Origin of the sequence: Mycobacterium lehmannii (assembly GCF_002245535.1) — a bacterium.
Lineage (GTDB): Bacteria > Actinomycetota > Actinomycetes > Mycobacteriales > Mycobacteriaceae > Mycobacterium > Mycobacterium lehmannii.
The window spans coordinates 1-55,725 of record NZ_NKCN01000028.1 but is presented as its reverse complement, the minus strand read 5'-3'; the positions used below and the strand labels follow the sequence as shown (position 1 = coordinate 55,725).

Below are 55,725 nucleotides of genomic sequence, written 5' to 3'. Positions count from 1 at the left end.
TAGAGGTCTTCCGGATGCTGGCTGACGCCACCCGCGTACAGATCGTTTGGGCCCTGGTGGGTCAGGAACGGTCGGTCAATGACCTGGCGACCCATGTGCAGAAGCCCGCATCGTCTGTATCGCAGCACCTGGCCAAACTCCGCATGGCACGGCTGGTGCGCACGCGCCGTGAAGGCACGACCATCTATTACAGCCTGGACAACGACCACATCGCCCAGCTGGTCACCGACGCTGTCTTCAACGCCGAGCACGCCGGATCGGGTGTCCCCGGCCACCACCGTGACACCGCTCAACTCGCCGCCATCCACCGCGAGGTCAGCGCCGCGTCGGTCAATGGGGTCTCACCGACCGGACGACGAGCATGAGCCACGAACAGGCGGCGACCACGCACCACCACCATGACGGCCATCACCGGCATCATCACCACCCGAAGAGTCGATTCGGCAAGTTTGGCGCTGCGATGCGCGAGATTTTCGCGCCACACAGTCACGACGCTTCCGACAGTATCGACGACGCGTTGCAATCCAGTGCCGCCGGGATACGTGCGGTGAAGATAAGCCTCATCGCACTCACGGCAACGGCGGTCGCCCAGTTGGTGATCGTCGTGCTCTCGGGTTCAGTCGCGCTGCTTGCCGACACTATCCACAACTTCTCCGACGCCTTGACATCCATACCGCTCTGGATCGCCTTCGTGGTCGGCACAAAGGCAGCCACCCGGCGCTACACATACGGCTTCGGTCGCGCCGAGGACATTGCAGGGCTTTTTGTCGTCGTCATGATCGCCTTCTCCGCGATTGTCGCCGGAGTTGAATCGGTGCGACGCCTGATTGATCCCGTCGTAATTCATAACGTGGGCTGGGTCGCAGCCGCTGGCCTAGTCGGATTCATTGGTAATGAACTCGTTGCCTTGTACCGGATTCGAGTCGGACGCAGAATCGGATCGGTGGCCCTCGTCGCCGACGGGCTGCACGCCCGTACTGATGGGTTTACCTCGCTTGCTGTGCTCCTGGGCGCTGGTGGCGTGGCGCTCGGCTACCCGCTAGCCGATCCCATCTTCGGCTTGCTCATCACAGCGGCCATTCTCGCAGTACTGCGTACCGCAGTACGTGATGTCTTTCGACGACTGATGGACGGTGTTGATCCCGTTCTAGTTGACGCCGCCGAAACCGCACTGGCGGCCCAGCCAGGCGTTCGACAGGTGCGCAGCGTGAAGATGCGCTGGGTCGGGCACCGTTTGCACGCCGACGCAGAACTCGACATCGACCCCTCGACCACCCTGGTGGACGCCCACCGGATTGCGCACAATGCAGAACACACCCTGACTCATGCAGTGCCCAAGCTCTCCACTGCTCTCATCCATGCGTACCCGATGAAGGGTGACGGTGAATGATCACAGGCGAATCTGTAAACAGCTTGTATGCACACGTCTTCATTCGACCCCAAGCCAATCAACGGCCACGCATAAAATGCGCAGTTAAGACCCTAAATTGCCAATGTCGTTTGATAGTTCATCGATGAATCGCACTAACGGGGACTTGAACTCCGCCCAGTGTCGGTTCGAGTCCGACTGGGGGCACGGCAAGAAGCCCGGTAGGACGGCTTTTCGAGGCGGGCGGACGGCCTTTCTAGGGGCACCCACCCCCGCGAGCGGCGGGATCGCAGCGGCGAGCTCGGCTCGAAGCTAACTTGTCGCGAGACGCAGATGCGTGCACATGCCAACAGGCAGTTGAGGCGGTGGCATCGGAACTAGCAGAGCACTTACTTCGGAAGACGCCTTCGGTGAACGCTGCCGATCACGGGTCCCGTCCCGCGTCGTCGAAGATGTGGTATCCCAAGCGATCTCCGCACACGCTGACACCTTGGATCTCGAGGTGTCGGGAGAGACAAGGACTCCGGTGATGCCGAAGTGGAGGCCAGTGTTCGGGGGCGTCGCGTTGAATGCCGACCCGCGGGGGTTGGTCGCCTTTCCAGGTGACGGACCGAACGCTGTATTTCGCGCTGTCGTGACGCACGAGTGGAGGCTTTGAGAATCCCTTGAGGTCGACGCCCGATTCTCTTTTTCAACCACGAAGACCGTGGCTCCACGAAAGGAAAAGTCGATGACCAACACCCCGTTCGCCAAGCACGCAGGAACCGTCGCCACCTTGGGCGCGGTCAAGAAGCTCGCCGTCGCTGCCGCCATCGCGGGGGCCCTAGGGCTAGCTGGCCTCGGCATGGCCGGCATCGCGTCCGCGGCACCCGCCCATGACTCCGGGGCGGCGCACTCCACGTCATCCTCCGAGGATCACGCCGGCTCGGTCTCCGCGCCGCACGTGGAGTCGTCGGCCCCGCATGCCGAGGTGTCAGCGCCGCATGCCGAGGTCTCCGCGCCCCAAGCGGAGTCGTCGGCCCCGCACGCGGAGTCCACGGCCCCGCACGCGGAGTCGTCGGCGCCGCACGCCGACGCGGCCGCGCCGACGGGTGACGACGTAGTCCACGCCCACCTGATTCCCGGCGTGAAGCTCGTACCACCGGCGGCTGAGTCGTCGGCGCCGCACGCTGAGTCGTCCGCCCCGGCCGCCGAGTCGTCCGCGCCGCACGCCGACGCGGCCGCGCCGACGGGTGACGACGTTGTCCACGCCCACCTGATTCCCGGCGTCAAGCTCGTACCACCGGCCGCCGACGCTCCGCAGACCGCTCATCCGACTCCGGACTCCACGTCGAATCCGAACGAAATCGGCATGGTCTACCCCTCCGGCAGCATTTACCCCAACCCTCCCGACTACGACCCCAACTGCGGACCAGCCTGCTACGAGGTGATTGACGAGTGAAGTGCGCGACAAGCAAATGAGTTGAGCGGGTAAGGGCAGGTGTTCCCAGTGGAACACCTGCCCTTACTCCGTTTACAGATCAGACCCCGAGGCGGCAGGCATTCATGTGCGACACCCTCGCGACGGCGTTCACCTGCCCGCTCTACTCGGCGCGCGACGCCTTCAAGGCGTACTTCCTCCCGTTGCGGTCCGTTGATGGAAAGGCAAACGGCACAATGGTATTCGACGTCGCGAAGATGGTGTAACAGCAGACCACCGCGCCCCGTGTCGGTTCGAGTTCGAGGCGCCCTGGTCATTGCCCGACTGGCTGGATTCGCGTAGGTGACCCGTGAGCAGCCGATTGACACAAACCCTTGAGGCCGCCGTCCCGCAACGGCGCTGCTGGCGCTCACCGCCACTGCTCCCGGCGGCGAGCCGCACTTGGACGTCAGCAGCGGGGCTAGGTCGCGAGATGTCCCGCCGGGACCGCCGCTCGGGTATTAACGTGGGCGTACTTATTCGCCGCGTGGGGGGTCCCGTGTTCCGGAGCCTACGGTGAGCGTCCAAGCCGACGCCGATCATGGCTCGACGCTGGCTCGACATCGCAGCGGTCGCTCCGTGCTGGCCGTGGTCTTCCTCCTGCTGTTCGTCTTCTCCTACAGCGAAGAAGTCGTCGCCGCCGTGCTCGAGGCGATCGACCAGGAAAACATGCTCGGCTGGCTGATCGGGCTGGTCGGACTCGACGCCGCCGTGCTCGCCGTCGTGGGCCTGCTCAAGCGTGGCATCACCGCAGCCGACGGCGGGGTTTCCCGGCTGTGGCGTCCCTGGTGGGTGGCGGTCGGCGCCGTGCTCGGACTCGACGTCTTGTTGTGCCTGCTCCCCGAGGACCATCCGTTGTGGCTCCACCTGACCTTTTCGGTCGCCATGGCCATCCTGATGGGACTCGTAATGGCGTTATCGCTCAACGCCGATCCAATGACGATCCTCAGCGGTACACGACGGGCGGCGGCACCGACCGACTGGATGCGGGTACGGGCGGTCGTTCCGCTCGTCGTGGGCGCCTTCGTGTGCTACCTGGCCGCCACGGCTTTCAACGACTTCTTCGACCTCGATACTCAACGGGCTCTCGACCCCGAGCTGGCCGCCGAGGTCCACGCGATGCCGTTGCCGAAGCACCTCGGCGCCATGGCGACCTTGTGCGAGGGAGCGGTGAGCCCGGCGTTCTTCTACCAAGTGGTCGCCGTGATCCCGCTGCTTCTGCTCACCCTCGGCGTGGAGTTCAACTTCTTCCGACGGGCTCTGGCCGAACCGGTGCAGCGGGCGGCGGCAGCGGCGACCGTGACCGTGGTGTCCATCGGCCTTGTGCTGGCGTTGTCCACGCTGCCGTTCGCTGGGATCGGGTGCGGTCAAGTGTGGGGGTACTGGCATGAGTTTCTGGCGTTTGTGGTGTCGGTGCAAGGTCTCGGCACGGGTCTGGCGACGCTGGTGTGGGTCCTCTTGGTGAGCGATCCAGACCGCCGCCTCGTGGGTCTTGATGATGGTTAAACCCGTTGTCCGACAGGCAGATCGCGCTATCTTCGGCATCGTATTCCTGATGCTGTTCGCGTTCTCCTACAGCGAGCAGCTGGTCTCGGGGGTCTTTGAAACCGACGCCGGTCAGAACCGCTGGCGGGTCCTGGTGATCATCGTCGACGCCGTCGTGCTGGGTGTGGTCGGCGCGCTGAAACGCGTGGTGACTAGCACGGACGGCGACGCGCCGCGGCTGTGGCGCTGGTGGTGGGCCGGCGTGGCAACCTTGATCGCCGTCGATCTCCTGCGCCTCGTCGCGGTCGGTTCGCTGCCTGTTGACGTGCTGACGGCCACCATCTATGCCGCCGCCTTGGGCCTGACCATCGCGGCGTCGCTGAACGCCGACCCGCTCACGTTGTTCAACAGCCGGCGTCGAATTGCGGCGCCGACGGACTGGGCCCGGGTCCGCGCCATCGTGCCCCTCGTCGCCGGAGCCTGGCTCTGCTACTTGGCCGCAAGCGCCTACGTGGACCTTTTCGATGTCGACACCGACCGGACAGTCAATCCCAGGCTCGAAGCCGCACTCGAGACGCTCCCGGCCGCCGAACAGATGTCGGTGCTCTCACAGCTCTGCGAGGGCGCGATCAACGCCGCCTTCTTCGAACAGGTCGTCGCGGTCATTCCTGTCCTACTCCTCGCCATCGGTGTGGAGTACAACTACTTTCGCCGCACCCTGGCCGATGCCGGACAGCGTGCCGCCACCGCGGCCACCGCAACGGTGCTGGCCGCCGGCCTCGTTGGGGCCCTGTCGACGTTGCCGTGGGACGGTCACGGGTGCGGCGACGTGCTGTCGCGTTGGCACGAGTACATCGCCTTCCTCTTGGCCGTCCAAGGTGTCTTCACCGGGTTGGCGACGCTGATCTGGCTGCTGGTCTCGAGCACACCCGACGGGTTTGACGAACAGGACTCGATGGCCGCTTCAGAACACTGAAGCGGCAACCAGCGGTAAGCGGCGCGCGCAGAACGCTATTCGTCAGATCATTGCCGTCGGTAAAGGCGGCCGTGCATGCGCAACCAGGCGACGTTTCCGTTCGGGTCGCGGATGAAATTGGAACGGGTGCCGAGGGGTTGACCGTCTGGACCCAGGTCGAGTCCATAGTCCGGCCGGTAGAAGGCGAACCCCAGATGTGCGCTGGTATCGGCATCTTCATCGGGGTGGGTGCTGGGATCGGCCAGGTCGCTCATGGTGCCGTGCAGCCGGCCATACCTGCCCTCGAACTCGATGACAACCTTTTCGAGGCTGCCGGATTCGGTGATCTGCTCCGTCACGTATCGCCCTTCGTAGGGCGCGAGGTCCGCCGCGCTCAAAGTTTGCGGTTCCGCTGGCGTATTGGTGATCCCCGCAAACCGGCGCTGCGCCCAATCATCGGCGAACAGGTCGGTCGTGAGCTGCGCTCCGCCCTCGGAGTTGGTGAGCAAGGTCATCGCGAAGTTTCGGCTTGGCACCATGAAGAAGCCCGACCTTTGGCCTTGCCAGGTGCCGCCGTGCTGCACGATCGTCTCGTTCTCGGCCGAGGGGCGCAGCATCCATGTCACCCCCATCCCGGTGAGCTCGACCTGCAGCGTGCCGCCGGCACCGGGGTTGGAGCGCATCGCCACAAGTGCTTGTTGGCTCAGCAGCCGAGTGCCGTTGGGAGCGGTACCGTCACCGAGATGAAACCGCGCGTAGCGCAACTGATCGCGCACGCTGGAGATCAACGAGCCGGTCGGGTTGCAGCTGCGCGGGAACCCCCAGAACCCGGTGTCGACAACGGGTTTACCGTCAACCACGTTGTGGGATACGGCGATATTGAAGCCGATGATCTGGTCCGAGAAGTACCGGGTGTGCTGTAGCTCGAGCGGATCGAGCAGCAGATTCTGTACCGCCGCCTCATAGGTGGACCCGGTGACGACCTCGATGATCCGCCCCGCCACGACCAATCCTGCATTGTTGTAGGCGAATACGGCACCCGGCGGTGTCAGTTGCGGCAACCGGGTCATCGACGCGACATAACGCGACAGCGCGTCATCACCACGGCCGAAGTCCTGCAGATCGTCGCCCAGCCAGCCCGCTGTGTGGTTGAGAAGCTGACGCACGGTGACAGCGGCGCTGGCTGACGGGTCCGCCACCGCGAAGTCAGGAAGATAGCGGCGGACCGGAGCATCGAGGTCCACTTTGCCCTGATCCACCAGCCGCATCAGCGTCGTACCGGTGAAAGTCTTCGTGGTGGAACCGATGCGGAACACCGTATCGCCGTCGACCGGTACCGGATGGTCGACATTGGTGACACCGTAGCCCTTTATGTACTCCTGGCCGCCCGCCAGGACGCCGACTGCCACCCCCGGTATCGCATAGGCCTTCATGCCCTCTTCGATCTTGGCGTCGAGTTCGTCGAACCCCGTTGCCACGTCGGACGCGGATGTCGTCGTGGGTTCCGGCGAAGGGTTCGACGAACATGCGGACAGGGCCAGCGCAGCGGCCCCGGCGACGGCTCCTCCCAGCAGGCCGCGACGCGAAATCCCCGCGACATCCGACGCCGCGGTCATGGTGGCGGGATGATCTCGTACGGCGGTGGTTGTGTCGCGCCGACACAACTCGTGTCCGGTCGCCCCGGATTGTCGTAGAAGGAGGCAATCACCTTCGCCCCGCAGTCATTCGTGTACACGCCATGAGCGACGCCGGGCACCGTCACGACGTGGGATTGCGAGAGATGTTGCGCCACATACTCACCCCATTGGGGTCCGGTCTGTCCGTCGTAACTCCCCGACAGAACGAGCGTCGGGATCGCGCTCTCGGTGACCGACCGGATCTCATCGGGCGCCTTGGGCACATCCCAGGCTGCACAGGCGTCGCGCAGGAAAGGCAGTTGCGGCGCTTGGGCGCGAACCGACTCGGGAAACTCCGGAAAGGCCTGCTTTGCTTTGTCGAGTTGATCCTCGACCGATTCGAACGGGACCCATTCACGGCACCACACGCTCAAGGTCAGGCCCCAGCCCATGGTCCCGACCCGCTCGGGATTGGCCCACACTTCGGCGTACAGCTCGGCGATCCGCCTGGGATTGTTTCGAGCCAGTTCGTCAATCGCGGCCGGGAACTCCTCTGGGAAGTGGGTGGCCAGCGGGACGAACCAGTTCAGTAGCGCGCCCCCGTCGAGGACGACTTTGGTGTCGCCGACCGACGGGACGGCGACCGTGGTGGTGACTGGCCGCTCTTCGAGCTGATTGACCAGTCTGATGAACGACTCGGCGAGGTCGGGATAGCGCGCCTGACATGCGGGCTGTGCCACGCATGCATTGGTCATGTTGTCGAACGCCTCTTTGGCGCTGCTCCACGTCCACCCGGGGGTGGCGGCCGAGGGTGGTGCCACCCCGTCGAGGGTCACCGACCTGATCCCGTCGGCGTCGTGCCGCATGTAGATCAGCGCGAGATCCGTGCCATACGAATGCGAAAACACATTCCACTGGTCGACACCCAACGCTGTCCGCAGGTCCGCAAGGTCATATGCGCTTTCGGTGGAGTTGAACGCCGCAAAGTCGGCCTCCGGGGCCAGGCGGTCGCGGCACGCCCGGGCCGCCTGCACATACTGATCGCCGGTGGAGGCCGCGTCATAGACCAGCCCGACCCGGCGCGCGTAGAACTGGTCGATCTCCGGGCAGGTCAGCGCCGGCTTCGACGAGTGAGTCCCCCGCTGGGACAACAGGATCAGATCCCGGTTGCGGTTGATGCCCACATCGTTCGGAATCGGCGGATCCGCGACCGCGTCGCCGCCGGGACCCCCAGTGAGGAACACAATCGGATCCGGTGAGGGTGGCTGCGTCTCCGACGGAATGATCGCCACCGCCAAACGCAGCGTGCGCCCGCCGGCCTTGGTACGGTCCTCGGGCACCACCAACTCCCCGCACCGGGCACCTTCCAACTCGGGCACCGGTTGCGGTGTTTCGGGGCAAGGCCCGGCCACGAATTGCGCAGGCGGGTGTTCCACCGTTGTCGGCGTTGTCGGCGACGGGGCGCCAGCGGGCGGTGCGCTCGAGTTGCCGCACGCGGCGCAAACCACGACCACGATGAGCGTTAGCACAAACCCCACCCGGCGCACTGGACGCGCGGTGAGCGCCCAACCGTCAACTGGTGGAAACGGTCCCGCCCACGTCACGGCAGAAATCTTGACACACGAACCGAGCGCCGGTCATAGAAATATGCCGAACTCGCCAAGGGCTCCGCTGCGACACGGTCCACCATCGACCGTCAGTTCAGCGCGAGGTTGACGGCGACGACGAGCCAGCCCATTCCCGCATTCAGAAGGCCGATGACCACCGTCCATGCTCGGGCAAGCCTGGCCTGGCGAGCCGCTATCACGCCCCAGAAGAAGAGCAACACCACGTTGAGGTTGAGCGCGACCGTGGTGTAACCGATGGTGACTCCACCGTCGGGATGCTCCCAATCGTCGGGCCAGTCAAAGGCTGCAGCGAGCAGCAGCACGGCCAAAGTGGGCAGGGCTGCCGCGACGACGGGCCACCCACTGGCGACATTTCGCAGAAAGGCGGCAATGTACTGTGCGCCTCCGGCCTCCTCGTGGCTCGAGACATGCAACCCGTACGCCCGGGTCAGCAGGCTCAACGCCACACCGAGGAGAATCCATGCGATTTCCTGCAGGGGGTTGCCACCGCCTTGGGCGGCCAGCAAGAGGGTCGTCATGATGGTGCCGGTGAGAAACGCGGCCAGTGTGCTGGACTCCAACCTCACAAGCTGCAAGCGTAAGCCGCAATCACGCCTCCGCGCCGGACCGACGCGGCCTATGACGCCTATCGTTGTCAGAGTTGCTTCCCTGAATGGTGGCTCAGATACGCTGTGATGCAAGGACGTATCGTCCTCAGCGGCGATTTTCAGCGCGCTCGCGGATGCCGAGCAGCATCTTGCGGTACATGGGGAAGTCGGCGAGTTCGAGGATCGGGGCGAAAGCCAGCCCGCCAGGATTGGCGTACGAGATTCGCAGCCTCGTGACGAGCCGTGTGCCACCGGAAGGTAGCGGGCGAAGGATCCACGCCCACGTTCCGGCGTTCACATGCCGCCACACCAGCACATGCGGCACAGCGACCTGTGCGACGCGCCACGGCGAATCATCCACTGCCTGCAACGGATTCATCGGCGCCGCCGCATCGCCCACAGCGACCTGCTGCCACTGCGGCAGCACACTGCGAGCGCTCGGCCGGCCGAGATTGTCCAGAAGGTCATAGGAGTACCAGCCGGCCTTGCCGAACCCCAACTGGACGATCCACGGCCATACCTGTTCGGGGGAGGCATCGACCGTCACGGCGCGCGTCGCGCGCATCCCGAAGCGCGACACCGGATATTCGTCTCCAGGGAGCCGCTCGCCCTTCTCGGCTCCGGTGGCACCCCACCCGGTATGCCAGTGCCGCGCGGCCGCGGCGACGGTGACTGCAGCCACCACGCATGCGGCACGTCCGAGTATCACCCTCGCATCGTTGCACCGATGACCGACGATGGCACGGGCGGGCGGCATTGAACACGCCGCATGATCGGGCGCACGGCCGTCCGCGTTGTTCGCCGATTGTCGGGCTCCGCGCGGACGACCGCCAGTATCGTGGCCGGGTGCGGTCAGCCGGGTCGATCCGACGCAGGCGACTCGTCAGGAGTATCGGACGAATCGCAATCGCTCCGGCGCTGCTTCTCGCAGGTGTCCTCAGCCTGGCCGTCGATATCAGCGCATTCAGCGGACGGTCGGACCCGGCGCCGGCGGATGCGGCGATCGTCCTCGGCGCAGCCGTCGATGGCGATAAGCCGTCGCCGGTGCTCGAGGAGCGACTGCGGCACGCGGCCGCCTTATACGAGTCGGGACAGATTGATTGGGTGGTCCTGACAGGCGGTGTAGGACAGGGGGACACGCTCTCCGAATCCCAGGCAGGGCGCGACTGGCTGATCAAGGCCGGGGTGCCGGCGGACCGCTTGCTCATCGAGAACAGGTCGCGCACCACCAGGCAGAATTTCGTCTACGCCCAGCCGCTGCTCGCCGAGCATGAAATCAACCGGGTGCTCATCGTCAGCGATCCGCTACACATGCGCCGTGCCACCCGTATCGCCACCGACATGGGTCTCGACGCGCATCCGTCGCCCACGCCCAGCAGCCGCTACAAAACCCTTCACACGCGAATTCCGATGCTGCTGCGCGAGGTGTACCACAGCGTGCAGTACTTCATGACGCGTCAGTGAGGAGCGATCACTACGGCTACGCCGAGGCGCCCAACGCCTTCTCGTCCTCGTCGGCGAAGGTGTCCTCCAGCGTCAGCGGCGAGTAGTCCAGGTCGATCTCACCGACCGGGCGGCCCCGGGCACTGCTGATGGTGCCGAATCGCCGCATTCCCTTGTCGCTTGCATACTGCTTCATCTCGCCGGCTTCCAATCCGAACGGAATCTCGTCGTAGAGAGTCGACCCGTCATCGGCGTTCTGCAGCACCAGTGGAATGAGCTCATTCATCCGCTCCTCGAACACCGTCCAGTTCGAGTCATCGGCGGCGACGTGGCGTCGACAGGTGAATGTGCCCCACGCCATGTGGCGCCGCTCGTCGTCGCCGATGCGCCGCACCAACTCCTGCATGCCGGGCAGGATGCCGCGGTCCACGCAAATACGGTGCCACGCATAGTATCCCGTCAACGCCATCATGCCTTCTATGACGTGGTTGTAGGTCGCCGATGCGCGAACCTGCGCGGCGGGGGACGGGTCGGCGTTCAACATCTCCAGCGAGCACGGCAGTTCGTCATAAAAGATTCGCCGGTACGACGGAAGCTCATCGAGGTAATGGTGGAGGTCGTCGGTCAGCCCGACGGCGTCCAACCACATCCGGAACACCTGGGTGTGCTTGGCTTCCTCGAACGCGAACTGGGTCAGATACATCTCGTCGCCCAAACGGCCTTCGGCCCGCATCGCGGCCATGAACGGCTGGATATCCTGGGTGACGGCTTCTTCGCCGGCGATGAACTGCGCACACAGTCGTGCGGCGTAATCGCGCTCGAGTTCGGTCAGGGACTCCCAGTCCTCCCGGTCGCGGGAGAAGTCGATATCGGCGGGATTCCAGAACTTCGCGTTGCCCCCTGCGAAGAGCTTCAACGGGAGGCTGTCCCAGTTGAGGCCACCGGCGTCGAGTGACGCTGAGTTCCTGCGTGTCATTGTTGGACCTCCTTGGTCATTGTTCGGGCCGGGCTGCGGCTGGAGAACGCTTCGGCCAGGACGGATACGAGCCTGCGCACCGCGAGTGCCGGCTGATCGGGAGTGGGATCGTCGAGCCCGAGAACCGGATCCATGCCGCGCACGTAGGGCGCCAGCGCCATGTGGGGGAAGATCATCAGCAGCAACGACAACAGCGCGTCGGTGTCGCAATCGGGACGCAGGTCTCCGCGCGCATGCGCATCGCGTACCAGCGGCCGCAGAACCTCCAGGTAGTGGCGATGGATGACTGTGTGCACGGAAACTCGTGCGTCTGCGTCGATTTCGAAGTTCGATGCGGCATGCAGGGCACGGTCCTGCGGGTGCTCGGCGAAATAGGCCACCCAGGTGTCGAGCAGATCGGTGAGGAACTCGAAGAAGGGCCGGCTCGGGTCGAGCTCCCGGATTCGATCTTCGATATACGAGCGCACCCGCTGGCTGCCTAGATCTGCGATGTAGGCGTAGAGGTCGCGCTTGTCGGCGAAGTACTGGAACAGGCTTCCCTTCGCGACACCCGCGCGGCGTGCGATGACGTTCAGGCTGCCCTGGGAGTAGCCGTGCGCCCCGAACTCCGCCTCCGCCGCTTCGATCACAGCGGCGCGCCGGCTCGGGTCGACCCGAGCCCATGTCACAGTTGGCATCCACACCTCCCAGCGATGACCACTGGTCATATTACTGTGAGCGACATCACAGTCAAGGGGTCTGGCCGGATCGTCTTTCAGTGCTGAGCCGACGCACGACCGTGCCAAATGCGATGGTGGCGAGTGGATCAGCTTGTCAGCCCGTCGCTCCTGCCGTCGCCGCCCTAGGATGTGGCGGTGCGCTCCGTGTTGCGGCCGTTCGACCTGTGGTGGCGCTATTTCCCTCAATTGGCGGCGCTGTACCTGCTGGGTTGGCTGGGTCGCCGCGGCGCCATCGAGCTGGCGGCCTGGGCCGGTTGGGACAACGACGTGTGGGCCGCTCTGATCATGCCGTTCGCGGGGATGGCGCGGCTCGGTTCATACGTCGCGATGTTCTTCGTGCTGCGCTCGGCCATCCCCGCGCTGGCGGCGCTGCCGCGGCGATCCGCGCGCAGCGTCGACGTGTTCGCCAACATCATCGTGCCGTTCTTCGCTATCTATCTGGCGTGGAAGCTGTTCGCAGAGGACTGGATCGAGTTCGAGACGGTGGCCCTCGACTATCGCATCGCCGACTCGGTCACCGAAGCGTTGACATCCACCGAGCCCACCGAGCTTCATCCCGATCAACTGCCCGTCGGCACCACCACGTGGGTGATCATCATCTCGGCGCTGGTCGTGCGTTACGTGCTCAGCAAGCTCAAGGACAAGCTGCCGGGGTGGATGATCGCCGTCCGCGTCTACGTCGACGCGCTGTGGGTCTTCCTTACGTTGAGCTTCGCTGCCAGCGAGGGCGTCGGCTTCCTCATCAACCCGATGGGCTGGATCTCGGAACGGCGAATCGTGGTGTGGTTCAACGAGACGCGGGCCGCACTGTTTTCCCACTTCGCACCGCTGGAAGCCCTGTGGGACGGCCTGATGGCGGTGCTGCGGACGGCATTCGGTGGAGCCACGATCCCGCTTCTCTGGCTCGCCGTCGCCGGGATCGTCTACGGCGTATCCATGCCCGACTGGCGCCGCGCCGCTCGCCGCGTTGTGGGCAGTCGCGCCGACCGGGTGATCAACAGCGCGGCAGAGCGGCGCAAGATGCTCAAAGAGCGCGGTTGGGACGTGCCCGAGACGCTGGGCCAAAAGGTGCGCTCCTGGCTGCTCTCCAAGCTGGGCAATTACAGCACCATCGTCGATTCGGCGCGGCTCATTCTTTACGGGGGGGTGTTCGCCCTGTCGCTGTACGTGTTGGGCTATCTCGGCTTGGCGTGGCTCGACATGTCGGGGTCTTTCTATCGGCCTGAGATGGGCAATGGCTACCTATTCCGGTTCGTGGCATGGCTTCTCGGTCCGCATCCGCTGCCCTTCTGGTACGGCTTCGCCGAAACGATCGCGCTCGGCTCGCACCTGATCATCGAGCCCCTTCGCATCTGCCTGATCGCGTCCACGGTGGCGTACTGCCTTGAGCAACTCGAAAAGCAGGAACCTACAGCATCATCCGCGCCAGAATCCGACCGTCAGCGCTCGTGACATCCAGCGCGTCGGGCACCGCGTCCTGCGGCAGCACGAACGAGAACTGCACCGGGCCGGGCTTCTCGCACCTGACCCCCACACCATCGGGCGGGATCGGCCCCAAACCGCCCGCCTTCTCCGATGCCCACCGACGCTGACCGTCGGTGATGACAGCGCTGCACGTTTCGGGGTTCGCGCGTGCCGGGCCCGACATGTCCACCGTAACCACCGTCACCACCGCGCCTTCGGGTAACTGCGGCCCGAACCGGGAAGGCTTGCGGTTCAAGTGCCTTACCGAGTCGACCTCCCAGGTGTATCCGCTGGCGTCGCCGGACTCACCCTTCGTGACCACAACGTCCGGAACGACCGTGTCGCGGTAGGTGGTCCACTGATCACCCAGTGTGGTCGCGATGATGACGCCGAGTGCCGCCACCATGACGGCGGCACCGATCAGGTTTCGCACCCACAGCGCCGACAGCCATCTCATGAGGCACGTTCCACGGGAGCCTCGAGTCTCACGGTCTGTACTCGGCGGGCGTCTGCGAGCGGAACGTCGATGACAAGACGCGAGTCCAGTTGCTCGTCGTAACCCGTCCACACCCGCAGCGTAATCGGTGCGGATGAGCCGGGCTCGACCAGGGCCGGCGCGACGTCGAACACCCACGACCCGCGTTGCGCGATACCGGGCCTCACGTTCCCCCGGAGGGTTTTGAGGAAAAACTGATCGGTGGGTGTGTACGTGTTCGGCCCGACGATCAGGTCACTGCGGGGTAGTTCGGTGGTGACCGGTGCCTCCAGAGTGGCGTCGACAACCACCCAAACGCCCGCGGGTGCAACCGAATCCACTTGCGAAGAGATACGGACATCGGTGACGGTAGCCGCGACGTCGCGGCCGGCGGCACGCTGTCCCGCCTCGCCGTACACGTCGAACGGTCCGGTGATGTCCGGCGGTGTCGGCAGGTTCTGCCACACCACCGCGGCCGCCGCGATCACAACGACTGTCGCGATCACCGTCAGCGCCCGGCGCGTGCGCGGATTCACGGCAGCCCCTGGACCGGAACGACGACCTGACCGTAGTTATCGGTGTCGATCCATTCCTTGCCGCCGTAGGTGACCATCAGCTGCGTGAAAGTCTTCTTCCACACCCGGATCGTCACCTCCTGAACCGAATGTGCGCTGGATTCCGGGACCTGCCAAGTGAACGCCAACTGTTCGGTGAGCCCGGGGCCGAGACTCTGAATCGCAGAACCGTCGCGCAAGCGGAAGGTCCCGAAGATCTCCTTGCCGGGCAGACCCTGTAGGTCGAGGAGATCGCGGAGGCCTCCCGGCACGGTGCCGGTGTTTTCGACGGTCGCCACGACGCCCAGGTAGACCTTGCCGGGTTCGGCAGCGCCGATGGTGGCCAACCCACCCTTGAGTTCGCGGACGAACCTTGCCCGCTCGACCGTGATCGTGAACTGGCCGTCGCTGAACTCCTCGGCGACCTTGAAGGGGGTGACTTGCTTGTCGACGGTCTCGAGACCGCCGAACGCGGCGGTGGCCACGAGAATCAGCAGAAGCGCGGTCCGTCTGATCTGTGCGACGTTCAATCGGGACAACCTCTGCGCGACCCGATGCGTCCGCGGCACGGGGACCGGAGGTTCGCCACCCACGTTGGTGGATGCTAATCGCAACCGCGGCAGACGCGCAGTTCCTCTGCCACGCTGCCGTCACACCCCCGGAAGGACGTCGACAGTTCACTCACCCGTCGTCCACGCCGACGGTCATGAACGGTAAGCGCGGTAATGCGGCGGTGCAGGTTCTGGAAGGTCCCACGTCGAGTACGTGTAGCGCTGTTCGGGACGATCCGCTGCGCCCAGCATGAAGGCCCGGTGATAGCGGCCGGCACGTGCGATCGAGGCCAACCAGGTGGCAACCGTGCTGATGCGGTTGCGCACACCGGTGAGGAACGCGATGTGAATCAGGCCCCACGCCACCCAGCCGAGGTATCCCGACACCCGGATGCGCCCCACTTGAAGCAGCGCGTTGCCATGACTGATGTAGGCCGCCGATCCCAAATCGCGGTAGCGGTACGGGCGGCGCGGTCGCCCGGCGAGATCACGGCGGATACAGGCCGCCGCGTGCAGGCCGCCCTGCATCGCGTTCTCGGCGACGCCAGGCAGCTTGTCACGGCCGGCGAGATCGCCGACGACGAAGATCTCGGGGTGCCCCGCAACGCTCAGGTCCGGCTCGACCCGTATGCGGCCGGCGCGATCGGTTGGCGCTCCGAGGGTTTCGGCTACATGACGGGCGAACGGGACGGCTTCGACGCCTGCGGTCCACAGCACCGTGCGCGTCGAGAATTGCCTGTCGGGCCCGCCGTTCTTCGGGGTGACGGTGACGCCGTCGCGCCGGACGTCGGTCACGTGCACACCGAAGTGCATCTCGACGCCGAGCTCCGCCAAGGTCTCGGTGGCTTTCACCGACAGGTCGGGCGCGAACTTCTTCAGGACTCGCTGACCGCCGTCGAACAGCAGCACCCGAGCCTCTTGCGGCTGGATGCTGTGGAATTCGTTGGCCAGGGTGCGGGTCGCCATCTCCCGGATCTGACCGGCCAGTTCCACTCCGGTCGGACCGCCTCCGGCGACGGCAAAGGTGAGCCAGTCGCTACGCTCCGAACCGGGCGGCAGGGTCTCGGCAATCTCGAACGCGGTGAGGATGCGCTGCCTGATCTCCAGCGCGTCATCGAGCGTTTTCATACCCGGCGCCCAGTGCGCGAACTCCTCATTGCCCATATACGACTGCCGCATACCCGCCGCCAGGATAAGAACGTCGTACTCGACGACGAACGTCGTCTCGTCGGGCCGTAGTGCGGTGACGGTGCGCGCGGACGGGTCCAGTGCGATCGCCTCGCCCAACAGGGGCTTGATGTTGTCGTATCGGGCGAACTCCTCGCGCAACGGACGGCTGATGTGGCCGATGCTCAGCTTGCCGGTCGCGCACTGGTAGAGCAGCGGTTGGAACAGGTGGTCGGCGGAGCGGTCGAGCAGGGTGATGTCGACATCCGCTTTGGCCAATCGACGCGCGCAGAACAAGCCACCGAATCCGCCGCCGATGATCAAAACCCTGGGTCGTTGCGAACTCATCATCGCAACGGTATTACCCAGCTCTGCACCGTCCGAAGCCCGCCGGACGCCGATGAACGCGCACCGGCGGCCTCGAGGCGAATAAGGTCAGCGCATGAACCCGATCATGACCAAGTCCGACGCAGCGGCACTGGTGGTCGCCGCCAAGACCCGAAAGAACGTGAGCTGGACCGAGATCGCTGAAGCTTTGGATGCGCCGCGAGTGTGGTGTGTCGCCGCGCTGCTCGGTCAACATCCGATGACGCAACCGCAGGCCGAACGGGTTTGCGCCCTGCTCGATCTCGACGCCGCGGTGGGCGAGAGCCTGCAGCTCCAACCCGCCCGCGGTATCGACCCGGAGCTACTGTCCGATCCGACCATCTATCGGTTCCAGGAGGCGCTCGCCGTATACGGACCCGCGATCAAGGAACTTATCCACGAGGAGTTCGGTGACGGCATCATGAGCGCGATCAACTTCAAGGTCGACGTCCGGCGCCGTGAGGATCCCGACGGAGACCGCGTGGTGGTCACGTTCGACGGAAAGTTCCTCGACTATCGCTGGTAACGCCGCTACGCCACTTCTAGAAGCACCCCGGAGTCGGGACTGGAAATCCGGGGGGAACCGGGTTCGGACGCCGTCGTGTTCGGCTGTTTGAGCTGCGCGATGACCGTCTCGTAGTCGTCCGTCTGCCATGCCCTCATGAAGGCGTCCAGCGGAACCTTCAGTTTCCTCCCTTGATCGGGGAATGCGCTGTCACTGAGGTAGACGACTCTTTCGTCGAAGTCGATTCCGGTGACGGCCACCTGATGATCCGCGGATTCGATGCCGGGCAGCGGTTCACCTTCGACAGCATTCCAGACGGTTGCGCCCTGAACGCCGACCATCACGGCCTTCTTCGGGTCCTCCAGCGCGAACGCCAACGCTCTCAGTGCCAGGTTGCCCTCCGTCTTCTCGTAAGAGGTGAGGGTGGCCGTGATGCCGTACTTGGTGTCCAGTAGCGCGATGGCATCTTTGATGTGAACACGATCTTCAGTGTGCAGGCCCAAGTACATAGCCCGTTCCGGGTTGACCACACTTGGGGTTTCGCCTGCTACGCGGGCGATGTCCACTTCCGTCGGCATGGTTCCGGTGAGTTGGCCGACGACCGCGGCCGAGGCCATCAAGACGCAGTTCTCGGCCGACTGCTTCTGCCAATACTGCGCATTCGTTTCGGGGTCGCCGTACATGCCGGTGAAGACCGCCGGGGCTCTGAACCAGTCGGTGATCCCGTGGATGAGTTCGGTGACTGCGTACACGGCGTAGTGGAGGACTTCGGTCACTACGTGTACGCCGACGTAGGCGATCTCGGTAACAACATGGGCCGCGGTCGCGACGATCGCTCCCAGCGTGTTTTGAGCGACTATCGCGCCGATCTGCTCGTTGAACGCTCCCGTGCGCTCCTCTTGAGCAACGGCGAATGCCTCTGTGCGCTCGGCTTGGGCTTTGTAGAACGCCACGGCCCGTTCGTGCGCGGTGGGTTCCACGGTCAGCTCATCGGGTACCGACCACGACGGATGTTCCGGGTCAGTTTCGGTGTCCGAATCGGTCGTCGTCGTCGCGACGGGAACCAATTCCTCCGGGGGGACTTCGGCGGTCAGGGTGTTGGTGACCTGCTCGGTGTCGATGACCAATTGGTCATCGTTCATCCGCTCCAGATCGCGGCGCATCAAGTCCAGCGAGCCCACCAGGATCACCCCCGGCAGTGGCTGCACCGGGCCGTCGACTGTGGACAGTGGTGAGCCGACACCGACTGCTGACAGTAGGCCCGACACGATGCCGGTCGACGCTGTCGAGGGTCCGGAGTCGGGTGCCTGGGTCACCACGGTGCTGTGATTGTCGGCACCGGATCCATCCGACGGCACCAGTTCGGCCTCGATCACCAGCGTGCTGGCTTCGGGGGCGGCCTCGACACCGATGGTTTGGGCTGATGCTGTGACATCGGCTGGGCCGGAATCGGTTACGTGTGCCAGGGATCGAGCGCTGACGGTGGTGTCGGGCCGGCTCGCGCCCGTGGCTCCGAGGGTGGTCGTGGTGGGCTTGAACGCGGTGACCGAGGAGGCGGTGCCCACACGGTCGGATCGATTCTTTGTTTGCTCGCGCTCGATTGGGGCCTCAACGATCGGATCAACCGGCGGAGCCGACGTGTCAACCAACACAGGCGCACTGGTGTCGACCTCACCGACAGGTGATGTAGCCGGCGTCGACGCGGCCTCAGCTGCGTCCGACTCTTTGGCCGACTCGGGTCTTGACTGCTTCGCCGATGAGTCCGCGGACTGCCGCTCGGCTGTCGACCTCTTCGTGGAGCGTGTCTCGGATGCATCTGCGGTGGGCTTTGTCGTCGAGCGTCCCGAACCGACAGATGTCCTGGCCTTTGTCCCCGAGACGGTCGACGTCGAGGGACTGCCCGTCGACTCCGAAGCTCCGTCCTTAGTCGCCGACGAAGACTCCGATGTACCAGTCGACCCCGATGACGTGCTGCCCGTCGATCCGGATGACGAGCTCGTCGACCCTGATGAACTCGAAGACCCGGATGACGAGCTCGACGATGAACTGGAGGACGACTGCCCTCCGTCGTCGGCGATCGCCGTCCCCATGCCGCAGGTGCCGACGAATCCCGCTACGCCGAGCGAGAAGGCAACGGCCCCGACCCGTAACGCCACCCTTGCCGAATTCACGAGCGGTCCGCCACCTCCGTGGTTGTGTTGGCCTGGCAAATCATCAGCTGCTCAGCCAGACGTACCAGAGGCCGTCGCCGCCCTGGCGGCAATCCCAGTGCCCGTAGTTGGCGTCACCCTGGGCGATCTCGACATTGGGGCCGTCGACATTGCAGGCCTCGAGCGTTGAATAGCCACCCTCCACCTGAACCTCGTCAGCGTGTGCGACGCCGACGCCGAGGGTGAGGAACCCTCCCACTGCCAGCGCTCCCGCGGCGATCATCTTTCTCATGCTCGTGCCTTCCATAGCTGCCTCGGATGACCGCGCACAATTTGCCGGCATATCGCCGCGCGCGCGGATTGAGAATTATTAACGCAACCGTTATGGTCCCGGCGGCAAAAGTTATTAGTTCATCTGTTCAGATGACGACCGGGCGGACTCACAGATCGTCGACGCTGAGGATCTTGTCCTGGATCGCTCGAGCAACAAGAGCCGCCTTGGTCGGCGCGGGCCGGCCGACTGCCGCATACTTCGCCCTGACCCTTTGCAGGTGGGTCGCGACCGTGGAGGGCTCGATGTACAACCGCTCGGCGACCGCATTCTTGTTCTCCGTCTGAAACCAGGCGATGAGCACCTGCTGCTCTCGGTGCGTCAGCTCCGGCCGTGCCTTCTGCCGGCCGCTGTGCAAGGTCGGAGCCGTCCTCGTGACCACGTGCGGCCGATCGGTGTGGGCGGCATCAATGGCCGCTGCCAGCACGTGTTCGGGTTCATGTTTGGCGATGCAGCTGATCGCCCCCGCATCGAGGGTGGCGGAGACGACGTCGTCGTTGACCGAACAGGTGTAGACGACGACGCGGTGGCCTGCACCGCAGACCTGGCGTAGCGCATCGAGGTCCGGACCGCCGCCGTCGCAGGGCAGGTCGAACAACACCACCAGCCCGGGCGCGGCGGTCTGGTATGCCGCAGTGAACTCCGCTGGACTGGTGAAATGGCCGATGATCTCGGTGCGTGGGTGGCTGTGCCTCAACCACGACTCGATGCCTGCGTATACGACGCGTTGATTGCCGACCACCACGACCGATATCGAACGCTCCTCGTCGTCCGGCGGTGGCATGCCGCAGACCCCCTATGTCGTGCAGACGCCGCTGCAGTTATTTGCCTATGAAAGCATTGCTTCGCCTCCCGCGAGTTCGGTTTGAGCTAAATCGAACTCATGGAACGGTGAGCGTCCGCGCGTCAGGCGAATGGTTGCCCATAACTGTACTGATTGAAACCCGAAGAAACGCCGAGTCGCCGAGCGCAGGGGGTGGTCCAGCAGGCAACGTCTGGTACTCCCACGACTCAGCAGAACTGGTATTCGACGTCCCAGAAGCCGGGCGAAGGAATCCAGTGGGCCGAGAACTGTCCGCCGAGGGCGGGATTGGCGTCGTGGATCATTCCTGTCCCGCCGACGGCCGGGGCGAAGCCCGGCGGATCCCAGGAGATCGAGACCGGGTCACCCGGCGTATCCGGCGTGCATCCGATCTGCTTCACGAGATAGCCGTCGGTGATCGTCCATTCCGCGCTGGCCTGATCTGGGCTCGGGGGAGGAGGGGAGGCCTGTGCGATGCCCGGCGCCCCGATGGTCACCGCAGTCACCACGCCCGCCACCGAGACTATGAAACGCTGACCACGCATCCGGCACCTCCTTGCACCCACGATGTCTGCGACGTTAGACCGTTCGCGATCGGGTGGTTTCATTTCGGCTGAGTCGGGATCGAACCGCCTCCGCGTCTGGACGTCAACGGTTTCGAACCTGACGGCAACATCGACGCAACACCGCCTGGGTAGCTTCGGGCGACCGACAACCCGGGAGTCTGTGCAAATGAACCAGTCGTTCGCCGAAGCCGCCGCCGAAACCCTCACCAGAGGGATCGGGCGTCGCGATTTCGTTCGCGCGGTGGCAGCGGTGGGCGCCGGAGCGGGCATCAGCGCCGCCGCCGCCTGTGCGCCGGGTGAGACTCCCGCAGCGACCGGCGCCACGACCGGACGCTTCGAGATCCTCCAACCCGACCACGGTGACATCGCCGGCGACCACTATCTGCGTTCGATACCCGACCAGGTGCTGTGGGGCTATGTGCCGACAGTGCATGCCACGCCGGTGATTCGGATGCGTTCCGAGCAGACGATCACCGTGGACACCGTCTCGCACGAGGGCATCCTCGAGGATCAGGGCCGCGATCCGGTCGAGTACTTCGGCGGTAAGGGCGTCAGCGAATCCGACGTCCTGCAGGACGCCATTGCCGTCGCATCCGAATACGACCGCACACCGCGCAACTTCGACAAGGACGGCCCGCATGTGGTGACCGGCCCGGTGTTCGTGGAAGGTGCTCAGGCGGGGGATGTCCTGAAAATCGAGACGCTACAGGCTATTCCACGGGTGCCCTATGGCGTGGTCTCGAGTCGGCACGGCAAGGGTGCGCTCGCTCGCAAGGCCGACGGATCCGCCCCGGACGGCATCAGTATCGAGGAAGTGATGCCGCCCGTGGCCACCGATCGCAGGCCCAACGCGAACCCCGTCGAATACGGCAATGTCTCCACCTTCACCGCCGTGGAGGACGGCCACGGCGTCATGTCCTACGGTGACGCGCGCGTGCGGTTCCCGCTGGCACCCTTCATGGGACTGATGGGTGTAGCCTTCTCCCAGGACCGGGATATCACTGCGCCGACTGCGAATTCGATTCCCCCAACCGTCGGGGGCGGCAATATCGACATCCGGCTGCTGGGCGAGGGCTCCACGCTGTACCTTCCTGTCTTCGCGGAGGGAGCCCTGTTCTACGCCGGCGATCCCCACATGGCCATGGGGGACGGAGAAGTGGCGCTCACCGCGATGGAGGGCTCTCTGCGCGGTACCTACCGCTTGACGGTCTGTAAGCCGGGATCAGGAGATGCGCCATCGGTCGCATACCATTATCCGTTCGCCGAAACCGAATCCGCCTGGGTGCCAATAGGACTGTCCGATCCCGACGGGGCAATCGGGGGCAGCAGCAGCGATCTGAACATCGCGATGCGCCGGGCGGTGGTCAACGCCCTGAACTTTCTGCAGGACGACCAGGGGATGGACCGCGCCACAGCCTACGCCTACCTCTCGGCCGCATCCGATTTCGTTGTCTCCCAAGTGGTCGACCGAACCGTTGGCGTGCATGGCCAGATCTACAAGTCGCACTTCGCGGTGTGAGACGGACGCCGTGGTGGTGCTGTCATCCTCGTGACAGGTACTTGTCGAGCTTGTCCAGCTGAGCCTTGTAACCCCACTTCATGCCGAATGCGGCCATCTTGGCCTTCGCGCCGATGTTGGTGATCGTGACGTTCAGCGCGACGACCGTCATCCCGTCTTTCTCGCTGAGGATGACATCGTTGACGTGCTCGATCGTGGATCCCTCTTCCTCGCCCTCGGTCCACGATCGCGCGTCATACGTCAGGCGCGCGCGTTCCTCGATACGGGTGAACGTGCCTCTCATCGGCCAGAGGGTGCCCTGATACTTGCCCATCGCCTCGCCCGCCTCCATGACGATGTAGATCTTTCCGCCGACCACAAGTTCGATCTCACATTCCGGCACGAACGTCTTCTCCGGACCCCACCACTCCCGCACCATGTCGGGGTCCGTCCAAGCCTGCCAAACGGTTTCGATCGGAGCGCGGTACGAGCGTTCGAGGTTCAGCTTCTTGGTCTTCTTGAACATCTGCATCAGCATGGCGAATCCTCCTTGTGTCGATCGGCGGTCAGGCGGTGTAGCGGTCAGTCGTCGTCGGCCCGGTCCTCAGTGCCTTCAGTGATGGACTCGAGATATCTGCCCAACGAGTCGAGGCGGGTCTCCCAGAGTTGCGCGAACGATTCGGCCCAGCGACCGATCTCCTCGAACGGTGCGGCCTCCAGGCGGTAGATCCGTCGCCGAGCCATGGGCTGGCCGGCGACGATCCCCGAATCACCCAACACCCGAAGGTGCTTACTGACCTGCGGCTGGCGAATTTCGAGTGCCTCGGCGATCTCGCCGACCGAAAGCGGCCCAGCACGCAACAATTCGACGATCTTCAGGCGGCTTGGCTCGGCAAGCGCTCCGAAGACCGTCGACTGCACGGGTTCGACGCTAGGACCGATGACGTATTCCTGTCAAGGAATATGTCGTGAGCGGCTACCGTGGAGGTATGGCTCGCATCTTGATCTTTGGTGGCCACGGCAAGGTGGCCCTGCACCTGTCCCGGATCCTCAGTGAGCGCGGAGACGACGTGACCTCGGTGTTTCGCAACCCGGATCACTCAGAAGAGGTGATGGTGACCGGGGCCCAGCCACTGGTGGGCGATATCGAGGCGCTGGACGTCGACGCCCTCACCGAAATCGTCGAGGGACATGACGCCGTGGTGTTCTCCGCCGGCGCCGGCGGCGGCAACCCGACTCGCACCTATGCGGTGGATCGCGATGCCGCCATCCGCATCATCGATGCCGCCGAACGTGCGGCGGCGGACAGGTTCATCATGGTGTCGTACTTCGGCGCAAGCTCCGATCACGATGTACCGAAAGACAATTCGTTCTTTCACTATGCCGAGGCGAAGGCTGCTGCCGATGCGCATCTGCGTGCCAGCGGCCTGCGCTGGACGATACTGGGCCCGGGACGCCTCACGCTGGAGCCGTCCACCGGCCGGATCGCCGTGGGTCCCGACGCGGTCGGCGGCGAAGTCTCCCGTGAGGACGTCGCGCTGGTGGCCGCTGCCTGCCTGGCAGATGACACCACCGTCGGGCGCACGGTCGAGTTCAACAACGGCGACGTCCCGATCGCCGAAGCACTGTCGCGCCACGCGTGACACTTCTTTAGCCATAAGGCTGCAATTCCGGTCGCCCAGTCGACTGCCGCAACGGCAAAGTTCACCGGTGAGCCGGCACCGCTGCGGTCGACTGGCCCCATTCTCGGCACTGCGGTCATACGATCGGCGCAACCGTCGCACGCCGAGCGGCCCCCGGGAAGGACACCGCGCTTGACCACACACGAACCAACACGAGAGCCCGTGCGCTGGGCGACGCCGTCACGAGTTTTGACTCTCGTTGCCGCGGGAGTGCTGGCGGCGGGATGCGGAAGCTCGGGAGGAGAGGCGGCGGACACACACGACGCGTCGAAATCGCCCACCTCCCAGGGGGCCCCGGCTGTGCAGAACCCAGACCCTCCACCGGACCCGAACGCGCCCGCCGACGGCGAGATGGTCGTCTTCTATGACATGGCCACCACCCCCGAAGCGACCAATGGGCGCAACATCATGCAGAATGATCAACTGCTCGAAGCCCTGGCCAATGACATCAACGAGACGCTCAAGTTGCCCCACAACATTTCGTTGCGCGGTTCGCAGTGCGACGAGCCCAACGCCTATTGGAGCGCCGACGACAACACCATCACCCTCTGCTATGAGGATGTGGACTGGGCGCAGCGAGTCTTCACCGAAGCCGGTGACCCCGATCCGAAGGCGTCGGCGCTCAATTCCGAGTACGCGACGTTCTACCACGAGGTCGGGCACATGGCGATCAGCATCTACGACCTTCCCGTGACAGGGCGCGAGGAGGACGTGGCCGATCAGCTCGCTGCCTTCGTGCTGTTGGCGCCCGGTGAAGACGGTCGTGCCGACCCCGAATCGGTACAGGCGGTCAAGGATTTCGCGCGGGCGTTCGGCGCCTCCGGTGCGCAGGCCACGGAGCTGACCGCAGACGACTTCGCCGACGAGCACTCGTTGGACGAGACCCGTATGTACAACCTGGAGTGCTGGATCTACGGGTCGGATCCCAAGGCCAACGCCGACCTCGTCTCAAGCGGTCAGCTGCCCGAGGAGCGGGCGTCGGGATGTCCAGCAGAGTGGGAGCAGCTCGACCAAGCCTGGTCGACATTGCTCGATCCCTACTTCAAGTAGCGGTCACTCCTCGGCCGGGCACAACAGCGAGTGCACGACACCTGTTTTCTCATAACGGAATTCGTGCGCAGGGTGCCGCAGAGGCTCGACGGTGGCGTCGTGGTGCACGATGATCCCACCACCGGCGGGGATGCCGATCCCGGTTGCGGCTCCCTGCAGCGAATGGACGGTTCCCGACAGCCGCGCCCAGCCCGAGCGCTCGTCGTGCGTGTCGACGATTGCCGGAACGAACTTGAACACGTCGAGCAGTTCTGTCACGGCCGACTCGGATGTCTCGACGATTCCGTAGCGGCCGAGCTGGATCGCACCGGCGGAGATGCCGACCAGGATAGCCCCATGCGCGTAGCGAGCCCGGATCACGTCCGCCATGCCGGTGCTCTGAAAGACATTCCAGCCGATCCGCACATCACCGCCGGCGAGGACGATCACGCTGGCCCGCTCGAGAAAGGCGCGATCGTCGGCGCCGAACGACGAGCCGACCATGCGGAGGTCGGCTATTCCGACGTCGTCCATGGCCGCTTCGAAGATGTCGTAGAACTCGGGACGATCACCGTTCGATGCGCCGATGTAGGCGGCACTCGGGGGTGCGTCTCGAGCCGACTCGTCGACCGCCGGCTCGAGCAGCGACCGCTCCTGTCGCTTCCAAAACAGCAGTTGACTGTCTGCCAGCAGGAAGAGCGGTCGCGGGTGGCCCTGTGGACCCGACGTCAACTGGCGTCCCGGGACCGGGACCGACCCAGGCGCCACTTGTTCTTCTTGGGTGTCTGATACGCATCGTGGGTCCAGGCGTCCCACATGGCCTCGGATTCCTCCTGGACCGGGCTGTTGGTGACCTGCCATCCGAGGTTGCCGATTTCTGTTGTGCACCAACGGATCAGCGATCCGTCGGCGCCGATCTCCTGGGCGAGTTGGACTCGCTCGTCGGTGCTGAGCTCGTCGCTGAACGCCTGCATGGTGGTTTTCAACCGCCAGTAGGGCACGACCCCGTCGCACTGACTGCAGAGCGCCAGGAGCTCCACTCGTGCGCGGCCGAGCAGGGACGTCGGCTCCTCGTCGGCCGCGGGGCTGTCAGTGGTCTGCGCGCTTTCCGCGCTGGGTTCGTGCGCCTCCTCAGCCTGCCCGGTCAGTTGGCGGTACTTGATGCGGATCTCTTCGAGCTCAGCCTCGACGGTCAGGGCTCGTTCGCGCCACCATGCGGCGTGGTACTGCGCCAACTTCGCCTCGCAGTCCGCGCAGACCGCTCCTTCGCCCGCGACGTCGTCGAGCGTCGTGACCTTGGTGAGCACGAGACCGCAGAGCGCCTTATGGGCATCGCGGTTGAGGTAGTCCCCGTGGTGCACCACCGACGCTGATGTGTCCCGTACGTAGCTGTGGGGTGGTTCCACATCAGCCAAAGTAATTGAGCGGGACCGACGTTTCCGTTGGTTCAGTGAAAACGGTCGACAGCCCCGGCGCGCAGTGCCCCGGGGCTGTCGAGTGAGTGAAGTACTACGTGTTGTTGCCGGAGTTGTCGCCCCCACGTTCGCCGGCACCGTTGTCACCGGGTTTGGTGCCGGGTTCGCTGTCCTGCGTGGAGCGGGTCGGCGTGGCAACCGTCGTTTCCTTCTTCTTCGGAACGTCGACGTCCACGACCTCTTTCGCGCCTTCACCCGTCGGGGCCTGCGTGCCGGTAGGGGCGCCCGGAGAGAAGTTCGCCGACGGCCTCAGCAGGTTGCGATCCGAGGGCTTCTTGGGCTGCAACTTCTTGGGCAGGAGATCGCGGAGAGGCTTGCGCTCTTGCTTCGCGGGCTTCGGCTGTTCGGAGAGCCGTTCGGAGCCTTGTTCCGCACGGAGTTCGGTCTTGTTCTCAACCGGCTCATCCTGCGGCGACACCTTCGGCGCCTCTGCTGCAACGCCGGCTACCGACTGGTCGCCTGACTGCAGGGGGGCCTCCTCCTGCTCTGCCGGGGCTTCGTCGCGTACGACGATGTCGCGGATCGAGCCGTTGATCCGCTCGGTCGCGCTCCACAATCCGTTGCGGAAGTTTTCGACCAAATTGCCTGGGCCGCCGATCGGGGCCGGCAGGGCGTCGCGAAGTCCGTAGAGCGCCGGGTCGGCCACCCACAGCGGACCGTCGACGATGTTCTCCACCGCAGTGAGTGCAGCTTCGGTGTCACCCTGGGCGACGGCGGCGACCGCCTGCACGACGCCCACCGGGCCGAGCACGGCTGCGGCGGCCAGCCGCAGGGTCGACGCGATCGCACCCTGGGTGACGCGAGAGAACGCATCGATCGGTCCGGCCACCTCGTCATATGCGACGGGCCCGGGCCGCTCGAACGCCTCGATGGTCCCCTCGACGAAGCGCTGCACCAGCGCGCCCGGATCCTGCAGCCCCTCGTTGATCTCGAGGGTAAGCCTGTAGAGCTGATCGCGGACGGTCATAACGAGCCCGCCGGGTCCTCCCAGCGGCGCCGGCAACGCGTCACGCAACGCGAACAGCGCGGGGTCGATCGTCCACAGCGGCGCGTCGACGATGTTCTTCACGAATGCTTCGAAGCCCCCGCCGTCGCCGCCGTCGCTGATCGCTTGCGCGAGCTCGATCAAGGTGAGCGGGGCGAGCGCGGTGGACCCGATCCGCAGCGCGGACGCGGCGAATCCCTGTCCGATCCGTCCCACGCTGTCGAACCCGGTGACCGGCCTGTAGTCCCTGACCCCTTCTGCACCCGACCGGTTGAACGCCGCGAGGGTGCCCTCGATGAAGTCCTCCAGCGCGGCACCGGGTGCGAATATCTCCAGCAAAGCCTGTTGCGCTTCGAATTGACGTTGGATCTCGCTGGTGTTCGCGGCCATCAAAGCCACGTTGTGCGATCGGCTTTCTGCGACGGTGTTCGCTGGTGCCGGTGCGATCGGCCCAGCGGCGATGACGCCTGCCCCCACAAGTGCCACCCCGGTCGTCACATATTTCTTGGCGCTGGCCTTCATCAAGCCCCTCCCCTTGTTTGCGCGCTTGCTACGAGTAGCAACCTACGCCTGCGTCGATACTGATGGCAAGTTGCCATGAAATCCTCGATGGAGGGAATTGCTGTGATCGTCCGTGCCTTATCGTCCGATGATCAAAAAGGCGCTGTTGAACAGCTAAGACGCTCTCGAATCGTCTGTGAGCGATCGTGAGGGCTGCGAACCTACTTCGCTGATGTCTTGAACATCTGCACGTCCGCAAGGGAGCGGCGAGGGCTGTGGCAAATAGAAGCTGCAAGCGCCGACTGGTAGCTGGCACCTCTCAGGGGCCACGGCGAGCAGGGCGGGCAGTCCTTCGAACGGGAGGCCGCTTCAGGCAGGGTCGCCTCGCTGTCCAGTTTGCGAAGATCGGCAGGGCTGCAAGCGTTGAGCCTGGGCCATTGCGCGACCGCCTGGGAGGGCCGAAGCGGCAAGGCGGAAAGAAAGCAAACGCGGTGGACGTCGAGTTCGTTGCCCGCATTCGTCGCGTGGACCGCCCCTTACCGGGCGGCCACGGCGACGTTCACTGCACCAGCGAAGGAGTGCTGAAAGGCTGGCTGTCCCTTGCCGCCAGGTATTCGGGCCTCGGAGTCTCGGCTCGGTAGGGCGCCACGAGCTGGTTGTCGACGGAGTTGAAGACCAGAAAGACGTTCGAGCGCGGCAACGGCGTGATGTTCGAACCCGAACCGTGCATCACGTTCGAGTCGAACCACAGCGCGGTACCGGCAGGCCCGGTGATCTGGTCGATGCCGTAGCGGGCGGCGGCCTCGCTGAGCGTGGCCTGGCTCGGAACGCCGATCTCCTGTTTCACCAACGAGGAGGCGTGGTTGTTGCGCGGAGTCGCGCCGACGCACGGGTAGAACGTCTTGTGCGAACCCGGCATCACCATCAGCGAGCCGTTGTAGGGAAAGTTGTCGGTCAGCGAGATCGAACACGACACAGCCCGCATGGCGGGCATGCCGTCCTCGGCGTGCCATGTCTCGAAATCGGAATGCCAGTAGAACCCGGTCCCGGTGAATCCCGGCATCAGGTTGATCCGCGCCTGGTGTAGGTAGACGTCACTGCCCAACAATTGACGGGCCACGGGCAAGACCGTGTCGAGGGTGACCACCTCGGCGATGACATCGCTGAACAGATGGGGTTGAAACACCGACCGGATACTGCCGCCGGGCTCACGAATGATCCGCGGGTCCTCCGGGTCGGCTTTGGCGCCGATGTTGTTCAACTCGCCGCGCAGCGTCGTCAGCCAGTTGTCATCCACCGCCGACCGCTGCACCAGGTATCCGTTGGCGTCGATCGACTGCAGGTCGGTCTCGAACAGCGGACCGTCCGACTCCTGGCCCCACACCGTGGGCTCGGCCCGCGGAATCGGATCGCTCGGTTCCGACAGCCGCGTGGGATATCGGTCCCTGGTGTCGGTAAATATGTTGTCGCTCAACTTGCTTGCACCGCCGGGGGAGGGTAGGTACCAGTCTCGTCGTGAACCTCTTGTCCGGTCACGGGAGGATTGAATACACACAGCATCCGCAGCTGAGTATGGCACGTGACGCGGTGGCGTTCATGCCCGTCGAGCAGATACATGGTGCCGGGCCCAAGCGGGTGCTCCTCACCGGTCTCGTGGTTGGTCAGCGTGCCCGTGCCCTCGACCACCCAGACCGCCTCGACGTGATGGCGGTAGTGGAAATCGCTGACCGAGTTCGCGTTGATAGTGGTCTCGTGGAAGGAGAATCCGACGCCGTCACCCGCCAGGATGATGCGCTTGGATCTCCAGTCCTTGGCCGACACGTCGCGTTCGGTGCCGGTGATCTCGTCAGTGGTGCGCACGATCACGTCGTGCTCCTTTCGGCGTGATGTGGTCAGGAAAGCGTTGCGGCGACCGACTCGGCGAGGATGTCGATGCCCGCATCGAGATCCGACTCGGAAGTGGTCAGCGGGGGAAGCAGCTTGACGACCTCGTCCGAGGGGCCGCTGGTCTCCATGAGGACCCCGCGATCGAACGCCGCGCGGCACACGGCCGACGCCATCGGCGCATCCTCGAACTTGAGCCCCTGCGCCATGCCGCGCCCGCGCGCGGAGACGCCGGGATATTTGTCGGCGATGGTTTCCAGGCGGTCTCGGACCTGCTGGCCCTTGGCAATCGTGTCATCACTGAATGTCTCGGTCTGCCAATAGATCTCGAGTGCCTTGCTGGCGGTGACGAACGCCGGGTTGTGGCCACGGAACGTGCCGTTGTGCTCGCCGGGGGCCCACACGTCCAGGTCCCTGCGGAACAAGGTCAGTGCCATCGGCAGGCCGTATCCGCTGATCGACTTGGACAGCGTGACGATGTCGGGGACGATGCCGGCCTCTTCGAAGCTGAAGAACCGACCGGTGCGTCCGCAGCCCATCTGCACATCGTCGACGATCAACAGGATCTCGCGGCGGCTGCACAGCTCGGCGAGCGCCTGCAACCACTCCATTCGCGCGACGTTGAGACCGCCCTCGCCTTGCACGGTTTCGACGATCACCGCGGCCGGGTGGTTGAGCCCGCCGCCCGAGTCGTCGAGCACGCGCTCGAACCAGTGGAAGTCTTCGGTGGCGCCGCCGAAGTAGTTGTCATACGGCATCGGTGTGGCGTGCACCAGCGGGATTCCGGCACCGGCGCGCTTCATCGAGTTGCCGGTGACCGACAGTGCGCCGAGGGTCATGCCGTGAAATGCGTTGGTGAAGTTGATGATCGATTCGCGACCGGTCACCTTGCGGGCCAGCTTGAGCGCCGACTCGACGGCGTTCGCCCCGGTCGGGCCCGGGAACTGCACCTTGTAGTCGAGGTCGCGAGGCTTGAGGATCAGCTGCTCGAAGTTCTGCAGGAACTCCGTCTTGGCCGCGGTCGCCATGTCGAGCGAGTGCACGATGTTGTCGTTGGCCAGGTATTCGATCAACGGCCGTTTCAGCTCGGGGTTGTTGTGGCCGTAGTTCAGCGCGCCGGCTCCGGCGAAGAAGTCGAGGTAGCGCCGCCCGGAGGTATCTGTCATCCACGAGCCCTGCGCAACGGCCATGGTGGTCGGCCATCCACGGCAGTAGCTGCGTACTTCCGATTCGACCGAGTTATAGACCTCGGGAAGGTCGGATTCGTCGGGACGGGGGAGTGTTGCTGGCGTAGACATGTGTCCTTTCTGAGGGGTCAGTCGGCCAAAGGTGTGGTGATGGGTCCGATGCGGACAGTCGGCTCGTCCTCGTGGGACTGATCGGCCGCCAGGTGTGCGGCGGTGAAGCGGGGTTCCTCGATCAGGGGCACCCCGTGTCGCCGGGCGAACGCGCCGAAGAACGCGCGCGAAGCCGAGTTGCTCGGTGCCACCGTGGCCTCCACCGTGACCGGATGGCCTCGGCGGTTGGCGCGAACGCGGTGGACGAGGCCGTCGAGCATGGCGCTCGCCAACCCGGTTCCCCGCGCAGCCGCCGAAACGGCCACCTGCCAGACGAAGAGGACCTCGGGGCGAGCCGGCGGATGGTAGCCAGTGATCAATCCACAGATCTCGCCGTCTTTTTCCGCGACGATGGAAGTACTGGCAAAGTCCGTGGCCATCAACAGGTATGTGTAGGTGGAGTTCAGATCGAGGACTTCGGTCTCGGCCACCAGACGATGCATTGCGATGGCATCGCCCTCATTCGGCGAGCGGAGATGATTCGTCCACGAATCTGGCTGCACTGCTGGCGCTTTCAAACCAGCTGTCCGCTCCTCCGGGACTGGGTCCCGGTCGCGAATGGTCACTTGCGTTGTCACCACCGAACAAAATCATCGAATCACATCAGTTACGTCATCGGCGTTATGACGGTATGTCAGCAAAAAATGACAGGCAAGTTTCCACAGCTCACGGGCACGCGCCGGGCGGTGTCCGGGCACGGGGGTTACCTGCGCGGATGCCGAAGTGTGAGACGGCGGTCACTTGATCAAGCCGTTATCGAAACGTTACCTACCGACGTCGTAAATGATTCGTTCCCCTAACAACGGGTACGTTCTGACGCGTCCGTCACTGTGGATGGAATGTCGTCAGGGCCAGGTGTAGGGGTTTGCGCCTGGCGCTCGGCCGGTTTCCGAGTGCGCCGCGGACATCGGATCGACTGGAGAGGGTAATTCTGTGCGCCGCATCGTCGGACTGTTCATCAGTGCTACCGCCATAGCAGTCGCATTTGCCGCGCCGGCAGGGGCCGATCAGGCGGAGTTTGTGCGCAAGCTTCAGGAGACGTACGTCTTCCTGTCGGCGGACCAATTGATCGCCGCGGGCAACAAGGTCTGCGCCAACGCGTCGCGTGGCGTGCCTGCCGCCGAATCGATGCTGATGGTGCGCGAGGATTTGGGCGTTTCGGTTACCGCTGCAGCAGACATCGTCAGCATCGCGATCAACGAACTCGGTTGTTGATCCGCGGCCGCTTCAATTGACGGCTGAGGTTTGGTAACAAGCTGGTCAAGCGCTGCGTGGCACGCTGAGCGTGCCGACGCCGAATTGCTAGCTTGCCCGCGTGAAATCGTCTGTAGGCCCACTCTGGGCTGCGCTGTTCGCGATGCTGCTCGTCTGCGTTGGGATCCCGACGCCGACGGCCGCTGCGTATTCACGGGACGGGTTGCCGGTGGAGACGCTCGAGGTGCCGTCCCCGTCGATGGGGCGAAACATCCGCGTGCAGTTCCAAGGTGGCGGCCCGCATTCGGTGTACCTGCTCGACGGGCTGCGCGCGCAGGAGGATGCCAACGGTTGGGACATCAACACCGGTGCGTTCGAGTGGTTCTACGAGTCGGGTATCTCGGTCGTAATGCCCGTGGGCGGGCAGTCCAGCTTCTACACCGACTGGTATCAGCCTGCGGTGGGAAGCGCAGGCACCGTGACCTATAAGTGGGAGACGTTCTTGACTCAGGAACTGCCCGCCTGGCTGGCGGCCAACCGGGGTCAGGCGCCGATCGGCAATGCCGTTGTGGGACTTTCGATGTCGGGTAGCGCGGCGCTGACCCTCGCCGTATGGCATCCGCGCCAGTTCATCTTCGCCGGTTCGCTTTCGGGCTACCTCAACCCGTCGAGCGGTCTGTGGCCCACGCTGATCGGCTTCTCGATGAAGGATGCCGGCGGCTACAGTGCGGCCCATATGTGGGGGCCGACGTCGGATCCGGCATGGCGGCGCAACGATCCGATGGTCAACGTCAACACGCTGGTCGCCAACAACACCGCGCTGTGGGTCTACTGCGGAAACGGCGCGACCTCCGAACTCGATGACGGCGCGAACTTCGGTGCGCAGTACAGCGCGCAGTTCCTCGAAAACATCACGCTGTCGACGAACAAAGAGTTCCAGCGGAAGTACCTCGCCGCAGGCGGACGGAACGCGGTGTTCAACTTCCCGACTGACGGGACACACACCTGGGCGTACTGGGGTTCGCAGCTTCAGGCGATGAAGCCCGACCTGGTGCGCATCCTTTCAGGCGCGCGCCCCTGACAGGGTTCGGTCATACGATGGCCGGGAACCGATTGTGTGGGGTGAGACATGACGGATCCGCGCGACGGCGATTTTCACGAAGAGATCGCCCGGTTGGCACGGAGCCTGTACAGCCAGAAGAGCGCCACAGCCAGAAGAGCGCCGACATGGGCGTCGACAACCTTGCCGACGAGGTAACCACGGCGGCGGTGCGCATCCTGCCAAATGTGCACCACGCGGGAATTTCGCTGGTCGATCCGAAGAGCCGGCGGGTGCGCTCGGTCGCGACCACGGGTCCGGCGCCCAAGAACCTCGACACCTTGCAGGAGGAGCTGCAGCAGGGCCCGTGCGTCGACGCCATCCATGACCACGTGGCGGTGCGCATCGACGACTTCGAGACCGAGAACCGATGGACTGAGTTCATGCGGCGCGCCGTGGACACCACCCCGGTGCGCTCCAGCCTGTCCATCCAGCTCTACACCCATGATTTGGAGATCGGTGCGCTGAACCTCTACTCGGACCGGGCTCGCGCGTTCACGCCACAACTCGAGGATCTGGCGCTGGCGGTGGCGGCGCACGCAGCGATCGGTTTGGCCACCGCGCGTCGTGACGATCAGTTCCAAACCGCTCTGGCATCGCGCGACATCATCGGGCAGGCCAAAGGCATGATCATGGAGCGCTTCGGCGTCGACGCGTCCGCTGCGTTCAACCTCCTGGTGACGCTCTCCCAGGAGAAGAACACGCCGTTGCACCTGATCGCGGTGCAACTGGTGGACACAGCGCACCGGCCAACATAGCCAAAGCCGAGTAATTGCGGCCTGACCGGCGCGGATGGGTCCCCGTTTAGGTATCGGTACCGTGAAGCCGCTACCCTATTGCGCGGGTTAAGACTGCAGCCTCGCGCGATCGGCCATGACCGCTACGGTGGTTGCCAAACAAGAGGTGAGGCTTGGACGGACAACTTTGTACCGAGAACTGGGTGGGACGCGTCGCTGTCGTCGCCGCCTCAGGCGACCTCGACATGCTCACGGCACCGCAGCTGCGCGACGCTGTGCAGGCGGCGTTGGGCAAGGATCCGGTGGGCTTGATCGTCGATCTGACCAGTGTTGAGTTCCTGGGGTCCGCGGGCATGCAGGTGCTGATGGAGACCCACAACCAGACCGACGGCACCGCGACCAAGTTCGCCGTCGTCGCGGACGGATCCGCCACCAGCCGGCCGTTGAAGATCACGGGGATCGCCGACCTGATCGACCTGTTTTCCTCGCTGGACGCCGCGCTCGACAACATCACAGCGTGAGCTCGGGCCGGACGGGGTAAACAGAGAACACCATGAACGCTCCGACGGAACTCGGCTTTTCCAGCAACGGCCCCGCAGACGCGCAGACCGTTGCCGAGTTCCGCAATGCCTTTGCGCAATGGCTCCGAACGAATTTCGCGCTCGACGCCGACCGGCTCAGCGACATATTGCTGGCGGTGAACGAAGCGCTGACCAATTCCGCTGAGTTCGCCTATGTCCAGGCTGGGCAGGCCGGAACCATGTCGGTGACGGCCCGGTATGACGCCGAGGATCGGCGCCTCGTCGCGACCGTCTCCGACCAGGGAGCCTGGCTGGAGAAGGAGCCCGACGGCAAGCCGAACACCCGCGGTCGCGGTATCCAGCTCATGCGCGCCCTGTCCGATCGGGCCGCGATCGACGCCTCGGCGTCCGGCACCCGCGTACAGCTCGAGTTCGACGATTGCCGGCTCGCCTCCGAGGAGCCTTTCGCAACTTCTGCTTGATTGTGTTTGGCCGGCGTCCGACGCGGGTAAAGGCGCATCGCTGACTTCCATCGCAGAAAGCGAGCGCAGGCATGGGCGAAAACTCCCCGGGCGTCGACAGCGCCCCACCCGACAGCTGCGCCGGGCGCGAAATTTGGCAGCGGTAACCCGGACGCGGTGGGGAACCGGAAATGTCCGTCGCAGCGATCGAACGCCCGTCATCGCAGCCCAGGCGTGCGCTGTCCGTCGCCTCCAGCACAGGTGCAATCGGTGGACCCGGCCACATCGTCGTGATAGTGACAGGTGAGGTCGACGCCGCCAACGCCAAGGAGTTCGCGGCTCTGGTCGCTGAAACGATCGCAGACGCACAGCACGTCACCCTTGACCTGTCCGGTCTGGATTTCTTCGCCTTCGACGGGTTCACCGCCCTTCACGCCCTCAACGCCCGGCTCCTTCGGGCCGGTGTGCCGTGGCGCGTGCTGCCCGGTGCCGTCGTGTCCAGGGTTCTCGCACTGTGTGATCCCGAGGAGCTGATTCCGGTGGTCCGCGTGAACCCGCCGACGCCGCCTCGCAGACCCCGGCTCCGGCTGGTGGGCTAATTTCGTACCCCGTTCTGTGACGGTCGTGGCGCCTGTTGCTGATTTGCTGTCGTGTCGCCTGTGATTTACCGCTCACTTTGTCGTCGAAAGGTAAGAAACCTTTATAAACGCGCTCGACCGCGTTATTCGGAAAGTCTTGCGGCAGCGGTATTTCCACAGGTCATAGACCGTCTTGGCGTTGCCGAATTTTGGTAACAATCGGGTAACGCACGCTTTTCTAAGCGGTGTCTGAGAGGTTCACAGATTGTCTAAGGTGCCGCTTTTCGCACCGCCGCGGGATATCGGATTTCGTCGCTAGACTCGGTCCAGGCCGCGCCGATTTGGCGCGTTACGACTTGGAATCTAGGGCCGGTTGCACGCGATGCCGGCGGAGGTACCGATTTTCGATGGTTGACTTTTTGATGCCTGAACATGCGCCTACGGCGTTGGGTGCGGTGAAGCTGAGCCGAGGACCGATCGGCGATATCGCCGCAACCGGCACCGGCGCAACCGTGGTGACGCACCCGGGCGACGACAGCGTCGCGGTGCTCAATCCCCGCACCCTCGCCGCCGAGGCCATCGTCGCGGTCCACGGTGAGCCCTTCGCGGTGGCAGTCCACGACGACCGCGCTTATGTGAGCACGTCGTCCTGGACCCACAAGGACGAGGTGACCGTCCTGGACACCGCGAGCAGGTCGGTAATCGCTTCGTACCCGCTGGCGGACAACGTCACGGCATTGGTCGTGAGCCCCGACGGCAAGCGCGTCTACGCCGGTCGAACCGGTGACGGGCACATCGACGTCGCGGTGATCGACATCCCCGCCGACCGCGTGGGCACCATCGACATCGCGACTGGCGCGGGCATCGGCATCGATGCCCTCGCGATCGATCCGACCGGAACGCGGCTATACGTCGCGACCACCGACGCGCGCGGCAGCGCGGTCCTCACCGTCGAACTCGAGACCGGCCGTGTCGGCGGCGCGGTGCGTATCGGTGCACCGATTCGCGATATCGCGCTCGCCGACGGTGCGGCGTTCGTCCTCAGCTCGGACCGGACCCGCGGCGGTGTGGTGCACGTGATCGAGTTGTCGTCGGGACGCATCACCGATGTCGTCGAGGTTGGCGGCGCCCCAACGCAGCTCGCGATGGGCGAGGACAAGAGCAGGGCCTACATCGTCGACTATGACCACGTCGCGGTGTTGTGCACGCTGACGCTGCAGATCGTCGACACGATCACCGTCGACGGCAGGCCGTCCTGCGTGGCGGTCGATTCGCACGGCGGTCGGCTTTATGTGGCCGACTACTCGGGCGGGGTGGCGATGTTCGCCGTGAGCGCGTCGATGCCGCTGCTGTACTCGGAGTTCGTCGCGACGGATCCGATCGCGGCCCCCACGGTGCGCGAGCTCGAGCCGGTCACGGCTTAGGTAGCGCAGACCAGGGTTACGGCGTTCTCAGCTCGTCCGCGGCGAGGGCGAAGATCTCGTCGCCTGAGCCGATCGCGACGAAGTGCCCTGCTCCGTCGACGGGATGCCACACCGAACCTGGCATCGAGTCCGACACCGCCTTGTTGATCGGATCGGGCACGAGTCGGTCGTCGAGCCCCTGCCACAGATGCACCGGCCTCGCGATCCGCGAGATGTCGAAATCCCAGCGCCGGTAGAGCACTTCGGCGTCGCGGACCAAGCCGTCCGAGCCGTGAGCGAAGCATTCGACGACCGCATTCATGAACGTCGTTTCGACCTGTGGGCGACTCAGTATCTGCCGGTCGTACTCACCGACCGACCTGCGGAGGGTCTTGACGAATCCGTCGCGCATGGTCTTGGCGGAGTACCCGAGCGCGGCATACATGAGGCGAAAGGCGGGCTTGAACCGTAGCGCGAGGAAGCCGCCAAGGGCATCGATCTTCGACAGGTACGGCGCCGCGGAATTGTCACCGAACGCGCCGTAACTACCGGGCGCAATGCTGCTGACATGGCGCAGCCGCCCGCTGTCGATGTAGGCGGCGGCCCCCAGCGCCCATGGGCCGCCCTCCGACCAGCCCGTCACGCCGAACTCCCGGTAGCCCAACACATCCGCGATGGTCGTCAGGTCCTCGGCCCAGCTGGCGTACGACCGGGCCCTCTGAACGCTCGACTGTCCCATACCCGGGCGGTCGACGCCGACGAGCCGGATCCCGTTCTTGGCCGCCGAGTCCGCCAACAGCAGGACCTCCAAGCGGCTGCTGGGCCCACCGTGGTTGTGCATGACAAGCGGACCGTTCGGGTCGCCGACCTCGGCGAGGGCCAGCCGACGACCGTCGCGCGTCCTCACTTCCGCAGTCATATCGTCCTTCCATCAGATCGCGCTGAACCTTCGTCGCGGTTGTCCCGTCGTACCACCTGAAAGGCCACCGGGGTCTTCGGGTCACGAAGGGAGCGCGGTATGCGCGCAATACTGTTGACGATGGTCGGGCTGGCCGCGGTGGCATGCGGTGCGATTCTCACGCCGGCGGCCATCGCGTCGGCGGCCGATTCGGCGGAGCTGACCATCGCCACACTCGAGGCACAGGGCTTCGACGTCAAGGTCAATCGGATCGGGAGTGCGCCCCTCGACGAGTGCGTCGTCACCGATGTCCGAAATGCCCGTGAGCGAACCGAATTGGTGCGACGCGGCGACGACCTGATCCGGGTGGTGGCCCAGCGCACGATCACCGTCACCGCGGATTGCTCACGCTGATGCGTCGGTTTCGGTGCGGTTGGTCGCGCCTGCCGCAACCAACCACACCGGAGTCGCTAGCGACCGCTGCAGTCCAGCGACACCGAGATCGGCTTGCTGATGGTCACGGGGAACAGCACCCCGTCCTGATTTCCGCCGAGCAGCGGCACCAACTGGGTGAACTCCTGGGGATTGCGCACGCTGGTGACCACGCAGTCGGACAGCGGGGCCGTGCCGATCTTGTCGATCGTCACGTTGTACCCCTGATCCTGCAGCTTGCTGATGACCTCCTGCGCCGACTCCTGATCGTCGGCCGATGCGACACCCGCGGGCAGCATGACAGCCACGCACACGACGGTGGCGACTCCGGCGAGGATCCGTGTGGTCCGCATGCGGTCCATGATCCCCTATCAGCGCTCGGCGCGCTGGTAAGCGGTCACAACCGCGGCGCCCCCGAGCCCGATGTTGTGCTGCAGCGCGGCGGTGACGCCCTCGACCTGTCGCTTGTCGGCCGCACCGCGCAACTGCCACGTCAACTCCGCGCACTGCGCGAGACCCGTCGCACCAAGCGGGTGCCCCTTGGAGATCAGCCCGCCGGAGGGGTTGACCACCCAACGCCCGCCGTAGGTGGTGTCGTTGTTGTCGATGAGCTTGGGCGCCTCACCCTCGGCGCACAGGCCCAGCGCCTCGTAGAGCAGTAGCTCGTTGGCCGAGAAGCAGTCGTGCAGCTCGATCACTTGAAAGTCGGCCGGTCCCAGGCCGGACTGGTCGTAAACCTGCTGCGCGGCTTTGACATTCATGTCGTAGCCGATGAGGTTCTTGGCGCTGCCGTCGAAGCTGGACCCGAAGTCGGTGGTCATCGCCTGGCCGACGATCTCCACCGCCTGGCCCGCCAGGCCGTGCTTGTCGACGAAGTCCTCGCTAGCCACGATCGCCGCTCCGGAGCCGTCCGACGTGGGCGAGCACTGCAGCTTGGTCAGCGGGTCGGAGATCATTTTCGCGGCCAGGATGTCGTCGAGGGTGTACTCCTCCTGGAACTGTGCATACGGATTGTTCACCGAATGCTTGTGGTTCTTGTATCCGATCTTCGCGAAATGCTGTGCGGTGCTTCCATGTTGACGCATGTGCTCACGACCCGCGGCGCCGAACATCCAGGGCGCGACGGGGAAGCCGAACTCGTCGATCTCGGCCATCGCCGCGACGTGCTTGGCCATCGGGGACTCGCGGTCGTCGTGGCCGCCCTGGAGGGAGCCGGGCTGCATCTTCTCGAAACCGAGCGCGATGACGCAGTCGGCGAGCCCGCCGCGGACCGTCTGCGCGGCAAGGAACAACGCCGTGGAACCGGTCGAGCAGTTGTTGTTGACGTTGGCGATCGGAATACCCGTCAAGCCGAGTTCGTAGAGCGCTCGGTTGCCCGACGTCGAGTCACCGGCGACGTAGCCGACGAATCCCTGCTGGACTTCGGAGTAGTCGATGCCGGCGTCGTCGAGTGCCTTGGTGCCCGACTCCTTGGCCATCTGAGGGTAATCCCACCCTTCACGGCGGCCCGGTTTCTCGAACTTCGTCATTCCGACACCGACGACGAAGACCCTGTTACTACTGGCGGTCGACATTGATGATCCTTTCGCTGCCCTGCGATCGACAGAAACATACAGCGCGCCACCTGTCTAGCGGCTGATGAAAGCGTCGAGGAGGTCACCCTGCGGCGGCCCCTGGCATCGAACCTGATCTTGATTACGGCCTTCGCGGCCATTGTGGCCCGCGCGGGACGGGTTGTGGTGTAGACCTGCAAGAGTAGAACGTGTTCTAGTTTCGCGGTGAGGAGTCGGTTATGGGCCTACGGGTGGTGCAGTGGGCGACCGGGGGCGTCGGCGTCGCAGCGATCAAGGGTGTGCTCGAACATCCCGACCTCGAACTCGTCGGGTGCTGGGTGCACTCGCCGGCGAAGGCAGGCAAGGACGTCGGCGAGATCGTCGGCATCGGGCCGGTGGGGGTGACCGCGACCAACAGCCTCGACGACATCCTCGCCCTCGACGCCGACGCGGTGATCTACTCACCGCTGTTGCCCAATCCGGACGAGGTGGCCGCACTGTTGCGGTCCGGTAAGAACGTCGTCACCCCGGTCGGATGGGTGTATCCCAGCGCCCGGCAGGGCACGCCTTTGCAAGAGGCGGCGCTCGCGGGAAATGCCACGCTGCACGGCACCGGCATCGCGCCAGGCGGGATCAGCGAGAAGTTTCCGCTCTTGTTCTCCGCGTTCTCGACCGGCGTGACATTCGTTCGGGCCGAAGAGTATTCCGACCTTCGCACCTACGAGGCACCCGACGTCGTACGGCACGTGATGGGCTTTGGTGAGGTTCCGGAGAAGGCGCTCAGCGGACCGATGCAGAAGCTGCTCGACGGTGGCTTCATCCAGGCGGTGAAGATGATCGTCGACAAGGTGGGTTTCCGTGCCGATCCGAAGGTCCGCTCCGCGCAGGAGATCGCGGTCGCCACTGCACCGATCGAATCACCGATCGGTGTCATCGAACCGGGGCAGGTCGCCGGCCGCAAATTCCACTGGGAGGCCCTCGTCGACGAGGAACCGGTGGTGCGAGTCACCGTGAACTGGCTGATGGGTGAGGAAAACCTCGACCCCGCTTGGACATTCGGCCCCGAAGGCCAGCGTTACGAGATGGAGGTCCGCGGCAACCCGGATGTCAACATCGTCGTCAAGGGCTTTCAGTCGGCGGTCGGCGGAGAGGGCCCGGAGTACGGCATCGTCGGCACCGCGGCGCACTGTGTGAACTCGGTGCCCGCGGTGTGCGCCGCAGAACCCGGCATCGCAACGTATCTCGATCTACCGTTGATCAGCGGCAGGGCGGCGCAGGGCCTCGCGTAGTGTTGGGGGCCGCGCGGGCGACGCCGCTCACCTGGCACACTCACGGGCTGTGACGAGACGTGCTTTGGTACTGGCCGGGGGCGGCGTGGCGGGTATCGCGTGGGAGACCGGCATCCTGACCGGCATCGCCGACGAGTCGCCCGCGACCGCCGATGCGTTGTTGGCCTCCGACGTTCTGGTCGGCACATCGGCGGGTTCGACGGTCGCCGCACAACTCGGGAGCGGCCTCGGCCTGCCCGCGTTGTTCGACCGGCAGACCTCGGCGACATCGTCGGAGATCAACCCCGGCGCGGGGATCGAGACGATCACCCAGATGTTCCTCGACGCGATGACCGCTCCCGGCTCGAAAACCGAGAAACTGCAGCGGATCGGTGCGATCGCGCTCGCTGCGGGCACCGTCGCCGAAGACGTGCGGCGAAGGGTGATCGAGCAGCGGCTGCCGTCGCACGACTGGCCCGACCGCGATCTGCGCATCACCGCCATCGACACCGAGACCGGGGAACTGGTGGCGTTCGACCGCACCTCGGGCGTCTCGCTGGTCGACGCGGTCGCGGCCAGTTGCGCGGTGCCCGGTGTGTGGCCGCCGGTCACCATCGGGTCGCGCCGCTTCATGGACGGCGGCGTCGGTAGCACCGTCAACCTGGCCGTGGCCGACGATTGCGATGTCGTGGTCGCCCTGATCCCACAGGGCCTGTCGTCGCCGTCACCGTTCGGGACGGGCGCCAGGGACGAGGTCACCACGCGCAACACTTTCGGCGTGTTCGCCGACGACGAGTCGCTGGCGGCGTTCGGCGCCAACCCGCTCGACCCCGCGTGCCGGACACCGTCTGCGCATGCGGGACGCAGACAGGGCCGCGGCGTCGCCGCTCAGATCGCCGAGCACCTCGGCCTCTAATCTTCGGTCACGCTAGGCGATTCGGGCTTGGTGTCGAACGCGTCCAGTGCGGCGGCCGCCAACTCGATACCGATGTCGATCACCTCGGCGGCGCGGTGAAATTCCAGGCTCCGACAAGCCGAACGGGGTACCTCGATGAGCATGTCGGGCGGATAACCGGCGAGCTGGTGCCTGGCGAGCGCCGCCTGCGCGATGTCGATCGTGCGGTTCATCACCTCGAAGCTCCCGAGCTTGGGCACCACGGACGCTTCCTTCGTCGCGTCGACGAGCTCCTCCTCGCTGTCCCCGCCCGCCGGATCGTCCTCCGGTCCCGATCCCGTGCGGTTCAGCATCGCATTCGACTCGAACAGTGACGCGGTGCTGCGCCACACCCTGGCCAGCCACTCGGTGGTGGCGCGTTGACCCTGTCCCGCTGGTTCTACAGGTTCTTCGCCGCCGCCGGCCTCGCTGCCGGCCAAGGACACCGCGATGGTGAGGTCGGCGTTGACGGCTGCGATCGGCGCCATGGGCAGCGGTTCGAGGATGCCGCCGTCGGCGAGCAGACGCCCGTCGAGCACATGCGGTGCGATGACGCCGGGGATCGCGATCGACGCGCGGATCGCGGCGTCCACCGGGCCCCTCTGCAGCCATACCGACTTGCCGGCGATGAGATCGGTCGAGACCGCCGTGTAGGGGATCGGCAGGTCCTCGATGCGCACCTCGCCCAGGATGTCGCGAACAGCGTCGAGGATCTTGGTCGCGCGCAGCACGCCCGCCGCGGTGATCGAGGGATCGAGCAGACGCAGCACGGCGCCCTGGGTGAGCGACTTCGCCCAGTCGGAGAACTCGTCGAGCTTGCCCGCCGCGTGCAGCCCACCGACGAGAGCCCCCATGGACGATCCTGCGATGCCGACGATCTCGTAGCCGCGGTCCTGAAGTTCCTCGATCACCCCGATGTGGGCGTAGCCGCGGGCGCCGCCGCTGCCCAGCGCCAGCGCGACCCGCTTGCCAGCCATGCCGCCATTGTCGCCTGCCGGCGCCGATTCTGGCCGCCGGTTTCAGGCGCAGAGGCCGTCGGCCGCCGCCTGCACGGCGACGATGACCGCGGCCTGACGCGGCGGCGGCAACTGCGTCCACGGTGTGCCGTACGTTCCAGGCCCCGCCGAATCCGTTGATTGCACCATGCCGAGGTAGGGCTCGATCTGTGACTTCGGGTCACCACCCTGTTCGTCCATCCACTGCCGCGCCGTGGCGCAGGCCTTGAAGTACTCCTCCTCGGTCGAGTCGGCGGGAGCGCCGACCGCGGTGGTGACACCGTCGGGGGAGACGGCGACCGAACCCGGTGCCGCGGTGGGTGTTTCCGAGCTGGTGGCCGTGGGCGTCGAGTCGGCCGACGGCTCGGAGGTGTCTTCGGTACCCGACGAACATCCCGCGACGACACCCACCATCACTGCGGCCGCCGCGACACCGTGACGCATGCGCATGCCCGTCAATCTAGGCAACGGCTCGCCCGCGACCGACACCGGCTGCACCGATCGCCGAGGTTGCGCTCACGGTGAATCTATCCGCCGATCCCGCAAACACGCGTCTGGCCTGCGACGACAGGCTCCGAGCGTGCGGGACCGTCGCCTCCGGCCGGGTTGGAATGGCACGCCCATGCCAGGCTTGCTCTCATGACGACCGGACGCCAGGAGTGTTGTCGGCCCTAGCGCCGCCCCTGCCCGATTCCGGTTCTCTTGGAGCTTTCATGGCCTCCCCTGCAGCCCTGCCCACTGCCGTACCCGCGGTGTCCGCACCGACGCGGCTGCGGCTGCCCGATCTGTTGCTCGCTTCCGACCGCTGCGCCGACGATGTGCTCACCGGTCGCTACGACCACCTGCTGCCTGCTGGCGGACCGCCTGGCGACGAACGCTGGTTCACCCGCCTCCATGGTGATGACGAGCTCGACATCTGGCTGATCAGCTGGGTGCCCGACCGGTCGACCGAGATGCACGACCACGGCGGCTCCCTTGGGGCCCTGACGGTGATCTCGGGCGCGTTGCGCGAGACCCGCTGGGACGGTGGAGCATTGCGGCGACGCAGGCTGCACGCCGGGGATCAGGCCGCCTTCCCGCTGGGATGGGTACACGACGTAGTGTGGGCACCCGATCGTGACACCTCGGCCCCGGTCACCCCCACGCTGAGCGTGCACGCGTATTCGCCGCCGTTGACCGCGATGTCGTATTACGAGGTGACGGCACGGAACATGTTGCGCCGCAATCGGACCAAGCTGACCGGCGGACCGGAGGGCTGATCGTGGCAAGTCGCATCGACCGGATCCTGGACGACGCCCGCGCCCGCCTGCACAGGTTGCCGGCGGCCGAGGTGCCCGCGGCGTTGGACCGCGGCGCGATCCTCGTCGACATCCGCCCGCAAGCCCAACGCGCACGCGAGGGGGAGGTGGCAGAAGCGTTGGTGATCGAACGCAACGTACTCGAATGGCGTTGCGACCCGACCAGCGAGGCGCGGCTGCCGCAGGCCGTCGACGATGACGTCGAGTGGGTGGTGCTGTGCTCGGAGGGCTACACCTCCAGCCTGGCCGCGGCGGCGCTGCTCGATCTGGGCCTGCACCGCGCGACCGATGTCATCGGCGGATATCACGCGTTGAAAGGCGTTCTGGCCTAATCCTTTTCGCTAATCCTTCTCGTCGCTGCTCAGCAGCGGCCGCAGGCGTTCGGTCTTCTCCGGTGTCCAGCCCGGCGGCTGCAGGATCGCCGCCCACGCGTTGGCCACATCCTTGACGTAGACGTGGCCGTGCCCGTCGGGCACATCCACGGCCACGGCCATGTCCGCCGACACCTGGAGGAACGTCACCACGGGTATCCACTGCATCCGGCCGGAGACGTCGTAACCTCGTGGCTCCTTTAGCCAGTCCGGTTCGGCGAACAGCAGATCCGGGTTGAACCACGCGATCGGGTCCGACGCGTGCTGCAGGTACACCACCCGCGGATCCCCCCAGGGGCCGTCCGGCCGGCTCAAATCCTGGGCGCTGGCGGCGAAGTGGACGTTCTCGCCGTCGTCGTAGATCGGCAGCCACATCGGGGAGCCGGGGTCGCGGTCACGGGTCAGCTGCGTCCAGATCGTGTTGTTGAACGTGGGGCCGCTGAACAGTGCACCGTCCGTGCGGGCGATGAGGTTGTTGAGCGCGAGGAAAGGCGCTTCACCGCCGAACGATCCGAGGCTCTCCCCGAACACGACCAGGCGCGGTCGCTGCGCCTCGGGCATCTCCCGGATCAGCGCGTCGACGGCCTCGAACAACGCCTGACCCGCCTGCCGCGCGTTCTCCTTGTCCACGAGGAACGACAGCCAACTCGGCAGAAACGAGTACTGCATCGACACGATCGCGGTGTCGCCGTTGTACATGTATTCCAGCGCAGAGGCTTCGGCTTCGTTGATCCAGCCGGTGCCGGTGGTGGTGGCCACGGCGACGACGTCGCGGTCCAGCCCGCCGGTGCGCTGCAGTTCGCGGGCCGCCAGCGCGGCGGTTGCCTTGATTCCGTCCGCGGAATGCAGACCGGCGTAGACGCGGATCGGTTCGACGGCAGGCCGGCCGTTGAAATCCGTCAACTGCTCGACCGTCGGCCCCGCCGCCACGAATATCCGGCCCTGGTGGCCAAGGGATTCCCAGCTGGCCAGCGACTGGGGACCGCCGGACCGCAACGGTGATGTGGGCGCCGTGAAATCAGGGTCGGTCTCGTCGTTGACTGCCGCGAACGTGTTGTTGATCGTGCTCATCGCGAAGCGCACCACGATGCCGTTCAGTAGCGCGATGGTGAGCGCGATCAGCAGCACCACCACCACAACCGCCGAAACCCTCGGCGGTGCAACGCGTTCGAGTTGCCGGACCAGGAAGCGCACGAGCCTGCCGATCAGCTGCCCGATCTCGACGAGCACGAACAGCGTCACGATGGACAGCACGGCGGTCAGGGGATGATCCCAGAAGCCCATGCGCGGAACACCGTTGAGATCGCGGACCTCGTCCTGCCAGATGTGGAAGTAGACGATCATCAGGATCTGGCCGATGACGCCGATGACCACCAGGGCGATCCAGGCCTGTCGCGGGGCGGGCGGGCTGCTGTCCTTGGACCGCATGTAGCGCACCAGCCACACCACGAACACGCCGAGGGCATAACCGAAAGCGCCTGCGCCTCCGCTGACCAGCCCCTGGAACAACGGACCTCGCGGGAGCAGCGACGGCGTCATCGACAGCCACAGGAACACCAGGCCCAGCGCGGTGCCGGTGAAGGTGTAGTTGCGCACCCACCAAGGCGTGTCCTTGGACGTCTTGACCGGCTTCTCCCGCGGTTCTTCGACCGTGGTGTCGGTGTCGTCGCGGGTGTCGGTCACCACCGCAGATTAACGGTGGCGGAAGGCCGGTGGGCGCTTCTCGGTGAACGCGTTCATGCCCTCGGTCTGGTCGTCGGTCGCGAACGCCGAGTGGAACAGCCTGCGCTCGTACAGAAGGCCCTCGGCCAGAGTCGATTCGAAGGCACGGTTGACGGCCTCCTTCGCCATCCGCGACGCCGACAGCGACATTCCGGCGATGGTCTTGGCGACCGCGTTGGCCTCGTCGAGCAGTGTGTCGGCGGGCACCACCCGCGACACCAGGCCCGCGCGTTCGGCCTCCTCGGCGCCCATGTTGCGCCCGGTGAGGATCAGGTCCATGGCCTTGGCCTTGCCGATGGCGCGGGTCAGCCGCTGCGAGCCGCCCATGCCGGGCAGCACACCGAGCTTGATCTCGGGCTGGCCGAATTTCGCGGTGTCGGCGGCGATCAGCAGATCGCACATCATCGCCAACTCGCAGCCACCGCCGAGCGCATAGCCGGCGACGGCCGCGATCGTGGGGGTGCGGGTGGCGGCGAACGAACCCCAGGCTGCGAAGAAGTCGCTGGCGAAGACGTCCGCGAACGACAGGCTCGCCATCTCCTTGATGTCGGCTCCCGCGGCGAACGCCTTCTCGTTGCCGGTGATGATGATGGCGCCGATCGCCGGATCGTTGTCCAATTCGGCTGCCGCGGAGGTGACTTCGTCCATCACCTGGCTGTTGAGCGCGTTGAGTGCCTTCGGCCGGTTCAGCGTGATGGTCGCGACACGGTCGTCACGCGTGACAATAATGGTGTCGTAGTCGGTCATGAGAACTCCAGTTCGCGATCGGCCGGCGCGAAGTAATCCTCCACGTCGGCTGTGGTGACCGCCGCCAACGAGGCGGGCGACCATTTCGGATTGCGGTCCTTGTCGACAACCTGGGCGCGGATACCCTCGACGAAGTCGTGGGAGCGCAGCGCCCCGCACGAGGTCCGGTACTCCTGGCGCAGCACGTCTTCGAGTGTGTCGAGTTTCGCGGCGCGGCGCAGCGCTTCGAGCGCGACGGAAACCGAGACGGGCGAGCGGCTCTCGATGAGATCGCCCGCCTCGCCGGCAGCCGCGTCGTCGTGACCGCGCAGCGCGGCGACGATGTCGAGGACGGTCTCACCGGCATAGCACCGGTCGATCCATTCGCGTTGCCGCAGAAGGTTACTCGGCGGTGGCTCGACGGCATGGGCGGCCAGTGCGTCATTGATCCCGTCCGCGAGGACCGCGGCCTTGAAGTCGGCGAGCTTATCGTGGGGTACGAAGTGGTCGGCGAATCCCATCGCGATCGCGTCGGCGCCGTCGAAGTTCGCGCCCGTGAGCGCGGCGTGGTAGCCGAGCAGCCCGGGTGCGTGCGACAGGATGAGCGTGCCGCCGACGTCGGGGACGAAGCCGATGCCGACCTCCGGCATCGCCATCTTGGTGGTGTCGGTGACGACGCGCACGCTGCCGTGGGCGCTGACCCCGACGCCGCCGCCCATCACGATGCCGTCCATCAGGGCGACATACGGTTTGGTGAACCGGCCGATCTGGGCGTTGAGCAGGTATTCGTCGTACCAGAACAGGCGCGCTTCACGTCCTTTGTCAGGTCCCTCGGCCCTGGCGCTGTGATAGAGCGCGACGATGTCGCCGCCCGCGCACAGGCCGCGTTCGCCGGCGCCGTCGACGATGACGGCGGTGACGGCATCGTCGTGGGCCCATTCGGCCAGCACACGCGACATCGCGGTGACCATGGAGTGGTTCAGCGAATTGATGGCCTTGGGCCGGTTGAGGGTGATCAGGCCGACGCCGCGGTCAACGGTTACTAGGACATCCTCGTTTTCGCCCACGAGTATGCAATGTAGAACGTTGCCCGACCTGCGAACGCTTTGGGTAGGGTTTCTTGTGAACCAGCTGGGAAAGTGATCGGCACGGCCGGGAACCGACCAGGGACATGATTCGTTGACGGTGTGTTCGCCGATTGACGATCGACATCATCAGGAGAGGAACCCACGGTGCGGGAATCCAGCAACCCCGTATTTCGATCCCTGCCAAAGTCGCAGGGCGGATATGCGCAGTTCGGTACCGGGGCCGCCGGCTACGGTACGCAGGCGGTTCACGCCGACCCCTATGTGACGCAGTACCCGGAGCAGCGCCAGGCCGGCGTTGCCCGCCCGATGACCATCGACGATGTCGTCACCAAGACCGGCGTCACGCTGGCGGTGTTGGCGGCCGTCGCAGTCGTCACCTACTTCCTGGCGGCGGTGAACCCGGCTGTTGCCCTTCCGCTGGCGATGGTCGGCGCGATCGGCGGCCTGGTGTTGGTCCTGGTGGCCACCTTCGGTCGCAAGCAGGACAACCCCGCGATCGTCTTGAGCTACGCGGGCCTGGAGGGCCTTTTCCTGGGCGCCATCTCGTGGGTGTTCGGTAGGAGCGTCGAGATCGCGGGCGGCAGCGCGGGCGCGCTGATCACCCAGGCGGTGCTCGCCACGTTCGGCGTGTTCTTCGGCATGCTCGTCGTCTACAAGACCGGCGCCATCCGCGTCACCCCGAAGTTCACCCGCATGATCGTCGCCGGCCTATTCGGTGTCCTGGTGCTCATGCTCGGCAACCTGGTGCTGGCGATGTTCGGTGTCGGCGGCGGCGAGGGCATGGGCCTGCGCGCCGGTGGTCCGATCGCGATCATCTTCTCGCTGGTCTGCATCGGCCTGGCCGCGTTCAGCTTCCTGATCGACTTCGATTCGGCCGATCAGATGATCCGCGCCGGTGCACCGGAGAAGGCGGCGTGGGGCGTTGCGCTCGGCCTGACCGTCACGCTGGTCTGGCTGTACATCGAGATCCTGCGACTGCTGTCGTACTTCCAAAGCGATTAGCAGCTTGACGAGAAGGCCCGGCACGAAATGTGCCGGGCCTTTTCGTTTTCGCGGGCTCTTCGCGGGCTAGGACAGCCGCTCGATCACCATCGCCATGCCCTGGCCGCCGCCGACACACATCGTCTCGAGGCCGAACGTCTTGTCGTGGGTCGTCAGGTTGTTCAGCAGTGTCGCGGTGATCCGCGCGCCGGTCATGCCGAACGGATGGCCCAGTGCGATCGCACCACCCGAGACGTTGAGCTTGTCCTCGTCCATGCCCAGTTCGCGCGCCGAGCCGAGCACCTGCACCGCGAAGGCCTCATTGATCTCGTAGAGGTCGATATCGCCGATCGACATGCCGGCGTTGGCCAGCGCCTTCTTCGTCGCCTCGATCGGGCCGAGACCCATGATCTCCGGCGACAGCCCGCTCACTCCCGTCGACACGACACGCGCCAGCGGCGTCAGACCCAGCTCGCGAGCCTTGGTGTCCGACATGACGATCAACGCGGCGGCGCCGTCGTTGAGTGGGCAGGCGTTGCCGGCGGTCACGGTGCCGTTCGGCCGGAACACCGGCTTGAGTTGGCTGATCTTCTCGTAGGTGGTCCCGGCCCGAGGACCATCATCGGTGGAGACGACGGTTCCGTCGGGCAGAGTCACCGGGACGATCTCGCGCTCGAAGAAGCCGTTCTTGATGGCCTCCTCGGCGCGGTTCTGCGACCGAACACCCCAGTGGTCCTGGTCCTCGCGGCTGATGCCCGTGTACAGCGCGACGTTTTCGGCGGTCTGGCCCATCGCGATGTAGACGTCCGGCAGCAAGCCGTCCTCGCGCGGGTCGTGCCACTCCTCGGCACCGGCGGCCGCCTGATCCGAGCGGCTCATCGCGTCGGCGAACAACGGGTTCTTGCTGTCGGGCCAACCGTCCGCCGTACCCTTCGGGAACCGCGAAACCGTCTCCACGCCAGCCGAAATGAACGCATGTCCCTCGCCGGCCTTGATCGCGTGGAACGCCATGCGCGTGGTCTGCAGCGACGACGAGCAGTAGCGGTTCACCGTCGTGCCCGGCAGGAAGTCGTAGCCGAGCTGCACGGCCACCGCCCTGCCGACGTTGAATCCGGCCTCGCCTGCGGGCTGGCCGCAGCCCATGATCAGGTCGTCGATTTCCCGCGGATCCAGTGCGGGCACCTTGTCCAGCGCCGCGCGCACCATCTGCGCGGCCAGGTCGTCGGGACGGATGTCGACCAGTGAACCCTTGGCGGCGCGGCCGATCGGCGACCGCGCGGTCGCGACAATGACGGCTTCAGGCATGGTGTCTCCTCGCATTGACGGCTATGAGGAGAACCTAGCTCGCGGACGCCACGATGGGTGCGGGGACCCCGGTCGACCGCCGCCACAGCCTGCTGAATCCGCCCACCCGGGCCAGCAGCGCGAAGCCCTCACCCGAGCGCGTCCGCCACGGTAACTCCGGCGCCGCGCCACCGAGCCAGTCGCTCAACGCATTACACAGCGCGGGCAGCAGTTGGTTGGCTGCCAGCGCATAACCCGCGCCCGACGGGTGGAACATGTCGGGGGAGAACAGCACGTCGGGGGTGGACCGAAAGTGCGGCGCCAGCAGGTCGGCCAGCGGCACGGGAACCCCGCCCTCGGCTCGCACCGCAGCCGTCTGAACCCGGGCCAGCTGAAGGCCGCGGCTGCGTGTCACCGCGCGCAGGGGCTGCGGTATCGCGGTGATGACGCCGAAATCAGGGCAGGTGCCCACCACCACGACGGCGCCCGCGGCCCGCAACCGACGCACCGCCTTTCCCAGTCGGCGCGCCGACGGTCGGATGCCGTTCGGCCGGGTGATGTCGTTGGCGCCGATCATGATCACCGCGGCGTCGGGCGGTGGGCCCGCGACGAACATCGCGTCGATCTGGCCCGACAGTCCCTTCGACGTCGCCCCGACGATCGCCTTGGTGCTCAGCCGGATCCGCTTTCCGGAGACCTCGGCCAAACCCCGCGCGAGTAGGACTCCGGGCACCTCCTCGGCGGTGGAGGCGCCATAACCGGTCGCGGTGGAGTCGCCGAAGACCATCAGGTGCAGGTCGAACGGCACGTCGCGGCGCCAGCGCTCGACGGGGCCGCCGCCGGGTGCGTAGACACCGTCGGCGCGGGGCGGGATGTCCCACGCCTGCGGGATGACGCGGCGGGCCTGGTCGGCCTGCCCGATGAGCAGGTTCCGCGCGCCGATGTAGGCCGAACCGACCGAGCCGAGCGTGGCCGCGGTGGCGAAGGCGATGGTGGTCGTCCGTCGCGGTGTGCCCACGCAGGCAAGTTTAAGTGGGTTTTCCGGGGCTATCCGCGTGGCGAGAAGCGATAAGGGGTCACATTGCGGTATCAACTCCGGTATCGAATATGACTCACTGATTGTTGAAACGAACGTAGAGTGTCAAGCTAAGACGCGAGTCACGTCCAGAAAATTAGGCGTACTCAGCACTACGGCGGCTTGAAACGTCGGAGGGGGTGGTTGTAATGACCGCACCGAGCAAGGTCGGCCATGTTCGCCGGCCCGGAGTATCGCCTGTTCACGCGCGTAAACCGCGCAAGTTCCCGGTCAGCGACGGCGCGCCGGTAGAGGTCGTCGAAGACGGCCCGAGCCTGGGCGGCCGGTTGGCATCGCTCGCGGCCCTGCTAACTGTTCGGCCCACGCTGGCTATCGGAAGCTATGCGCCGAAGCTGCCGTGGCCCTGGGGTCTGATCGATTTCGTCTCGCGAGCGGCGCGGCCGGCGCCCGGGACCGTTCGGGCCACCATTTCTTTGCCGAAATGCACCGCGCAACTCGTCCGGGCGCCCGGCGTGCTTCCCGCCGACGGCAAACGCGGCGTCATCCTCTATATGCACGGCGGCGCATTCTTGACCTGCGGGGTCAACTCGCACGGCCGCCTGGTGCAGGCGCTGTCGGGCTACGCCGACTGCCCGGTGCTGGTGGTCAACTACCGGATGATCCCCAAACACTCCGTCGGCATGGCGATCGACGACTGCTACGACGCCTACCAGTGGCTGCGCCTGCACGGTTATGAGCCCCACCAGATCGTCCTGGCCGGCGACTCGGCGGGTGGCTACCTGGCGCTCGCCCTGGCCGAACGCCTGCAGCGCGAAGGCCTCGAGGGTGAGGTACCTGCCGCGATGGTGACGATGTCGCCCCTCTTCGAGATCGACAACGAGGCGCGGGCCAACCATCCGAACATCCGCACCGACGCGATGTTCCCGCCGCGGGCGTTCCACGCGCTCGTCGACCTGATCGAGGATGCGGCGCGGCGGGGTCGAAAGGACGGACAGCCCGAAGAGGTTTACGAGCCGCTTGACCACATCGAACCCGGGCTGCCCCGCACACTGATCCACGTCTCAGGCTCCGAGGTGCTGGTGAGCGATGCGCGCAAGGCCGCGCGGCGGCTGGCGGCCGCGGGTGTGCCGGTCGAAGTCCGCGTCTGGCCAGGGCAGATGCACGTGTTCCAGATCGCGGCGCCGATCGTGCCCGAGGCGAAACGCTCGTTGCGCCAGATCGGTGACTACATTCGCGAGGCCACCTGGTAGCCCACCTGGTGAGGGCGGAAGCCGCCTGACACGATGGAGTCATGCGCATCGCCCGGCACATCAGTGAGCTCATCGGCAATACCCCCCTGGTACAGCTGAACTCTGTTGTTCCCCCGGGCGCGGGCATGGTCGCGGCCAAGATCGAGTACCTCAACCCGGGCGGCAGCTCCAAGGACCGCATCGCGATCAAGATGATCGACGCCGCCGAGGCCAGCGGTGAACTCAAGCCCGGCGGCACGATCGTCGAGCCGACGTCGGGGAACACCGGGGTGGGGCTGGCGTTGATCGCCCAGCAGCGCGGCTACAAGTGCATCTTCGTGTGCCCGGACAAGGTCGGCGAGGACAAGCGAAACGTGCTGCGCGCCTACGGTGCCGACGTGGTGGTGTGCCCCACCGCTGTGCCGCCCGACCATCCCGACAGCTACTACAGCGTCTCCGACCGGCTGGTCGAAGAGATCGACGGTGCGTGGAAGCCCGACCAGTACTCCAACCCGATGGGGCCCGAGTCGCACTACGAGACCACCGGCCCGGAGATCTGGGCCGACACGGACGGCAAGGTCACCCATTTCGTCGCGGGTGTGGGCACCGGTGGCACCATCACCGGGGCCGGTCGCTACCTGAAGGAAGTGTCCGGCGGCAAGGTGCGCGTCATCGGCGCCGATCCGGAGGGTTCGGTGTACTCCGGCGGTACCGGACGGCCGTATCTGGTGGAGGGTGTGGGCGAGGACTTCTGGCCCAGGGCTTATGACCCCGCGGTGCCCGACGAGATCATCGCGGTGTCGGATGCCGATTCGTTCGAGATGACGCGCAGGCTGGCTCGCGAAGAGGCGCTGCTCGTCGGTGGGTCATGCGGTATGGCAGTGGTGGCCGCCAACAAGGTGGCCGAGCAGGCCGGCCCGGACGCATTGGTCGTCGTGCTGTTGCCTGACGGCGGAAGAGGTTATCTCGCAAAGGTTTTCAACGACGACTGGATGTCGTCGTACGGCTTCTTGCGTAGCCGGATGGACGGGTCGGTGGAGGAGTCGACGGTCGGCGAAGTGCTGCGCGGCAAATCGGGGGCGCTGCCCGACCTGGTGCACACTCACCCCTCGGAGACCGTTCGCGACGCCATCGGGATCCTGCGCGAATACGGCGTCTCGCAGATGCCCGTCGTCGGTGCCGAACCGCCGGTGATGGCCGGGGAGGTCGCGGGCAGCGTATCCGAGCGCGAACTGCTTTCCGCGGTGTTCGAGGGTCGGGCGAAGCTCGCCGACGCGGTGGCCGACCACATGAGCCCGCCGCTGCCGCTGATCGGCGCCGGCGAACTGGTCAGCGCCGCAGCGAAAGAACTTCGCGAATGCGATGCGGTGATGGTGGTCGAGGAGGGTAAGCCCGTCGGCGTGCTGACCCGCCACGACCTGCTCGGTTTCCTGTCCGACGGATCCAAGCGCCGGGTTCGCTAGCGCCTCACCGTCATCGGGCCCACCAAGCCTGGCAAAACACCCCGACCCATCGCCCGTCGGTCGCGGGCGCACACCCAATCCCGGCCATTCGCTTTCCGGGTAGAAAACCCTGCGCAAAAGCGCTTTTCCGGTAATGTAAGCACGCTTGATCCCAGCTAAGAAGCAGACTGGAGTCGTCCGATGACCGATCAGCCGCCCGCAGACTATCCGCCGCCACCGCCCGGCGGTTATCCACCACCCGCGCCGGGGGGCGGCAATCCACCGCCGACGACCGCCGCCGGTTATCCACCTCCGGCGCAACCGCTTCAATCGCTTCCGAAAGAGGCGTACACGTCATGGTTCACCCGCGTGTTGGCGTGGCTGGTCGACTCGATCCCGATCTTCATCCTGCAAGGCATCGGTTACGCGGTGCTGCTCGGCACCCAGGAAACGGCTTGTATCACCGACAGTTCCGAGTACCAACTCGGCGAGTTCTGCGCGACGGGCGCCTCCACGATCGGCCAGCTGGCCGTCACCATTACGTCGATACTCGTTCTGGCATACGTGATCTGGAATTACGGATACCGCCAGGGCACCACCGGTTCCAGCATCGGCAAGTCGATCCTGAAGTTCAAGGTTGTCAGCGAAAAGACCGGACAGCCAATCGGTTTCGGCATGTCGGTCGTGCGACAACTGGCGCACATCATCGACGCCGCGATCTGCTATGTCGGTTATCTGTTCCCGCTGTGGGACGCCAAACGGCAGACCATTGCGGATAAACTCATCAGCACCGTCTGCATACCGTTGTAGTCAACCGGGAAGGTCACATGACTGATCAACCGCCCCAGCCACCGGGAAACAACCCGCCTCCACCTCCCGGTGGGTATCCGCCACCCCCGCCGGCCGGGGGTTACCC

At 65.4% G+C, this 55,725-nt stretch carries 60 protein-coding genes and 1 pseudogene (1 of these 61 only partly in view); 29 read left to right on the top strand and 32 right to left on the bottom strand.

Annotation, left to right across the window (positions count from 1 at the left end; genetic code table 11):
* From CEX87_RS23355 to CEX87_RS23335, 6 genes are all read left to right on the top strand, one after another.
* On the top strand, positions 1 to 365 hold the 3' portion of the coding sequence (locus tag CEX87_RS23355) for an ArsR/SmtB family transcription factor (RefSeq protein ID WP_094289305.1). Its footprint begins 61 nt before the window's first position; 365 of the gene's 426 nt are visible here — the last part of the coding sequence; its start codon lies off the left edge, out of view; its stop codon occupies positions 363 to 365.
* Entirely contained in the window at positions 362 to 1,390 is a 1,029-nt protein-coding gene (locus CEX87_RS23350; protein ID WP_094289303.1) for a cation diffusion facilitator family transporter, read from the top strand. The genes CEX87_RS23355 and CEX87_RS23350 overlap by 4 nt, the downstream gene beginning before the upstream one ends.
* A gap of 709 nt (positions 1,391 to 2,099) precedes the next feature.
* Positions 2,100 to 2,810 carry a hypothetical protein gene (locus CEX87_RS23345; RefSeq protein ID WP_142301122.1) on the top strand — a complete coding sequence of 237 codons (711 nt, stop codon included), beginning with the start codon at positions 2,100 to 2,102 and terminating at the stop codon, positions 2,808 to 2,810.
* Positions 2,811 to 2,914: 104 nt separating this feature from the next.
* On the top strand, positions 2,915 to 3,055 hold the full coding sequence (locus CEX87_RS27280; protein ID WP_158220790.1) for a hypothetical protein: 141 nt from the start codon (positions 2,915 to 2,917) through the stop codon (positions 3,053 to 3,055).
* Between the two features lie 289 nt (positions 3,056 to 3,344).
* Positions 3,345 to 4,334 carry a hypothetical protein gene (locus CEX87_RS23340; RefSeq protein ID WP_233151494.1) on the top strand — a complete coding sequence of 330 codons (990 nt, stop codon included), beginning with the start codon at positions 3,345 to 3,347 and terminating at the stop codon, positions 4,332 to 4,334.
* Positions 4,335 to 4,383: 49 nt separating this feature from the next.
* A complete protein-coding gene (locus CEX87_RS23335; protein ID WP_332888976.1) occupies positions 4,384 to 5,289 on the top strand; it encodes a hypothetical protein in 906 nt (301 codons plus the stop codon).
* Positions 5,290 to 5,336: 47 nt separating this feature from the next.
* On the opposite strand, the gene CEX87_RS23330 is transcribed toward CEX87_RS23335, so the two are convergent.
* From CEX87_RS23330 to CEX87_RS23315, 4 genes are all read right to left on the bottom strand, one after another.
* A complete protein-coding gene (locus tag CEX87_RS23330) occupies positions 5,337 to 6,884 on the bottom strand; it encodes a serine hydrolase domain-containing protein (protein ID WP_094289297.1) in 1,548 nt (515 codons plus the stop codon).
* Positions 6,881 to 8,263, bottom strand: coding sequence for an alpha/beta hydrolase (locus CEX87_RS23325; RefSeq protein WP_233151493.1), 1,383 nt, complete (start codon positions 8,261 to 8,263; stop codon positions 6,881 to 6,883). Before CEX87_RS23325 ends, CEX87_RS23330 begins: the two co-directional genes overlap by 4 nt.
* A 317-nt stretch (positions 8,264 to 8,580) precedes the next feature.
* Positions 8,581 to 9,078: a hypothetical protein gene (locus tag CEX87_RS23320; protein WP_064394912.1), complete on the bottom strand. Its 498-nt coding sequence runs from the start codon at positions 9,076 to 9,078 to the stop codon at positions 8,581 to 8,583.
* A 127-nt stretch (positions 9,079 to 9,205) separates the two neighbouring features.
* Complete coding sequence (locus tag CEX87_RS23315) at positions 9,206 to 9,808, bottom strand: hypothetical protein (RefSeq protein WP_094289295.1); 603 nt, start codon at positions 9,806 to 9,808, stop codon at positions 9,206 to 9,208.
* A gap of 137 nt (positions 9,809 to 9,945) precedes the next feature.
* On the opposite strand from CEX87_RS23315, the gene CEX87_RS23310 reads away from it, so the two are divergent.
* The gene (locus tag CEX87_RS23310; RefSeq protein ID WP_233151492.1) at positions 9,946 to 10,563 is read left to right on the top strand and encodes a YdcF family protein; all 618 of its coding nucleotides are present in this window, start codon (positions 9,946 to 9,948) and stop codon (positions 10,561 to 10,563) included.
* 16 nt (positions 10,564 to 10,579) lie between these two features.
* Here the strand turns inward: CEX87_RS23310 and CEX87_RS23305 are convergent, their stop codons facing one another.
* Positions 10,580 to 11,518, bottom strand: a complete 939-nt coding sequence (locus tag CEX87_RS23305; protein WP_094289291.1) for a R2-like ligand-binding oxidase — start codon at positions 11,516 to 11,518, stop codon at positions 10,580 to 10,582.
* Complete coding sequence (locus tag CEX87_RS23300; RefSeq protein ID WP_094289323.1) at positions 11,515 to 12,195, bottom strand: TetR/AcrR family transcriptional regulator; 681 nt, start codon at positions 12,193 to 12,195, stop codon at positions 11,515 to 11,517. The genes CEX87_RS23305 and CEX87_RS23300 overlap by 4 nt, the downstream gene beginning before the upstream one ends.
* A gap of 177 nt (positions 12,196 to 12,372) precedes the next feature.
* Between CEX87_RS23300 and CEX87_RS23295 the strand changes: the two genes are divergently transcribed.
* On the top strand, positions 12,373 to 13,689 hold the full coding sequence (locus CEX87_RS23295) for a hypothetical protein (protein ID WP_094289319.1): 1,317 nt from the start codon (positions 12,373 to 12,375) through the stop codon (positions 13,687 to 13,689).
* On the opposite strand, the gene CEX87_RS23290 is transcribed toward CEX87_RS23295, so the two are convergent.
* The 4 genes from CEX87_RS23290 to CEX87_RS23275 form a co-directional block, all read right to left on the bottom strand.
* Positions 13,646 to 14,158: a hypothetical protein gene (locus CEX87_RS23290; protein WP_198957288.1), complete on the bottom strand. Its 513-nt coding sequence runs from the start codon at positions 14,156 to 14,158 to the stop codon at positions 13,646 to 13,648. The two genes, CEX87_RS23295 and CEX87_RS23290, sit on opposite strands and share 44 nt — an antisense overlap.
* Positions 14,155 to 14,712 carry a hypothetical protein gene (locus CEX87_RS23285; RefSeq protein WP_094289289.1) on the bottom strand — a complete coding sequence of 186 codons (558 nt, stop codon included), beginning with the start codon at positions 14,710 to 14,712 and terminating at the stop codon, positions 14,155 to 14,157. The genes CEX87_RS23290 and CEX87_RS23285 overlap by 4 nt, the downstream gene beginning before the upstream one ends.
* Entirely contained in the window at positions 14,709 to 15,323 is a 615-nt protein-coding gene (locus tag CEX87_RS23280; protein WP_094289287.1) for a hypothetical protein, read from the bottom strand. Before CEX87_RS23280 ends, CEX87_RS23285 begins: the two co-directional genes overlap by 4 nt.
* A gap of 111 nt (positions 15,324 to 15,434) precedes the next feature.
* On the bottom strand, positions 15,435 to 16,796 hold the full coding sequence (locus CEX87_RS23275; RefSeq protein ID WP_094289317.1) for an NAD(P)/FAD-dependent oxidoreductase: 1,362 nt from the start codon (positions 16,794 to 16,796) through the stop codon (positions 15,435 to 15,437).
* A gap of 94 nt (positions 16,797 to 16,890) precedes the next feature.
* Here CEX87_RS23275 and cynS point away from each other — a divergent pair, with 94 nt between their 5' ends.
* On the top strand, positions 16,891 to 17,340 hold the full coding sequence (gene cynS, locus CEX87_RS23270; RefSeq protein ID WP_094289285.1) for a cyanase: 450 nt from the start codon (positions 16,891 to 16,893) through the stop codon (positions 17,338 to 17,340).
* A 5-nt stretch (positions 17,341 to 17,345) separates the two neighbouring features.
* Here the strand turns inward: cynS and CEX87_RS23265 are convergent, their stop codons facing one another.
* The gene (locus CEX87_RS23265; RefSeq protein ID WP_142301121.1) at positions 17,346 to 18,884 is read right to left on the bottom strand and encodes a hypothetical protein; all 1,539 of its coding nucleotides are present in this window, start codon (positions 18,882 to 18,884) and stop codon (positions 17,346 to 17,348) included.
* Between the two features lie 73 nt (positions 18,885 to 18,957).
* Here CEX87_RS23265 and CEX87_RS27275 point away from each other — a divergent pair, with 73 nt between their 5' ends.
* Positions 18,958 to 19,659, top strand: coding sequence for a hypothetical protein (locus CEX87_RS27275; protein WP_158220789.1), 702 nt, complete (start codon positions 18,958 to 18,960; stop codon positions 19,657 to 19,659).
* 250 nt (positions 19,660 to 19,909) lie between these two features.
* Here CEX87_RS27275 and CEX87_RS23255 read toward each other — a convergent pair whose 3' ends face one another.
* Complete coding sequence (locus CEX87_RS23255) at positions 19,910 to 20,584, bottom strand: LuxR C-terminal-related transcriptional regulator (RefSeq protein WP_064420078.1); 675 nt, start codon at positions 20,582 to 20,584, stop codon at positions 19,910 to 19,912.
* Between the two features lie 227 nt (positions 20,585 to 20,811).
* Positions 20,812 to 21,147, bottom strand: a complete 336-nt coding sequence (locus tag CEX87_RS23250) for a hypothetical protein (RefSeq protein WP_094289281.1) — start codon at positions 21,145 to 21,147, stop codon at positions 20,812 to 20,814.
* A gap of 187 nt (positions 21,148 to 21,334) precedes the next feature.
* Between CEX87_RS23250 and CEX87_RS23245 the strand changes: the two genes are divergently transcribed.
* A complete protein-coding gene (locus tag CEX87_RS23245; protein ID WP_094289279.1) occupies positions 21,335 to 22,687 on the top strand; it encodes an acetamidase/formamidase family protein in 1,353 nt (450 codons plus the stop codon).
* Between the two features lie 22 nt (positions 22,688 to 22,709).
* Here the strand turns inward: CEX87_RS23245 and CEX87_RS23240 are convergent, their stop codons facing one another.
* Together CEX87_RS23240 and CEX87_RS23235 are read right to left on the bottom strand one after the other, a co-directional pair.
* Complete coding sequence (locus CEX87_RS23240; RefSeq protein WP_094289277.1) at positions 22,710 to 23,204, bottom strand: SRPBCC family protein; 495 nt, start codon at positions 23,202 to 23,204, stop codon at positions 22,710 to 22,712.
* Between the two features lie 44 nt (positions 23,205 to 23,248).
* A complete protein-coding gene (locus tag CEX87_RS23235) occupies positions 23,249 to 23,587 on the bottom strand; it encodes an ArsR/SmtB family transcription factor (RefSeq protein WP_094289275.1) in 339 nt (112 codons plus the stop codon).
* A gap of 68 nt (positions 23,588 to 23,655) precedes the next feature.
* Here CEX87_RS23235 and CEX87_RS23230 point away from each other — a divergent pair, with 68 nt between their 5' ends.
* Both CEX87_RS23230 and CEX87_RS23225 read left to right on the top strand, forming a co-directional pair.
* Complete coding sequence (locus CEX87_RS23230; RefSeq protein WP_064426962.1) at positions 23,656 to 24,309, top strand: NAD(P)H-binding protein; 654 nt, start codon at positions 23,656 to 23,658, stop codon at positions 24,307 to 24,309.
* A 201-nt stretch (positions 24,310 to 24,510) separates the two neighbouring features.
* Complete coding sequence (locus CEX87_RS23225; RefSeq protein WP_082694057.1) at positions 24,511 to 25,398, top strand: DUF4344 domain-containing metallopeptidase; 888 nt, start codon at positions 24,511 to 24,513, stop codon at positions 25,396 to 25,398.
* A gap of 3 nt (positions 25,399 to 25,401) precedes the next feature.
* Here CEX87_RS23225 and CEX87_RS23220 read toward each other — a convergent pair whose 3' ends face one another.
* From CEX87_RS23220 to ectA, 7 genes are all read right to left on the bottom strand, one after another.
* On the bottom strand, positions 25,402 to 26,109 hold the full coding sequence (locus CEX87_RS23220) for a Type 1 glutamine amidotransferase-like domain-containing protein (RefSeq protein WP_064426960.1): 708 nt from the start codon (positions 26,107 to 26,109) through the stop codon (positions 25,402 to 25,404).
* Complete coding sequence (locus tag CEX87_RS23215; RefSeq protein WP_233151490.1) at positions 26,106 to 26,783, bottom strand: hypothetical protein; 678 nt, start codon at positions 26,781 to 26,783, stop codon at positions 26,106 to 26,108. The genes CEX87_RS23220 and CEX87_RS23215 overlap by 4 nt, the downstream gene beginning before the upstream one ends.
* Before the next feature lie 103 nt (positions 26,784 to 26,886).
* A complete protein-coding gene (locus CEX87_RS23210; RefSeq protein ID WP_064426958.1) occupies positions 26,887 to 28,359 on the bottom strand; it encodes a hypothetical protein in 1,473 nt (490 codons plus the stop codon).
* 538 nt (positions 28,360 to 28,897) lie between these two features.
* Entirely contained in the window at positions 28,898 to 29,812 is a 915-nt protein-coding gene (thpD, locus tag CEX87_RS23205) for an ectoine hydroxylase (RefSeq protein WP_064426957.1), read from the bottom strand.
* Complete coding sequence (locus tag CEX87_RS23200; protein WP_064420087.1) at positions 29,809 to 30,204, bottom strand: ectoine synthase; 396 nt, start codon at positions 30,202 to 30,204, stop codon at positions 29,809 to 29,811. The genes thpD and CEX87_RS23200 overlap by 4 nt, the downstream gene beginning before the upstream one ends.
* Before the next feature lie 26 nt (positions 30,205 to 30,230).
* On the bottom strand, positions 30,231 to 31,520 hold the full coding sequence (gene ectB, locus CEX87_RS23195) for a diaminobutyrate--2-oxoglutarate transaminase (protein ID WP_064394928.1): 1,290 nt from the start codon (positions 31,518 to 31,520) through the stop codon (positions 30,231 to 30,233).
* 17 nt (positions 31,521 to 31,537) lie between these two features.
* Positions 31,538 to 32,077 carry a diaminobutyrate acetyltransferase gene (gene ectA, locus CEX87_RS23190; protein ID WP_064394992.1) on the bottom strand — a complete coding sequence of 180 codons (540 nt, stop codon included), beginning with the start codon at positions 32,075 to 32,077 and terminating at the stop codon, positions 31,538 to 31,540.
* A gap of 415 nt (positions 32,078 to 32,492) precedes the next feature.
* On the opposite strand from ectA, the gene CEX87_RS23185 reads away from it, so the two are divergent.
* The 7 genes from CEX87_RS23185 (at position 32,493) to CEX87_RS23155 (ending at position 37,573) form a co-directional block, all read left to right on the top strand.
* Positions 32,493 to 32,774, top strand: a complete 282-nt coding sequence (locus CEX87_RS23185) for a DUF732 domain-containing protein (protein WP_064394929.1) — start codon at positions 32,493 to 32,495, stop codon at positions 32,772 to 32,774.
* 142 nt (positions 32,775 to 32,916) lie between these two features.
* Positions 32,917 to 33,834 carry an esterase family protein gene (locus CEX87_RS23180; RefSeq protein ID WP_094289273.1) on the top strand — a complete coding sequence of 306 codons (918 nt, stop codon included), beginning with the start codon at positions 32,917 to 32,919 and terminating at the stop codon, positions 33,832 to 33,834.
* A 146-nt stretch (positions 33,835 to 33,980) separates the two neighbouring features.
* Complete coding sequence (locus CEX87_RS23175; RefSeq protein WP_094289271.1) at positions 33,981 to 34,610, top strand: GAF and ANTAR domain-containing protein; 630 nt, start codon at positions 33,981 to 33,983, stop codon at positions 34,608 to 34,610.
* A gap of 152 nt (positions 34,611 to 34,762) precedes the next feature.
* Positions 34,763 to 35,110: an STAS domain-containing protein gene (locus CEX87_RS23170; protein WP_064394931.1), complete on the top strand. Its 348-nt coding sequence runs from the start codon at positions 34,763 to 34,765 to the stop codon at positions 35,108 to 35,110.
* A 32-nt stretch (positions 35,111 to 35,142) separates the two neighbouring features.
* Positions 35,143 to 35,592, top strand: coding sequence for an ATP-binding protein (locus CEX87_RS23165; protein WP_064394932.1), 450 nt, complete (start codon positions 35,143 to 35,145; stop codon positions 35,590 to 35,592).
* Positions 35,593 to 35,762: 170 nt separating this feature from the next.
* Positions 35,763 to 36,170: an STAS domain-containing protein gene (locus CEX87_RS23160; protein ID WP_094289269.1), complete on the top strand. Its 408-nt coding sequence runs from the start codon at positions 35,763 to 35,765 to the stop codon at positions 36,168 to 36,170.
* A gap of 386 nt (positions 36,171 to 36,556) precedes the next feature.
* Positions 36,557 to 37,573, top strand: a complete 1,017-nt coding sequence (locus tag CEX87_RS23155) for a YncE family protein (protein WP_064394934.1) — start codon at positions 36,557 to 36,559, stop codon at positions 37,571 to 37,573.
* Positions 37,574 to 37,589: 16 nt separating this feature from the next.
* Here the strand turns inward: CEX87_RS23155 and CEX87_RS23150 are convergent, their stop codons facing one another.
* On the bottom strand, positions 37,590 to 38,471 hold the full coding sequence (locus tag CEX87_RS23150; protein WP_064394935.1) for an alpha/beta fold hydrolase: 882 nt from the start codon (positions 38,469 to 38,471) through the stop codon (positions 37,590 to 37,592).
* A gap of 99 nt (positions 38,472 to 38,570) precedes the next feature.
* Here CEX87_RS23150 and CEX87_RS23145 point away from each other — a divergent pair, with 99 nt between their 5' ends.
* Entirely contained in the window at positions 38,571 to 38,864 is a 294-nt protein-coding gene (locus tag CEX87_RS23145) for a hypothetical protein (protein ID WP_064394936.1), read from the top strand.
* A gap of 56 nt (positions 38,865 to 38,920) precedes the next feature.
* Here CEX87_RS23145 and CEX87_RS23140 read toward each other — a convergent pair whose 3' ends face one another.
* Positions 38,921 to 39,235 carry a hypothetical protein gene (locus CEX87_RS23140; RefSeq protein ID WP_064394994.1) on the bottom strand — a complete coding sequence of 105 codons (315 nt, stop codon included), beginning with the start codon at positions 39,233 to 39,235 and terminating at the stop codon, positions 38,921 to 38,923.
* An 18-nt stretch (positions 39,236 to 39,253) separates the two neighbouring features.
* Positions 39,254 to 40,456 carry a lipid-transfer protein gene (locus CEX87_RS23135; RefSeq protein ID WP_094289268.1) on the bottom strand — a complete coding sequence of 401 codons (1,203 nt, stop codon included), beginning with the start codon at positions 40,454 to 40,456 and terminating at the stop codon, positions 39,254 to 39,256.
* A 218-nt stretch (positions 40,457 to 40,674) separates the two neighbouring features.
* Here CEX87_RS23135 and CEX87_RS23130 point away from each other — a divergent pair, with 218 nt between their 5' ends.
* A complete protein-coding gene (locus CEX87_RS23130) occupies positions 40,675 to 41,724 on the top strand; it encodes an NAD(P)H-dependent amine dehydrogenase family protein (RefSeq protein WP_066807912.1) in 1,050 nt (349 codons plus the stop codon).
* Between the two features lie 49 nt (positions 41,725 to 41,773).
* The gene (locus CEX87_RS23125; RefSeq protein WP_064394939.1) at positions 41,774 to 42,619 is read left to right on the top strand and encodes a patatin-like phospholipase family protein; all 846 of its coding nucleotides are present in this window, start codon (positions 41,774 to 41,776) and stop codon (positions 42,617 to 42,619) included.
* Here the strand turns inward: CEX87_RS23125 and CEX87_RS23120 are convergent.
* Positions 42,616 to 43,614 (bottom strand): patatin-like phospholipase family protein, encoded by a 999-nt coding sequence (locus CEX87_RS23120; protein WP_068195323.1) that lies wholly within the window; start codon positions 43,612 to 43,614, stop codon positions 42,616 to 42,618. The genes CEX87_RS23125 and CEX87_RS23120 overlap by 4 nt on opposite strands.
* Positions 43,615 to 43,656: 42 nt before the next feature.
* Positions 43,657 to 44,082 (bottom strand): lipoprotein LpqV, encoded by a 426-nt coding sequence (locus tag CEX87_RS23115; RefSeq protein ID WP_094289266.1) that lies wholly within the window; start codon positions 44,080 to 44,082, stop codon positions 43,657 to 43,659.
* Between the two features lie 263 nt (positions 44,083 to 44,345).
* On the opposite strand from CEX87_RS23115, the gene CEX87_RS23110 reads away from it, so the two are divergent.
* A complete protein-coding gene (locus CEX87_RS23110) occupies positions 44,346 to 44,891 on the top strand; it encodes a cysteine dioxygenase (RefSeq protein ID WP_068195324.1) in 546 nt (181 codons plus the stop codon).
* A 2-nt stretch (positions 44,892 to 44,893) separates the two neighbouring features.
* Entirely contained in the window at positions 44,894 to 45,262 is a 369-nt protein-coding gene (locus CEX87_RS23105) for a rhodanese-like domain-containing protein (RefSeq protein ID WP_068195326.1), read from the top strand.
* A 9-nt stretch (positions 45,263 to 45,271) separates the two neighbouring features.
* Here the strand turns inward: CEX87_RS23105 and CEX87_RS23100 are convergent, their stop codons facing one another.
* From CEX87_RS23100 to CEX87_RS23090, 3 genes are read right to left on the bottom strand one after another with little or no spacing between them, the layout of a single operon-like run.
* Positions 45,272 to 46,984: an alpha/beta hydrolase gene (locus tag CEX87_RS23100; RefSeq protein ID WP_064426830.1), complete on the bottom strand. Its 1,713-nt coding sequence runs from the start codon at positions 46,982 to 46,984 to the stop codon at positions 45,272 to 45,274.
* Positions 46,985 to 46,993: 9 nt separating this feature from the next.
* Positions 46,994 to 47,770: an enoyl-CoA hydratase gene (locus tag CEX87_RS23095; RefSeq protein WP_064394942.1), complete on the bottom strand. Its 777-nt coding sequence runs from the start codon at positions 47,768 to 47,770 to the stop codon at positions 46,994 to 46,996.
* A complete protein-coding gene (locus tag CEX87_RS23090) occupies positions 47,767 to 48,816 on the bottom strand; it encodes an enoyl-CoA hydratase/isomerase family protein (protein ID WP_068195328.1) in 1,050 nt (349 codons plus the stop codon). The genes CEX87_RS23095 and CEX87_RS23090 overlap by 4 nt, the downstream gene beginning before the upstream one ends.
* A gap of 165 nt (positions 48,817 to 48,981) precedes the next feature.
* On the opposite strand from CEX87_RS23090, the gene CEX87_RS23085 reads away from it, so the two are divergent.
* Positions 48,982 to 49,839: a Bax inhibitor-1/YccA family protein gene (locus CEX87_RS23085; protein ID WP_064394944.1), complete on the top strand. Its 858-nt coding sequence runs from the start codon at positions 48,982 to 48,984 to the stop codon at positions 49,837 to 49,839.
* A 66-nt stretch (positions 49,840 to 49,905) separates the two neighbouring features.
* Here CEX87_RS23085 and CEX87_RS23080 read toward each other — a convergent pair whose 3' ends face one another.
* Both CEX87_RS23080 and CEX87_RS23075 read right to left on the bottom strand, forming a co-directional pair.
* On the bottom strand, positions 49,906 to 51,123 hold the full coding sequence (locus CEX87_RS23080; protein ID WP_064394998.1) for an acetyl-CoA C-acetyltransferase: 1,218 nt from the start codon (positions 51,121 to 51,123) through the stop codon (positions 49,906 to 49,908).
* A gap of 34 nt (positions 51,124 to 51,157) precedes the next feature.
* Positions 51,158 to 52,120 (bottom strand): SGNH/GDSL hydrolase family protein, encoded by a 963-nt coding sequence (locus tag CEX87_RS23075; protein ID WP_094289264.1) that lies wholly within the window; start codon positions 52,118 to 52,120, stop codon positions 51,158 to 51,160.
* Positions 52,121 to 52,326: 206 nt separating this feature from the next.
* Between CEX87_RS23075 and CEX87_RS23070 the strand changes: the two genes are divergently transcribed.
* The 3 genes and pseudogenes from CEX87_RS23070 to CEX87_RS23060 all read left to right on the top strand — a co-directional run.
* Entirely contained in the window at positions 52,327 to 53,388 is a 1,062-nt protein-coding gene (locus CEX87_RS23070; RefSeq protein ID WP_094289262.1) for an alpha/beta hydrolase, read from the top strand.
* 41 nt (positions 53,389 to 53,429) lie between these two features.
* The gene (locus CEX87_RS23065; RefSeq protein WP_064411969.1) at positions 53,430 to 54,830 is read left to right on the top strand and encodes a cystathionine beta-synthase; all 1,401 of its coding nucleotides are present in this window, start codon (positions 53,430 to 53,432) and stop codon (positions 54,828 to 54,830) included.
* A 207-nt stretch (positions 54,831 to 55,037) separates the two neighbouring features.
* Positions 55,038 to 55,619: pseudogene (locus CEX87_RS23060) on the top strand (RDD family protein); the annotation flags it as partial.
* Between the last annotated feature and the right edge of the window lie 106 nt (positions 55,620 to 55,725).

What these genes read in the sequence shown, in the direction of transcription:
- CEX87_RS23350 (WP_094289303.1), top strand. Translation starts at nt 362, where the DNA reads ATGAGCCACGAACAGGCGGCGACCACGCACCACCACCATGACGGCCAT.
- CEX87_RS23345 (WP_142301122.1), top strand. Translation starts at nt 2,100, where the DNA reads ATGACCAACACCCCGTTCGCCAAGCACGCAGGAACCGTCGCCACCTTG.
- CEX87_RS27280 (WP_158220790.1), top strand. Translation starts at nt 2,915, where the DNA reads ATGTGCGACACCCTCGCGACGGCGTTCACCTGCCCGCTCTACTCGGCG.
- CEX87_RS23335 (WP_332888976.1), top strand. Translation starts at nt 4,384, where the DNA reads ATGCTGTTCGCGTTCTCCTACAGCGAGCAGCTGGTCTCGGGGGTCTTT.
- CEX87_RS23330 (WP_094289297.1), bottom strand. Translation starts at nt 6,884, where the DNA reads ATGACCGCGGCGTCGGATGTCGCGGGGATTTCGCGTCGCGGCCTGCTG.
- CEX87_RS23305 (WP_094289291.1), bottom strand. Translation starts at nt 11,518, where the DNA reads ATGACACGCAGGAACTCAGCGTCACTCGACGCCGGTGGCCTCAACTGG.
- CEX87_RS23300 (WP_094289323.1), bottom strand. Translation starts at nt 12,195, where the DNA reads ATGCCAACTGTGACATGGGCTCGGGTCGACCCGAGCCGGCGCGCCGCT.
- CEX87_RS23290 (WP_198957288.1), bottom strand. Translation starts at nt 14,158, where the DNA reads ATGAGATGGCTGTCGGCGCTGTGGGTGCGAAACCTGATCGGTGCCGCC.
- CEX87_RS23275 (WP_094289317.1), bottom strand. Translation starts at nt 16,796, where the DNA reads ATGAGTTCGCAACGACCCAGGGTTTTGATCATCGGCGGCGGATTCGGT.
- cynS (WP_094289285.1), top strand. Translation starts at nt 16,891, where the DNA reads ATGAACCCGATCATGACCAAGTCCGACGCAGCGGCACTGGTGGTCGCC.
- CEX87_RS23255 (WP_064420078.1), bottom strand. Translation starts at nt 20,584, where the DNA reads ATGCCACCGCCGGACGACGAGGAGCGTTCGATATCGGTCGTGGTGGTC.
- CEX87_RS23250 (WP_094289281.1), bottom strand. Translation starts at nt 21,147, where the DNA reads ATGCGTGGTCAGCGTTTCATAGTCTCGGTGGCGGGCGTGGTGACTGCG.
- CEX87_RS23245 (WP_094289279.1), top strand. Translation starts at nt 21,335, where the DNA reads ATGAACCAGTCGTTCGCCGAAGCCGCCGCCGAAACCCTCACCAGAGGG.
- CEX87_RS23240 (WP_094289277.1), bottom strand. Translation starts at nt 23,204, where the DNA reads ATGCTGATGCAGATGTTCAAGAAGACCAAGAAGCTGAACCTCGAACGC.
- CEX87_RS23230 (WP_064426962.1), top strand. Translation starts at nt 23,656, where the DNA reads ATGGCTCGCATCTTGATCTTTGGTGGCCACGGCAAGGTGGCCCTGCAC.
- CEX87_RS23210 (WP_064426958.1), bottom strand. Translation starts at nt 28,359, where the DNA reads ATGAAGGCCAGCGCCAAGAAATATGTGACGACCGGGGTGGCACTTGTG.
- ectB (WP_064394928.1), bottom strand. Translation starts at nt 31,520, where the DNA reads ATGTCTACGCCAGCAACACTCCCCCGTCCCGACGAATCCGACCTTCCC.
- CEX87_RS23180 (WP_094289273.1), top strand. Translation starts at nt 32,917, where the DNA reads ATGCTGCTCGTCTGCGTTGGGATCCCGACGCCGACGGCCGCTGCGTAT.
- CEX87_RS23175 (WP_094289271.1), top strand. Translation starts at nt 33,981, where the DNA reads ATGGGCGTCGACAACCTTGCCGACGAGGTAACCACGGCGGCGGTGCGC.
- CEX87_RS23165 (WP_064394932.1), top strand. Translation starts at nt 35,143, where the DNA reads ATGAACGCTCCGACGGAACTCGGCTTTTCCAGCAACGGCCCCGCAGAC.
- CEX87_RS23160 (WP_094289269.1), top strand. Translation starts at nt 35,763, where the DNA reads ATGTCCGTCGCAGCGATCGAACGCCCGTCATCGCAGCCCAGGCGTGCG.
- CEX87_RS23155 (WP_064394934.1), top strand. Translation starts at nt 36,557, where the DNA reads ATGGTTGACTTTTTGATGCCTGAACATGCGCCTACGGCGTTGGGTGCG.
- CEX87_RS23150 (WP_064394935.1), bottom strand. Translation starts at nt 38,471, where the DNA reads ATGACTGCGGAAGTGAGGACGCGCGACGGTCGTCGGCTGGCCCTCGCC.
- CEX87_RS23145 (WP_064394936.1), top strand. Translation starts at nt 38,571, where the DNA reads ATGCGCGCAATACTGTTGACGATGGTCGGGCTGGCCGCGGTGGCATGC.
- CEX87_RS23140 (WP_064394994.1), bottom strand. Translation starts at nt 39,235, where the DNA reads ATGCGGACCACACGGATCCTCGCCGGAGTCGCCACCGTCGTGTGCGTG.
- CEX87_RS23135 (WP_094289268.1), bottom strand. Translation starts at nt 40,456, where the DNA reads ATGTCGACCGCCAGTAGTAACAGGGTCTTCGTCGTCGGTGTCGGAATG.
- CEX87_RS23130 (WP_066807912.1), top strand. Translation starts at nt 40,675, where the DNA reads ATGGGCCTACGGGTGGTGCAGTGGGCGACCGGGGGCGTCGGCGTCGCA.
- CEX87_RS23120 (WP_068195323.1), bottom strand. Translation starts at nt 43,614, where the DNA reads ATGGCTGGCAAGCGGGTCGCGCTGGCGCTGGGCAGCGGCGGCGCCCGC.
- CEX87_RS23115 (WP_094289266.1), bottom strand. Translation starts at nt 44,082, where the DNA reads ATGCGCATGCGTCACGGTGTCGCGGCGGCCGCAGTGATGGTGGGTGTC.
- CEX87_RS23110 (WP_068195324.1), top strand. Translation starts at nt 44,346, where the DNA reads ATGGCCTCCCCTGCAGCCCTGCCCACTGCCGTACCCGCGGTGTCCGCA.
- CEX87_RS23095 (WP_064394942.1), bottom strand. Translation starts at nt 47,770, where the DNA reads ATGACCGACTACGACACCATTATTGTCACGCGTGACGACCGTGTCGCG.
- CEX87_RS23080 (WP_064394998.1), bottom strand. Translation starts at nt 51,123, where the DNA reads ATGCCTGAAGCCGTCATTGTCGCGACCGCGCGGTCGCCGATCGGCCGC.
- CEX87_RS23070 (WP_094289262.1), top strand. Translation starts at nt 52,327, where the DNA reads ATGACCGCACCGAGCAAGGTCGGCCATGTTCGCCGGCCCGGAGTATCG.
- CEX87_RS23065 (WP_064411969.1), top strand. Translation starts at nt 53,430, where the DNA reads ATGCGCATCGCCCGGCACATCAGTGAGCTCATCGGCAATACCCCCCTG.